At 52.3% G+C, this 56,552-nt stretch carries 58 protein-coding genes and 1 pseudogene (1 of these 59 running past the window's edge); 27 read left to right on the top strand and 32 right to left on the bottom strand.

Annotated features, from left to right (window positions below):
* Positions 1 to 277, bottom strand: a pseudogene (locus CHB59_RS08670) (transposase); the annotation flags it as partial.
* 279 nt (positions 278 to 556) lie between these two features.
* Between CHB59_RS08670 and CHB59_RS08675 the strand changes: the two are divergent.
* Genes CHB59_RS08675 through CHB59_RS08685 form a run of 3 tightly spaced genes read left to right on the top strand, consistent with a single transcriptional unit; the run spans position 557 to position 4,477 of the window.
* The gene (locus CHB59_RS08675; protein WP_245835103.1) at positions 557 to 2,776 is read left to right on the top strand and encodes a TonB-dependent receptor; all 2,220 of its coding nucleotides are present in this window, start codon (positions 557 to 559) and stop codon (positions 2,774 to 2,776) included.
* A 14-nt stretch (positions 2,777 to 2,790) separates the two neighbouring features.
* Positions 2,791 to 4,014 carry a sialidase family protein gene (locus tag CHB59_RS08680; RefSeq protein WP_245835104.1) on the top strand — a complete coding sequence of 408 codons (1,224 nt, stop codon included), beginning with the start codon at positions 2,791 to 2,793 and terminating at the stop codon, positions 4,012 to 4,014.
* On the top strand, positions 4,007 to 4,477 hold the full coding sequence (locus tag CHB59_RS08685; protein WP_089375852.1) for a TlpA family protein disulfide reductase: 471 nt from the start codon (positions 4,007 to 4,009) through the stop codon (positions 4,475 to 4,477). The genes CHB59_RS08680 and CHB59_RS08685 overlap by 8 nt, the downstream gene beginning before the upstream one ends.
* Before the next feature lie 90 nt (positions 4,478 to 4,567).
* Here CHB59_RS08685 and CHB59_RS08690 read toward each other — a convergent pair whose 3' ends face one another.
* The 6 genes from CHB59_RS08690 to CHB59_RS08715 all read right to left on the bottom strand — a co-directional run bounded on the left by CHB59_RS08690 (position 4,568) and on the right by CHB59_RS08715 (position 9,999).
* Complete coding sequence (locus tag CHB59_RS08690; protein WP_089375853.1) at positions 4,568 to 4,984, bottom strand: RDD family protein; 417 nt, start codon at positions 4,982 to 4,984, stop codon at positions 4,568 to 4,570.
* Between the two features lie 175 nt (positions 4,985 to 5,159).
* Complete coding sequence (locus tag CHB59_RS08695; RefSeq protein ID WP_089375854.1) at positions 5,160 to 6,218, bottom strand: sulfate/molybdate ABC transporter ATP-binding protein; 1,059 nt, start codon at positions 6,216 to 6,218, stop codon at positions 5,160 to 5,162.
* Positions 6,219 to 6,254: 36 nt separating this feature from the next.
* Positions 6,255 to 7,145 carry a sulfate ABC transporter permease subunit CysW gene (gene cysW, locus CHB59_RS08700; RefSeq protein WP_089375855.1) on the bottom strand — a complete coding sequence of 297 codons (891 nt, stop codon included), beginning with the start codon at positions 7,143 to 7,145 and terminating at the stop codon, positions 6,255 to 6,257.
* A 10-nt stretch (positions 7,146 to 7,155) separates the two neighbouring features.
* Positions 7,156 to 7,995: a sulfate ABC transporter permease subunit CysT gene (gene cysT, locus CHB59_RS08705; protein ID WP_089375856.1), complete on the bottom strand. Its 840-nt coding sequence runs from the start codon at positions 7,993 to 7,995 to the stop codon at positions 7,156 to 7,158.
* A 124-nt stretch (positions 7,996 to 8,119) separates the two neighbouring features.
* Positions 8,120 to 8,998, bottom strand: a complete 879-nt coding sequence (locus CHB59_RS08710; RefSeq protein WP_089375857.1) for an EAL domain-containing protein — start codon at positions 8,996 to 8,998, stop codon at positions 8,120 to 8,122.
* Between the two features lie 11 nt (positions 8,999 to 9,009).
* Positions 9,010 to 9,999: a sulfate ABC transporter substrate-binding protein gene (locus CHB59_RS08715; RefSeq protein WP_089375858.1), complete on the bottom strand. Its 990-nt coding sequence runs from the start codon at positions 9,997 to 9,999 to the stop codon at positions 9,010 to 9,012.
* A gap of 361 nt (positions 10,000 to 10,360) precedes the next feature.
* On the opposite strand from CHB59_RS08715, the gene epsC reads away from it, so the two are divergent.
* The 4 genes from epsC to CHB59_RS08735 all read left to right on the top strand — a co-directional run bounded on the left by epsC (position 10,361) and on the right by CHB59_RS08735 (position 14,730).
* Positions 10,361 to 11,317: a serine O-acetyltransferase EpsC gene (epsC, locus tag CHB59_RS08720; RefSeq protein ID WP_089375859.1), complete on the top strand. Its 957-nt coding sequence runs from the start codon at positions 10,361 to 10,363 to the stop codon at positions 11,315 to 11,317.
* Positions 11,318 to 11,374: 57 nt separating this feature from the next.
* Entirely contained in the window at positions 11,375 to 12,292 is a 918-nt protein-coding gene (locus CHB59_RS08725; RefSeq protein ID WP_089375860.1) for a family 2A encapsulin nanocompartment shell protein, read from the top strand.
* Positions 12,279 to 14,138, top strand: coding sequence for a family 2A encapsulin nanocompartment cargo protein cysteine desulfurase (locus CHB59_RS08730; RefSeq protein ID WP_089375861.1), 1,860 nt, complete (start codon positions 12,279 to 12,281; stop codon positions 14,136 to 14,138). Before CHB59_RS08725 ends, CHB59_RS08730 begins: the two co-directional genes overlap by 14 nt.
* Positions 14,139 to 14,346: 208 nt before the next feature.
* Entirely contained in the window at positions 14,347 to 14,730 is a 384-nt protein-coding gene (locus CHB59_RS08735; RefSeq protein ID WP_089375862.1) for a cupin domain-containing protein, read from the top strand.
* Positions 14,731 to 14,859: 129 nt separating this feature from the next.
* Here CHB59_RS08735 and CHB59_RS08740 read toward each other — a convergent pair whose 3' ends face one another.
* The 6 genes from CHB59_RS08740 to CHB59_RS08765 form a co-directional block, all read right to left on the bottom strand.
* Entirely contained in the window at positions 14,860 to 15,075 is a 216-nt protein-coding gene (locus CHB59_RS08740) for a TOBE domain-containing protein (protein ID WP_089375863.1), read from the bottom strand.
* Between the two features lie 38 nt (positions 15,076 to 15,113).
* Complete coding sequence (locus CHB59_RS08745; RefSeq protein ID WP_089375864.1) at positions 15,114 to 15,449, bottom strand: DUF2325 domain-containing protein; 336 nt, start codon at positions 15,447 to 15,449, stop codon at positions 15,114 to 15,116.
* 71 nt (positions 15,450 to 15,520) lie between these two features.
* Entirely contained in the window at positions 15,521 to 16,531 is a 1,011-nt protein-coding gene (locus CHB59_RS08750) for a sulfate ABC transporter substrate-binding protein (protein WP_089375865.1), read from the bottom strand.
* A 21-nt stretch (positions 16,532 to 16,552) separates the two neighbouring features.
* Positions 16,553 to 16,753 carry a YezD family protein gene (locus tag CHB59_RS08755; RefSeq protein WP_089375866.1) on the bottom strand — a complete coding sequence of 67 codons (201 nt, stop codon included), beginning with the start codon at positions 16,751 to 16,753 and terminating at the stop codon, positions 16,553 to 16,555.
* 183 nt (positions 16,754 to 16,936) lie between these two features.
* A complete protein-coding gene (locus CHB59_RS08760) occupies positions 16,937 to 18,487 on the bottom strand; it encodes an alginate export family protein (protein WP_245835105.1) in 1,551 nt (516 codons plus the stop codon).
* 255 nt (positions 18,488 to 18,742) lie between these two features.
* Entirely contained in the window at positions 18,743 to 19,288 is a 546-nt protein-coding gene (locus tag CHB59_RS08765; RefSeq protein ID WP_089375867.1) for a cob(I)yrinic acid a,c-diamide adenosyltransferase, read from the bottom strand.
* 120 nt (positions 19,289 to 19,408) lie between these two features.
* On the opposite strand from CHB59_RS08765, the gene murI reads away from it, so the two are divergent.
* Positions 19,409 to 20,227 carry a glutamate racemase gene (murI, locus tag CHB59_RS08770; RefSeq protein ID WP_089376020.1) on the top strand — a complete coding sequence of 273 codons (819 nt, stop codon included), beginning with the start codon at positions 19,409 to 19,411 and terminating at the stop codon, positions 20,225 to 20,227.
* A gap of 41 nt (positions 20,228 to 20,268) precedes the next feature.
* Here the strand turns inward: murI and CHB59_RS08775 are convergent, their stop codons facing one another.
* Entirely contained in the window at positions 20,269 to 20,460 is a 192-nt protein-coding gene (locus CHB59_RS08775) for a zinc-finger domain-containing protein (RefSeq protein WP_089375868.1), read from the bottom strand.
* Between the two features lie 19 nt (positions 20,461 to 20,479).
* Positions 20,480 to 21,400, bottom strand: a complete 921-nt coding sequence (locus tag CHB59_RS08780; RefSeq protein WP_179212122.1) for a branched-chain amino acid transaminase — start codon at positions 21,398 to 21,400, stop codon at positions 20,480 to 20,482.
* A gap of 240 nt (positions 21,401 to 21,640) precedes the next feature.
* Between CHB59_RS08780 and CHB59_RS08785 the strand changes: the two genes are divergently transcribed.
* The 11 genes from CHB59_RS08785 to CHB59_RS08835 all read left to right on the top strand — a co-directional run bounded on the left by CHB59_RS08785 (position 21,641) and on the right by CHB59_RS08835 (position 32,196).
* Positions 21,641 to 22,282, top strand: coding sequence for an OmpW/AlkL family protein (locus CHB59_RS08785; protein WP_089376021.1), 642 nt, complete (start codon positions 21,641 to 21,643; stop codon positions 22,280 to 22,282).
* A gap of 257 nt (positions 22,283 to 22,539) precedes the next feature.
* On the top strand, positions 22,540 to 23,997 hold the full coding sequence (ccoN, locus tag CHB59_RS08790) for a cytochrome-c oxidase, cbb3-type subunit I (protein WP_089375870.1): 1,458 nt from the start codon (positions 22,540 to 22,542) through the stop codon (positions 23,995 to 23,997).
* A 35-nt stretch (positions 23,998 to 24,032) separates the two neighbouring features.
* The gene (ccoO, locus tag CHB59_RS08795) at positions 24,033 to 24,767 is read left to right on the top strand and encodes a cytochrome-c oxidase, cbb3-type subunit II (RefSeq protein WP_089375871.1); all 735 of its coding nucleotides are present in this window, start codon (positions 24,033 to 24,035) and stop codon (positions 24,765 to 24,767) included.
* A gap of 21 nt (positions 24,768 to 24,788) precedes the next feature.
* Positions 24,789 to 24,947 carry a cbb3-type cytochrome c oxidase subunit 3 gene (locus CHB59_RS08800; RefSeq protein WP_245835109.1) on the top strand — a complete coding sequence of 53 codons (159 nt, stop codon included), beginning with the start codon at positions 24,789 to 24,791 and terminating at the stop codon, positions 24,945 to 24,947.
* A 13-nt stretch (positions 24,948 to 24,960) separates the two neighbouring features.
* The gene (ccoP, locus tag CHB59_RS08805; protein WP_089375872.1) at positions 24,961 to 25,902 is read left to right on the top strand and encodes a cytochrome-c oxidase, cbb3-type subunit III; all 942 of its coding nucleotides are present in this window, start codon (positions 24,961 to 24,963) and stop codon (positions 25,900 to 25,902) included.
* 93 nt (positions 25,903 to 25,995) lie between these two features.
* Complete coding sequence (gene ccoG / locus CHB59_RS08810; RefSeq protein WP_089375873.1) at positions 25,996 to 27,432, top strand: cytochrome c oxidase accessory protein CcoG; 1,437 nt, start codon at positions 25,996 to 25,998, stop codon at positions 27,430 to 27,432.
* Positions 27,433 to 27,435: 3 nt separating this feature from the next.
* The gene (locus tag CHB59_RS08815) at positions 27,436 to 28,233 is read left to right on the top strand and encodes a FixH family protein (RefSeq protein ID WP_089375874.1); all 798 of its coding nucleotides are present in this window, start codon (positions 27,436 to 27,438) and stop codon (positions 28,231 to 28,233) included.
* A gap of 3 nt (positions 28,234 to 28,236) precedes the next feature.
* Positions 28,237 to 30,645: a heavy metal translocating P-type ATPase gene (locus CHB59_RS08820; protein WP_089375875.1), complete on the top strand. Its 2,409-nt coding sequence runs from the start codon at positions 28,237 to 28,239 to the stop codon at positions 30,643 to 30,645.
* Positions 30,646 to 30,839: 194 nt separating this feature from the next.
* A complete protein-coding gene (gene bfr, locus CHB59_RS08825) occupies positions 30,840 to 31,325 on the top strand; it encodes a bacterioferritin (RefSeq protein ID WP_089375876.1) in 486 nt (161 codons plus the stop codon).
* A gap of 13 nt (positions 31,326 to 31,338) precedes the next feature.
* Positions 31,339 to 31,818, top strand: coding sequence for a bacterioferritin (gene bfr, locus CHB59_RS08830; RefSeq protein WP_089375877.1), 480 nt, complete (start codon positions 31,339 to 31,341; stop codon positions 31,816 to 31,818).
* A gap of 180 nt (positions 31,819 to 31,998) precedes the next feature.
* On the top strand, positions 31,999 to 32,196 hold the full coding sequence (locus CHB59_RS08835; RefSeq protein WP_089375878.1) for a (2Fe-2S)-binding protein: 198 nt from the start codon (positions 31,999 to 32,001) through the stop codon (positions 32,194 to 32,196).
* A 72-nt stretch (positions 32,197 to 32,268) separates the two neighbouring features.
* Here CHB59_RS08835 and hmpA read toward each other — a convergent pair whose 3' ends face one another.
* The 8 genes from hmpA to lnt all read right to left on the bottom strand — a co-directional run bounded on the left by hmpA (position 32,269) and on the right by lnt (position 40,695).
* Positions 32,269 to 33,483: an NO-inducible flavohemoprotein gene (gene hmpA / locus CHB59_RS08840; protein WP_089375879.1), complete on the bottom strand. Its 1,215-nt coding sequence runs from the start codon at positions 33,481 to 33,483 to the stop codon at positions 32,269 to 32,271.
* A 73-nt stretch (positions 33,484 to 33,556) separates the two neighbouring features.
* The gene (locus CHB59_RS08845; RefSeq protein WP_179212123.1) at positions 33,557 to 34,006 is read right to left on the bottom strand and encodes an RrF2 family transcriptional regulator; all 450 of its coding nucleotides are present in this window, start codon (positions 34,004 to 34,006) and stop codon (positions 33,557 to 33,559) included.
* Positions 34,007 to 34,074: 68 nt separating this feature from the next.
* On the bottom strand, positions 34,075 to 34,785 hold the full coding sequence (locus CHB59_RS08850; RefSeq protein WP_089375881.1) for a M48 family metallopeptidase: 711 nt from the start codon (positions 34,783 to 34,785) through the stop codon (positions 34,075 to 34,077).
* Entirely contained in the window at positions 34,785 to 35,495 is a 711-nt protein-coding gene (locus CHB59_RS08855) for a lysophospholipid acyltransferase family protein (protein WP_089375882.1), read from the bottom strand. Before CHB59_RS08855 ends, CHB59_RS08850 begins: the two co-directional genes overlap by 1 nt.
* Positions 35,496 to 35,501: 6 nt before the next feature.
* Positions 35,502 to 36,044 (bottom strand): D-glycero-beta-D-manno-heptose 1,7-bisphosphate 7-phosphatase, encoded by a 543-nt coding sequence (gene gmhB, locus CHB59_RS08860; RefSeq protein ID WP_089375883.1) that lies wholly within the window; start codon positions 36,042 to 36,044, stop codon positions 35,502 to 35,504.
* Between the two features lie 33 nt (positions 36,045 to 36,077).
* The gene (glyS, locus tag CHB59_RS08865) at positions 36,078 to 38,180 is read right to left on the bottom strand and encodes a glycine--tRNA ligase subunit beta (protein ID WP_089375884.1); all 2,103 of its coding nucleotides are present in this window, start codon (positions 38,178 to 38,180) and stop codon (positions 36,078 to 36,080) included.
* Positions 38,177 to 39,115 carry a glycine--tRNA ligase subunit alpha gene (gene glyQ, locus CHB59_RS08870; protein WP_089375885.1) on the bottom strand — a complete coding sequence of 313 codons (939 nt, stop codon included), beginning with the start codon at positions 39,113 to 39,115 and terminating at the stop codon, positions 38,177 to 38,179. Before glyQ ends, glyS begins: the two co-directional genes overlap by 4 nt.
* Positions 39,116 to 39,216: 101 nt before the next feature.
* Complete coding sequence (gene lnt / locus CHB59_RS08875; RefSeq protein ID WP_089375886.1) at positions 39,217 to 40,695, bottom strand: apolipoprotein N-acyltransferase; 1,479 nt, start codon at positions 40,693 to 40,695, stop codon at positions 39,217 to 39,219.
* Between the two features lie 123 nt (positions 40,696 to 40,818).
* Here lnt and mscL point away from each other — a divergent pair, with 123 nt between their 5' ends.
* On the top strand, positions 40,819 to 41,238 hold the full coding sequence (mscL, locus tag CHB59_RS08880; protein WP_089376023.1) for a large conductance mechanosensitive channel protein MscL: 420 nt from the start codon (positions 40,819 to 40,821) through the stop codon (positions 41,236 to 41,238).
* Positions 41,239 to 41,313: 75 nt separating this feature from the next.
* On the opposite strand, the gene CHB59_RS08885 is transcribed toward mscL, so the two are convergent.
* The 4 genes from CHB59_RS08885 to miaB are packed head-to-tail and all read right to left on the bottom strand — an operon-like array spanning position 41,314 to position 44,955.
* Entirely contained in the window at positions 41,314 to 42,177 is an 864-nt protein-coding gene (locus CHB59_RS08885) for a CorC family transporter (protein WP_089375887.1), read from the bottom strand.
* Between the two features lie 8 nt (positions 42,178 to 42,185).
* The gene (gene ybeY / locus CHB59_RS08890) at positions 42,186 to 42,635 is read right to left on the bottom strand and encodes an rRNA maturation RNase YbeY (protein ID WP_089375888.1); all 450 of its coding nucleotides are present in this window, start codon (positions 42,633 to 42,635) and stop codon (positions 42,186 to 42,188) included.
* A gap of 2 nt (positions 42,636 to 42,637) precedes the next feature.
* Positions 42,638 to 43,618, bottom strand: coding sequence for a PhoH family protein (locus CHB59_RS08895; protein WP_089375889.1), 981 nt, complete (start codon positions 43,616 to 43,618; stop codon positions 42,638 to 42,640).
* A gap of 8 nt (positions 43,619 to 43,626) precedes the next feature.
* The gene (miaB, locus tag CHB59_RS08900) at positions 43,627 to 44,955 is read right to left on the bottom strand and encodes a tRNA (N6-isopentenyl adenosine(37)-C2)-methylthiotransferase MiaB (protein WP_089375890.1); all 1,329 of its coding nucleotides are present in this window, start codon (positions 44,953 to 44,955) and stop codon (positions 43,627 to 43,629) included.
* 145 nt (positions 44,956 to 45,100) lie between these two features.
* Between miaB and cysG the strand changes: the two genes are divergently transcribed.
* Complete coding sequence (gene cysG / locus CHB59_RS08905) at positions 45,101 to 46,495, top strand: siroheme synthase CysG (protein WP_089375891.1); 1,395 nt, start codon at positions 45,101 to 45,103, stop codon at positions 46,493 to 46,495.
* Here the strand turns inward: cysG and CHB59_RS08910 are convergent.
* Together CHB59_RS08910 and ompR are read right to left on the bottom strand one after the other, a co-directional pair.
* The gene (locus CHB59_RS08910; protein WP_281252025.1) at positions 46,425 to 47,789 is read right to left on the bottom strand and encodes an ATP-binding protein; all 1,365 of its coding nucleotides are present in this window, start codon (positions 47,787 to 47,789) and stop codon (positions 46,425 to 46,427) included. The genes cysG and CHB59_RS08910 overlap by 71 nt on opposite strands.
* Positions 47,790 to 47,801: 12 nt before the next feature.
* Positions 47,802 to 48,530, bottom strand: coding sequence for an osmolarity response regulator transcription factor OmpR (ompR, locus tag CHB59_RS08915; protein WP_089375893.1), 729 nt, complete (start codon positions 48,528 to 48,530; stop codon positions 47,802 to 47,804).
* A 345-nt stretch (positions 48,531 to 48,875) separates the two neighbouring features.
* Here ompR and CHB59_RS08920 point away from each other — a divergent pair, with 345 nt between their 5' ends.
* The 3 genes from CHB59_RS08920 to CHB59_RS08930 all read left to right on the top strand — a co-directional run bounded on the left by CHB59_RS08920 (position 48,876) and on the right by CHB59_RS08930 (position 51,112).
* Positions 48,876 to 49,439, top strand: coding sequence for an EF-hand domain-containing protein (locus CHB59_RS08920; protein WP_179212124.1), 564 nt, complete (start codon positions 48,876 to 48,878; stop codon positions 49,437 to 49,439).
* A 213-nt stretch (positions 49,440 to 49,652) separates the two neighbouring features.
* Entirely contained in the window at positions 49,653 to 49,865 is a 213-nt protein-coding gene (locus CHB59_RS08925; RefSeq protein ID WP_089375895.1) for a lipoprotein, read from the top strand.
* A gap of 128 nt (positions 49,866 to 49,993) precedes the next feature.
* On the top strand, positions 49,994 to 51,112 hold the full coding sequence (locus tag CHB59_RS08930; RefSeq protein WP_089375896.1) for a GNAT family N-acetyltransferase: 1,119 nt from the start codon (positions 49,994 to 49,996) through the stop codon (positions 51,110 to 51,112).
* 6 nt (positions 51,113 to 51,118) lie between these two features.
* Here the strand turns inward: CHB59_RS08930 and ybaL are convergent, their stop codons facing one another.
* Entirely contained in the window at positions 51,119 to 52,786 is a 1,668-nt protein-coding gene (gene ybaL / locus CHB59_RS08935; protein WP_089375897.1) for a YbaL family putative K(+) efflux transporter, read from the bottom strand.
* A 252-nt stretch (positions 52,787 to 53,038) separates the two neighbouring features.
* Positions 53,039 to 53,305: a hypothetical protein gene (locus CHB59_RS08940; protein ID WP_143738710.1), complete on the bottom strand. Its 267-nt coding sequence runs from the start codon at positions 53,303 to 53,305 to the stop codon at positions 53,039 to 53,041.
* Between the two features lie 169 nt (positions 53,306 to 53,474).
* Between CHB59_RS08940 and sodC the strand changes: the two genes are divergently transcribed.
* A complete protein-coding gene (gene sodC, locus CHB59_RS08945) occupies positions 53,475 to 53,987 on the top strand; it encodes a superoxide dismutase family protein (RefSeq protein WP_089375899.1) in 513 nt (170 codons plus the stop codon).
* Between the two features lie 33 nt (positions 53,988 to 54,020).
* Positions 54,021 to 55,592: a phospholipase D family protein gene (locus CHB59_RS08950; RefSeq protein WP_245835106.1), complete on the top strand. Its 1,572-nt coding sequence runs from the start codon at positions 54,021 to 54,023 to the stop codon at positions 55,590 to 55,592.
* Positions 55,593 to 55,660: 68 nt separating this feature from the next.
* Here the strand turns inward: CHB59_RS08950 and CHB59_RS08955 are convergent, their stop codons facing one another.
* Positions 55,661 to 55,897, bottom strand: a complete 237-nt coding sequence (locus tag CHB59_RS08955) for a hypothetical protein (RefSeq protein WP_089375900.1) — start codon at positions 55,895 to 55,897, stop codon at positions 55,661 to 55,663.
* 621 nt (positions 55,898 to 56,518) lie between these two features.
* Between CHB59_RS08955 and CHB59_RS08960 the strand changes: the two genes are divergently transcribed.
* Positions 56,519 to 56,552, top strand: the 5' portion of a protein-coding gene (locus tag CHB59_RS08960) for an ankyrin repeat domain-containing protein (RefSeq protein WP_089375901.1). 677 nt of this gene lie beyond the right edge of the window; only the first 34 of its 711 coding nucleotides appear in the window; the start codon lies at positions 56,519 to 56,521; the stop codon falls past the right edge of the window.

Raw genomic sequence — 56,552 nt, forward strand, 5'->3', positions numbered from 1 at the left:
CGGACAGCTTGGCAAAGTACGCGGCGGCCTTTTTTAGGATATCTCGCTCATCCGTGACGCGACGCAGCTCAGCCTGAAGGCGACGGATTTCTGCTTGCTGATTAGAGGAGTGCTGTCGTTCGTCTTTAGGGGTGCCGCATCGCTTGATCCAAGCATAAATGCTATGACTTGAAACGCCCAACCGCTCAGCGACCTCTGCCACAGAAAACTGACGCTCAGTGACTTGCTTGACGGCGGCCTGTTTGAATTCTTCGGTGTAACGTTGTTGCTTGCTCATGATGTCTCCTCAACTTGCATAGTTTGAGGCTCTTGAGCTGTCTAGGAAAGTGGGGGCGATTCAGGGTGCCAAGATCGATGCTGCCCCCTCGCTTGTGTGCTTTCATGCATATTGATATCTCGTAACGGGTATAGGTAGTATTTTTTGTGAAGTAGTAAATTATCCAGAGTGGCAGGTGCGACATCATGTCGCATTCTGCATTTCGTGCCGCTATCCTACAATCCGCGGATGCCGATTATTCGATTTTCTCGCATCTGTGTTGTGTTCACGGTGGCTTCCATGCCGCCGGTTGTTGCTATGGCGGATGATGGCGAGGTAGTGCTGGCGCCGATTGAGATCAGCTCCGGGCGAGGTGGTGCGGTTGTGCAGGCGCCGTCGGTGACGGAGAGTTATTCTGCGGAGCAAATCCGGCACACCATCAATGCTGCTACTTCTGCGCAGACGTTGAAATATCTGCCTAGTTTGCAGGTGCGCGAGCGGTACATTGGTGACCGCAACGGTATTGTTGCCAGCCGCACAGCGGGGACGTTATCCAGCGCGCAGACGCTGTTATATGCCGATGGCATCCTGCTTTCCAATCTGCTTGGTAATTCGTATGCTTTCCCGCCGCGCTGGGGGATGGTGTCGCCAGAGGAAATCGAGCAGGTGGATGTTATGTATGGCCCTTTTTCGGCGCTGTACCCCGGCAATTCCATGGGGGGTGTGATGAACATTACTACCCGCATGCCGGAGAAGTTTGAGGCGCATGCCAATCTACAGATGTTCCAGCAGCGTTTTGAGTTGTATGGCACGCAGCAGCGCAATGAGGGCAAGCATTTCAGTGCCTCGATTGGAAATAAGGTCAATGATCTATCGTTCTGGCTGGGAGCTGACCATCTTGATACTTACAGCCAGCCCATGCAGTTCGCGGTGGCGACCGCTAGTGCAGCTGGCAGCGGCGTTGCTGTGACCGGTGCTTATCGTGATTGCAGTGAAAAAGGCCAGCCGCGCCTGGTGTTTGGTGCTTACGGTATGGATCATTCGGTACAGGACAATGCAAAGCTGAAGCTGGCGTATGACATTACACCCGACATGAAGGCAAGGTATAACCTGGGAATCTGGCAGCTGGATTCAGAAACTGACGCCGAGAGTTATCTCCAGGATGCGGCCGGTAATCCTTTCTATAACGGCAATGTCAATATTGATGGCAATACCTATAACGTCCGCGGGTTGAACCCCACTGCGGCGCAAGCCGTTCACCTGATGCAGTCCCTGCAATTGGCATCGCACACCAATGGGACGTGGGATTGGCATGTTGGCTTGTCCGACTATCGTTATAACAAGGATATCAGCCGTGTCTCGACTGCCAGTAATCCTGACGTATCCAAAATGGGCACTATCCAGGATATGCGGGGCACAGGGTGGACGGCGCTGGATGCTGGAGCCATCTGGCGGCCAGGGACACATGAGGTGAGTTTCGGTTACCACGTCGATCATTACGCATTGCGTAGTGTGACGTTCAATACAACAGACTGGAAAAGCGGCAGCAAGTTGGGGCGCAACAGCGCATCACAGGGTGATACCCTGACCCAGGCGTTATACCTGCAGGATGCCTGGCGCTGGAACGACCAATGGAAGCTGACCATGGGTGGTCGCTATGAATACTGGCGGGCTTATGACGGCCAGAATGCGGCGACATTGGGCGGAAGTTTGCAAAGCAGTGAGTATGCCGATAAAAGTGCGCAGCATTTTTCTCCCAAGCTTGCGATCAGTTTTGAGCCAGAACCAGCCTGGGGATTCACTGCTGCTTTCGGTAAGGCATATCGCTATCCGACGGTCAGCGAGCTGTTTCAGTCCATCACCAGCGGCAGTAATTTTGTGCAGGCTAACCCTGATCTGCAACCGGAACGGGTATTGTCCGGAGAGCTGACGGCGGAGCGGCGTTTTGCCAAGGGCTTTGTCCGCGCGACATTGTTTCACGAACATAAGCAGGATGCATTGATCTCACAAACCGTCACGGCGGGCGCGAGTGCTTGTGGTAGTGCCACCTGCAGTTTTATTCAGAATATTGATCTGGTGCGCACCCGCGGAGTGGAGCTGGCAACGCAGTGGCAGAATGTGCTGGTCAATGGCCTGGACTGGGGCGGTAGCCTGACGCTGACGGATGCGGAAATCCTCAGGAACAAGGCTAATCCCGAGACTGAAGGCAAGCATCCAGCGCGTATTCCTGCCGTAGTGGCCAAGGCCGTAGCTACTTATCACCAGAATGATGCCTTGAGTTACAGCCTGGCGATGCGCTACAGCGGCAGACAGTATGCTTACCTGGATAACAGTGACAGCAACCCGGATGTCTATGGCGGCGCCAGCCATTATTTCTTTATTGATGCCCGGCTTGCCTATCAGTTCGCTGATCGCTGGACTGCGACGCTGGGTGTGGACAACCTCAATAACTACAAAGCCTATGCGTATCACCCTTATCCGCAGCGCACAGCTTTTCTGCAGGTGAAATTCGATTATTGAACATGATACGTGACATGAAAAACATATTGGTTTTCTTGCTCGCCTGCAGCTGGTGTGTGAGCGCTGCAGGCTGGTGCCACGACGGACATGAACATGGCAGCAACGCGGCTGTTTCCTCCATGGCGGTGTCCTTGGCTTTCGATCCGCATGGCCGCTTGTGGCAGGCCTCTGTGCAGGATGGATTCGTGACCGTGGCGTATTCCGATGATATGGGGCGCCATTTTTCCCTTCCGCAAAAGCTGAACCATGAAGCACAGAAAATCGGCGTGGATGGTGATGCCCGGCCCAAGATTGCCATGGCTCGCGACGGCCATATCTATGTCACGTGGACGCAGGCACTGGCGACACCTTATACCGGGTATATCTGGTTTGCGCGCTCCACTGACGGTGGGAAAACATTCGGCCAGCCTGTCATCGTGCATCGCGACCGCGCGGAAATCACACATCGTTTTGATGCGCTTGCTGTAGCAGGCAAGGATGGACAAAGAATTTACGTGGCCTGGGTGGATAAACGCGACCTGCTGGCAGCTCAGGGCGGGAACAGGGAATATGAAGGCGCAGCGGTTTACTACGCAGTATCTGAAGATGGCGGGGCGAGTTTCCAGCCCGAGCACAAACTTGCTGACAATAGTTGCGAATGCTGCCGTATTGCCCTGGCAGGGATGGAGAATGGGGAAGCGGTTGCATTATGGCGGCATGTGTTCAGCGGCAATATTCGTGACCATGCCATGGCCAGGTTCGGCCCGGATTCAGAGGTGTCTGGACAGGATATTCACCGGGCAAGCTTTGGCAACTGGAAAGTGGAGGCGTGCCCACACCATGGTCCTGCGCTTGCGCAGGGTGGGGATTGGGGATGGCATATGGCCTGGTTTGATGGAGGCATGAATAACAAGGCCAAAAACCCTGGGCTGTATTACGCCCGCATGGACGGCGAGGCATGGGTATCCTCACCTGCCATGCGTTTTGGTCATAGCGGGCAGCAGGCAGGGCATCCAGCACTGATGAGTGTCGGAGACCAGGTATGGCTTGTCTGGCGTGAATTGGATGATAGCGGCAGCGCCATCTGGCTCAAGACATCAGTGGATGCAGGCCGTACCTGGACAGATGCCCGGCAGGTGGTTCGGACGGCAGCCAGGTCAGATTATCCCCAGCTGTTGCTGCGTGGCAGCCAGGTTTATCTGGGATGGAATACTGAAAGTGATGGAGTGTGGATGAAAAGGCTGGATACAGATGAATAAAAAATGGATATGGGCGCTGCTTGTCTGCCTGGTATCGTTGCCGGTTTACGCCGACGGCTTCCAGGTTTTCCAGTCCGGCAGCCGGCAGGCGATTGAGCAGAGGCATGCGGGCAAAGCCATGATCATGGCTTTCTGGTCATTGGATTGTACCTATTGCGCAGATGACCTGGCGGCATTGGGAGAAGTCGTGCGGCAGCATCCCGCGGTCAGGTTCGTCATTGTCAATACTGATCAGGACCATGCAGCCGAAGCAGCAGTATTCCTCGACAGGCTCAAGTTGCCTGTGCATGAGCGCTGGCAATTCGGCCAGGTTGATGTCGAGCGCTTGAGATACAACATTGATCGTCACTGGTATGGCGAGCTACCCCGGACATATTTTTACAACCAGCGGCGCGAAGTGCAGATAGTGAGCGGAAAGCCGGATGCTGCCTGGCTCAAACGCTGGACCATGTCGCTGCAGTAACTGCAGAATTCATGGTCGACCCGGAGTCGGCAGATCATTGCAGGTGCTGTACTACCTGCTGAAGGTACTCAGCACAGTGATGCCCGTATGCTACCTGTTCACAACCAGGCAACTGGCCAGCATATCGTGCAGGGCCTGCTTCTTTTTTGTGAAGGCTGCCATGAGATAGCCGACCAGGAACAGGAGGGTCGAGAGGATTTTTGCGAAATGGCGGGCTGTCGCCCTACTGAAACTGATGCGATGGCCGTGCAGATCCGTGACTTTGATACCTAACGTCATTTTGCCGAGCGTACCCTGCAGAGGCGAGCTTTCCATGACGGTAAAGTACAGCCAGCCGATGATGATGCCGATCACATTACTCCATGTCTGGATGGTTTCAAGATTGCTATTGCTGTTCGTCACCATCAGGATACTAAAGGCAATACCTATGATGGCGCCTCCGATCACGGAGATGATGCAGTCGATGATAGCGGCTGCCGCTCTTTTCCAGAATCCTGCGTAATCCATTGTCTCCCCTTGCAATGCATATATGAGCTGGACAGCACCGTATGGCGGTATTGGCGTTGTGTGTGCTGGCCAATACTGTGGTGCAGGGAGAGTGTAAAGGATATCAGGACAATAAAAAACCCAGCGTCGGGCTGGGTTGGAGGCATGACGGGGCCTGAAATCAGGCCCGCGCTGCTTATTGCAGGAATACCTGTACGCTTTTCGGTTTCAAATATACCTGGCTGCCCTGGTCCAGCTTCAGCTCGCGGAAGCGTTCACGGGTAATTTCAGCTTCGATAATGTCGGCATTGTTCTCTGGTTGTAATTCCAGCCGGACGAGCGGGCCGGCAGCATGAATGTAGCTGACAACTGCCTGCAATGCCTGATCGCCGTTTTTCTCGGTATATACGTCAATGTCGTGGGGGCGTACATATGCGAGCGCATCACTGTCCTGCACAGTGTGATGTGCGTTGAGGTTGAGTGCAATATCGCCGATATGTGCCTGCCCGGCATTGACCCGGCTGTGGAATTGATTGACGTTGCCGAGGAATTTATAGACGAACGGCGAAGCCGGATTGTCATAGACTTCCTGTGGAGAGCCGATCTGCTCGATATGTCCCTGGTTCATGACCACAATGCGGTCTGCCACTTCCAACGCTTCTTCCTGGTCGTGCGTCACGAACACGCTGGTGATATGCAGCTCATCGTGCAGGCGGCGTAACCAGCGGCGCAGGTCTTTACGCACCTTGGCATCCAGGGCGCCGAATGGTTCATCCAGCAGCAATACCTTGGGTTCCACTGCCAGGGCGCGAGCCAGTGCAATGCGCTGGCGCTGGCCACCGGAAAGCTGTGGTGGATAACGATCTGCCAGCCAGTCCAGTTGAACCAGTTCCAGCAGTTGATGCACCCTGCGGTGTATTTCTGCTTCGGTAGGACGTAGTTTTTTCGGCCGCACTCGCAAGCCAAATGCGACATTCTCGAATACCGTCATGTGGCGGAACAGGGCGTAATGCTGGAAGACAAAACCAACCTCGCGCTCACGCACATCACGATTGGTGGCTTCTACTCCATGAAAATGGATACTGCCGGAATCCGGGGATTCCAGCCCGGCAATGATGCGCAGCAGAGTGGTCTTGCCGCAACCGGAAGGTCCGAGCAAGGCAACCAGCTCACCGCTTGGTACATCCAGGCCGACGTTGTCGAGGGCGGTGAAGCTGCCAAATTCTTTTTTGATATTACGGATTTCAATACTCATGATGCCATCCTTGTGACAGGTATGCTTGGGGTGTGGTTACTCAGCAGTATTACTGCTGATTGCAACACGGTTACTTTGCCATTCGATATAAGACTTCAGTGCCAGTGTGATCAATGCCAGGAAAGCCAGCAGTGACGCTACGGCAAATGCGGCTGCGTAGTTGTATTCGTTATAGAGAATTTCAACGTGCAGCGGCATGGTGTTGGTCAGGCCGCGGATATGTCCGGATACCACCGACACTGCACCAAACTCACCCATGGCGCGGGCATTGGTGAGAATCACGCCATACAGCAGACCCCATTTGATATTGGGCAATGTGATATGCCAGAGAATCTGCCAGCCGGAGGCGCCCAGCACCAGCCCGGCCTCTTCCTCTTCCTTGCCCTGGGCTTGCATGAGGGGAATGAGCTCACGCGCAATGAACGGGAAAGTGACGAAAATGGTTGCCAGCACAATGCCCGGGATGGCAAAAATCACCTTGAGGTCATGGTCGATCAACCATTCACCAAACCAGCCTTGTAGGCCGAAAATCAGGACATAAATCAGGCCGGCAATGACGGGGGAGACGGCAAAAGGCAGGTCAATCAACGTGATCAGTACGCTTTTTCCCTTGAAATCGAACTTGGCGATGGCCCAGGCAGCCGCGACCCCGAATACCAGGTTGAGCGGCAGGGAAATGGCGGCAGCAATCAGTGTCAGCTTGATGGCGGACAGTGCATCAGGCTCTATCAGGGCGGCGATATAGGTTTCAAACCCCTTGCGTAATGCTTCCGTGAATACGGCAGCCAGCGGAACAAAAAGAAACAAGGTGAGGAACAGCAGGGCTACTGTAATCAGGCCCCAGCGTACCCAGGCTGGTTCGGAGGTAGCACGGCTGCGTGCCACCTTGGCATTGTATTTTGCGAGTTGAGAAATGGCGGCTGACATGGTCTGGTTCCTATCTTGATGCGCTGTGACGATGACTGCTCCACCATTGCAGGCCGTTGATGGCAAACAATAGCAGGAAGGAAAGAATGAGCATCACGACGGCGACTGCAGTAGCGCCAGTGTAATCATACTGTTCCAGCTTGGTGATAATGATGAGCGGCGTAATCTCGGACACCATGGGCATGTTGCCCGCAATGAAAATGACGGAGCCATACTCGCCTACGGCGCGTGCGAACGCGAGGGCAAAGCCAGTCAATAACGCAGGCCAGAGGGCAGGCAGGATCACGCGGCGGAACGTCTGCCAACGATTGGCGCCCAGGCTGGCTGCGGCCTCTTCGGTTTCTGCTTCCAGGTCTTCGAGCACCGGTTGTACGGTGCGGACGACGAATGGCAGGCCAATAAAGGTCAGGGCCACTACGACACCAAGTGGAGTAAATGCTACTTTCAGGCCATAAGGCTCAAGCAGGCTGCCGATCCAGCCGTTGGCCGAGTAAACCGCAGTCAGCGCAATGCCGGCAACCGCAGTTGGCAGTGCAAATGGCAAGTCAACCAGCGCATCGACCAGCTTCTTGCCAGGGAAGGTGTAGCGCGTCAGTACCCAGGCAGTCAGCAGGCCAAAGATGGCATTGATGATGGCAGCAAACAGTGATGCGCCAAATGTCAGCTTGTATGAGGCGATGACGCGGGGAGTGGTCACGGTATGCCAGAACTCGGCAAAACTCAGCTCGGTAGTCTTGAGGAATGCGGCTGATAAAGGAATCAATACAATCAGGCTGAGATAGAGCAGGGTATAGCCCAGTGACAGATTGAACCCGGGAAGCACGTTATGTGGTTTGTGTTTTTTTGCCATATTGTTATTCAGACCATGTAACTGGGGCCAAGGAGAAGGAAATGTAACAGATGATCTACATTATAAAAAATACTATGTTTTTATAATAAAATTCTTTTTTGTTATTTAAGAGTGCTGTTGCATATCAGGCGACACGCCTGCCCAGCTGCAGTGTGGGTTTCAATGCATCGCTGGGCTGGAGTTCACGTGCCGTCACTGGCCTGCCCAACAGGTAGCCTTGCAGCAATGTGCTGCCGGATTCGATGGCAATCTCCAGGCCGGCCTGGGACTCTATGCCGGTAATGACGGGCTGTGCACCGATGTCATGTACGAGCTGGATCAGCTGGGGCAATATTTTCCGCATACGTGGATTGCGTTCTGCTTCCCTGATGATCTGGATGTCAAATTTCACGAATTCCGGTGCCAGTTTCCACAATCGTTCCAGGTGGGAGTGTTTGCTGCCGAAGTTACCTATTGCAATCCGGTAACCGCGCTCAGTGTAGTTTTCAATGGCATCTGCCAGCTGATGCTCGTGCTCGACCACGTTTTCCTGTATCTCGATCACCACGCGGTTGGTGGGGACCGAATTCGAATGCAGGATGCGCTCAAACACCTTCCCATGTGCATTGACGCTGATCAGCAGGTTGGGGTGTACATTCAGGAACAGGAGGCCGTTTTCCGCATAAATCTGGCGAAAATTCAGTACATGCAATGTACGGACCACCCGGTCAAACTTGACGAGTTTTCCCACTTGCTCGGCAAAGCTGAATGCGAACTCCGGGCTGATGGCCTGCTGGCCTCCCAAGGAGGGGCGGATAAAGGCTTCATGTCCAAACAAGTCACCGGCCTCACTATCGTAAATCGGCTGGAAAGCGCTGTTTAACTGCAATCCCAGAAAAGTACTGTTGAATTCTCCTGACGATTGTTCTTCCAGGCCATATTCATCCAGGTCCAGGTATAAGGATTCGCGTAGTTGTGCTTTCAGGTTTTCGATAGCTGTTGATGTCGGAGTTTGTCTGGTCATGAGTCTGTGCTTTATTTGTTGCTGTAAATCTGGTCAAAAACGCCACCATCGGCAAAATGCGTTTTCTGTGCTTTCTGCCAGCCACCGAATATTTCATCGACAGTGAATAATGCCAGCGGCTTGAACTGTGCCTGGTTGGCAGCCAGGACTTCGGCTGAGCGTGGGCGTAGATAGTGGCGTGCGGCAATTTCCTGCCCTTCTTTCGAGTAGTGAAAGTCCAGGTAGGCTTGAGCCACTGTCCGGGTCTTGCGCTTGTCTACCACCTTGTCCACAAGTGCGACCGGGTTTTCTGCCAGGATGCTGGAAGAAGGGTAGACCACGTCGAAGTGATTATTGCCAAGCTCCTTGCTGATCAGGAACACTTCATTTTCAAATGTCAGCAGCACATCACCGATCCCGCGTTGTGCAAAAGTAGTGGTCGCTCCGCGACCTCCGGCATCCAGCACTGGCACATTTTTGAACAGGCGTGACACAAAATCACGTGCCTTGACTTCATCACCGCCTTGCTTGATGACATAGCCCCAGGCAGCGAGGTAACTATAGCGGCCATTACCGGATGTCTTGGGATTGGGGATGATGACGCCTACACCTGGCTTGGCCAGGTCATCCCAGTCCTTGATCTGCTTGGGATTGCCCTTGCGTACCAGGAACACGGTAGTCGAAGTTGTGGGAGAGCTGGCGTTAGGCAGTCGTTTCTGCCAATCGGCTGGAATCAGCTTGCCGCGTTCGAACAGGATATCAATATCATTGCTCTGGTTCATGGAGATGATGTCAGCCTGCAGCCCATCTGCCACCGCCCGAGCCTGTTTGCTGGAGCCGCCATGGGATTGATTGACGGTGACGGATTCCCCAGTTTTTTGCTTCCAGTACTTGGTGAATGCGGGGTTGAATTCCTTGTAGAATTCGCGTGTCACGTCATAGGAAACGTTGAGCAGGGTCGTATCGGCATGGGCGAGACCGGCGCTTAACAGTAGGCTGATTGCGATTATTTTTCTTAACATTGAAGCCTCATGAATGGGGAACGGGATGAGAGGCACTATAGATAGGTTTAAAAATAATGTAAAAGAATATAGTTGAATATATTTAACATTAAAAGTTATTTAATGAGGGATTCTATATTTTTATTAATTCTATATGTATAATCATTTCGAATAATGAATTGTCTTCCATTGCTGGGGATTTTGCTGCAACATTATTCACTAATGCGCAGCGATTGGTGGAGATCACCACTTGATACCGCAAGATTGAGACAATCACACAATTTGGAATGAGTTAGCACACGCTGACCGGACAACCGGAAGCCAGTGAGTCCTGAGGGACTCACTGGCTTTTTTTGTTTTTGGCTTCATGCAGGAATATTGGATGAGTGTAAGTGAGCAGAATCAGGAGTCTGGTGACGATTTGGCTATCAGCCAGATCGTGAAACAGTTGCGCGATGTCAGGCAGGCGTCTCTAGAGCATCGCAACCGATTGAACAGGCCGCCCAAGCTGCCTGCGCGCAAGGCGTTATCCGAAGTGGTGGATGGGATAGGCGCTGCGCTGTTCCCCAACCGACTGGGTATGCCGGATTTGCGTGAAGAGGGCATAGATTACTTTGTCGGTCATACATTGGATGTAGCCCTGCGGGAGCTATTGGTGCAGGTCAGGCTGGAGTTGAGGCTGATAGATGATGCCGTGAATCATCAGCGTAGCCCGCATGAACAGGCCATGCAGTTGGTGCGTGATTTCGCGTTGCAGTTACCGGCAGTGCGTCAGTTGCTGGATAGCGATATACGTGCCGCGTATGAGGGTGATCCTGCCGCTCGCAGTGTGGACGAGGTACTGGTGTGCTATCCCGGTATCAACGCGATCATTCATTACCGTATTGCCCATGTGTTGCATCAGCTGGGTGTGCCGTTGATTGCGCGCATGATCACTGAGATTGCCCATTCCGCCACTGGGATTGATATTCATCCCGGCGCGCAGATTGCCGAAGGATTTTTCATTGACCATGGAACCGGGGTCGTTATCGGTGAAACCAGCATTATCGGGCGCAATGTCCGGGTCTATCAGGCCGTGACTCTGGGAGCCAAGCGCTTTCCCGTTGATGCCGATGGCAGCCTGGTCAAGGGCAATGCACGTCATCCAGTGGTGGAGGATGACGTGGTCATCTACGCTGGCGCCACGATACTGGGGCGCATCACGATTGGCCGCGGTTCAGTGATCGGCGGCAATGTCTGGCTCACTTACAGTGTGCCCGCCAACAGCAATATTACCCAGGCGCAGATGAGGGAAGGAGCGCCCACAGGCCAGCGTGCTGGCACTGTGACTCATCAATGAAACTCATCAAATATCAACAATAGAAACCTGGATTGATTTTTCAAAGGAGAGTATTAAATGACAGATATTCATCAGGGCCAAACCGCATTGGGTGATGTCGCCGCCCGCACGCTGGCCAATGCTACCAAAACCGTGCCCATGCTGGGTGCCATCACGCCGCGCTGGCTGGTGCACCTGTTGCAATGGGTTCCGGTCGAAGCCGGTATCTACCGCGTCAACAAGGTCAAGGACAATCACCATGTCGAGGTGGATTGCTCCAACAAGGACGAACGCGAACTGCCTGCCACTTTCGTGGATTACGAGGAGTGGGGTCGTGAATATGTGCTGAATGCCGTCAATACGGTAGTTGACGTGCATACCCGTATTTCTGATCTCTACAGCAGCCCGCACAACCAGATCCGTGAGCAATTGCGCCTGACCATCGAGACGGTGAAAGAGCGCCAGGAGAGTGAGCTGATCAATAACAAGGAATACGGTTTGCTACATAACGTAGCAGAGGGCCAGAAGGTGAAATCTCGCACCGGTGCGCCAACACCTGATGATTTCGACGAACTGATTTCCCGTGTGTGGAAAGAGCCGGCATTCTTCCTTGCACATCCTCAAGCCATTGCTGCCTTTGGCCGCGAGTGCACTCGCCGTGGCGTGCCGCCGCCGACTGTCAGCCTGTTCGGTTCCCAGTTCATCACCTGGCGTGGCATCCCCCTTATCCCGTGCGACAAGCTGCGCGTGACCAAGGGCAAGACCAATATCCTGCTGTTGCGTACCGGTGAAAGCCGCCAGGGTGTGGTGGGCCTGTATCAGCCCAACCTGCCGGGCCAGCAGAGCATGGGTCTGTCCGTCCGCTTCATGGGCATCAATCACAAGGCAATTGCTTCCTACCTGGTTTCCCTTTATTGCTCGCTGGCGGTGCTGACCGAGGATGCGATTGCCGTGCTCGAGAATGTCGACGTAGGCAACTACTATGACTACAAGTAACTTCAACGACCTGTCATCATTCGAGCCGGAAGCGATTCTTGCCGCAGTGCCGGGCGAGCACCCGCGCATGGCTGCAGCCATTGCGGTGGGGCGGGAAGCACAGGCAAGCGGGCATCTGGATATTGACGAGCTGACCCGCATTGCCAATGAACTCTATGCCGAAGGTTTTCCACACAGTGCGCAAGGGTTTCCCTCCACGGCATCGCTGACGGATTCCGCTGCGCCGTATGCAGCAGGTAGCCCAGGGATAGGCGCACCTGTGCCGCCTGCGCCTTCCGTGGTATCGGCATTGCCTGCTGGCGCACCTGCGGCGGCCAATGTCATCCCTGGCATTGAACTTGCGCAGATTGATACTCCTAGCCTTGGCGTGTCGCCATCGCAACTGCCACCGGAGTTCAGCCAGGAGAGGTTGGATGCCATCGGGCCAGCGCCTGCTTTTCCCGGCCTGGATATCAGCAGCCTGCTGGGAGGTATAGAGATTCCCTATCCAGTGGACATGCAAGGGGTGCTGGCTTCGACTGCCAATATCCCGCATCACCCGGAACAATCGTCTGCCAGCAAGGCATCGCCATATTATTTTGTGGCGGACCGTCCGGGTGTGCCGGAAGTGGCTGGTTCTGCCCACCCGCCGTTTGACGTCAACCTGGTACGCAAGGATTTTCCCATCCTGCGCGAACTGGTGAACGGCAGGCCGTTGATCTGGCTGGATAATGCTGCTACGACGCAGAAGCCGCAGGCCGTGATCGACAGGCTGAGTTATTTCTACCAGCATGAGAACTCCAATATCCACCGCGCTGCGCATGAACTTGCCGTTCGCGCTACGGACGCCTATGAAGGCGCGCGCGAAACTGTGCGCCGTTTTATCAACGCGCCAGCAGTGGAAAACATTGTGTTCGTGCGTGGCACGACAGAAGCGATCAACCTGGTGGCCAAAACCTGGGGCAGGAAGCATCTGGGCGAGGGTGACGAGATCATTATCACCAATCTGGAGCACCATGCCAACATCGTACCCTGGCAGCAGCTATGCCAGGAAACCGGGGCTAAGCTCAAGGTGGTGCCAGTGGACGACAGCGGGCAGGTGCTGCTGGATGAATACCAGAAATTGCTGACTTCACGCACTAAATTGGTTTCATTCACCCAGGTGTCCAACGCCTTGGGCACGGTGACGCCAGCGAAGGAAATGATTGCCATGGCGCATGCTGTCGGGGCGAAAGTCCTGCTCGATGGTGCGCAGTCCGTATCGCATATGCGTACCGACGTGCAATGGCTGGATTGTGATTTCTTCGTGTTCTCGGGGCACAAAGTGTTTGGTCCGACTGGCATCGGTTCTCTATACGGAAAGCAGGATGTGCTGGATGAAATGCCAGCCTGGCAGGGTGGCGGCAACATGATCCAGGACGTGACTTTCGAGAAAACCGTGTATCACGGCGCGCCCGCCAAGTTTGAGGCAGGCACCGGCAATATCGCCGATGCCGTGGGCATGGGTGCAGCGCTGGAATATGTCGAGTGTCTGGGTATGGAGAACATTGCGCGCTACGAGCATGAGCTATTGGAATATGCCACAGCGGCGCTCAACAAGGTGCCGGGCTTGCACCTGATAGGCACCGCGCGGGAGAAAGCCAGCGTATTGTCGTTCAACCTCAATGGCTACAAGAGCGAGGAAGTCGGGGCCGCCCTGAACCAGGAAGGCATTGCTGTGCGCTCTGGCCACCATTGCGCCCAGCCTATCCTGCGGCGCTTCGGTGTGGAAACCACGGTCAGGCCGTCGCTGGCGTTCTATAACACCTATGCGGAGATTGATATTTTGCAAGGGGCGTTGCTAAAACTGGTATCAGCAAGGCGGTAAAGCTGCGGATTCCTGTGATTGCCCTCACATTCATTGGATGTGAGGGTTTTTTATTGTCCTGAGTCTGAGTATCGCATCCAAGGCTGCTTGCATCAGCCGCTTATTAGCATGTTGGCGCAGCATAATCAATTACCCTTTATGATTATTGAGGTCAGCCTCTTTTCTTATCATCATGCGGGATTCGAGACTTTTTGATAGGAGAATACTGATGAACATCATCACTTACGGCAAGTTTGATACCAGGAATGTAACACCAATCACCAGCGATCTGGACGGCTGGCGTCCGGTTGAAGGCTCCCCCAGCATGAAAACCTGGATTGAATATGCCGCCGAAAATGGCAAGCTGCTATCTGGTTTCTGGGAGGCGCAGCCAGGCACTTATGAAGTGACATACAATGCCGATGAAGTGGTGCATATCTTCGAAGGCGAAGCTGTGCTGACCGAGAAGGGCGGAAAATCAGTGACCTACAAGGCTGGTGACAGTTTTGTGGTGAAGGCCGGGTTCAGTGGCACCTGGAAAACGATCAAAACCATCCGCAAGATTTTTACGATCGACCTGCCTGAAGGCGTGTCTGCCCCATTTGGCGGTTAATACTGCTTGAATCTGCCATAGCCCTGGTTGCAAAGACCAGGGCTTTTTTGTTGCGCTTTCATAAAAAAATGCCGGCGCGGGGCCGGCAAAGCGAGAGGAGATAGAGGTCAAAACAAGCAGTAGGCTGCTTTATATCTTGGCGAGAGAAACTTCAGTGGCCTTGATGAGCGCCAGCACTTCAGTACCTACCTGCAGGTTCAGTTCATTGACGGAGCGGGTGGTGATGACAGAAGTGACGATACCGACTGGTGTTTCTACGTCGATTTCCGAGACAACCGGGCCGAGGACAATTTCCTTGATACGGCCACGAAACTGGTTACGGACGTTGATGGCATGAATGGACATGGTGAATACTCCTTATTGAGTTGCGCTGTGACTATGATTTAGTGGAGAGCCTGGTGGAAGGTCACCCTACATTCATCCTCCGTGTCATGGGCTGGATGCAATTGTCTGAGCCGGGTGCGCAGCGCAGCTGGGCCGTTGGGGGTGTAGACGATCCTGACACCGCGCTTGGCTGCGCTCTGCTTGATCTTATGCGTGAAGGTATGGCTGATCCAATCGGTCACCAGCACGATCAGCTCGGTATCGTGCGGAATGATTTTCTTGCCATCACCCACTTTACGCCCCGACCAGTGGTTGATATGGGTAATGCCGAAGTTGGATAGCTCCTGCTTGATACCATCGATCTGGTCGCCGCCGACAATTAACGCTGTACTCATGATCAGAGTCTCCTGTTGTTCGGGAAGGTGCCGGATTTTGTCCGGCACCACTCCTGGTTAATCAATGTGCTTTACTGCTGGTAAATCTGGTCGAATGTGCCGCCATCGGAAAAGTGGGTCTTCTGTGCCTTCTGCCAGCCGCCAAACTCTGCATCGATAGTGATCAGGTTCAGCTTGGGGAAGACCTTTTCATATTTCTTGGCTACTGATTCCAGGCGTGGACGATAGTAGTTCTTGGCTGCAATTTCCTGGCCTTCTTCACTGTATAAATGTTCAAGGTAGGCTTCAGCAATTTTCCGGGTGCCACGCTTGTCCACTACCTTGTCCACGACAGAAACAGATGGTTCGGCGAGGATGGAGAGGGAAGGCGCCACGATCTCGAACTTGTCCGGTCCTAGCTCTTTTTGTGCGAGGAAAGCTTCGTTTTCCCAGGCCAACAGCACATCGCCAATGCCACGCTCGACAAAAGTGGTAGTTGAGCCGCGTGCACCGGAATCCAGCACTGGTACATTCTTGAGTATCTTGCCTACGAACTCGCGGGTCTTGGCTTCATTATTACCAAATTTCTTCTGGGCATAAGCCCAGGCAGCCAGGTAATTCCAGCGTGCGCCGCCAGAAGTCTTGGGGTTGGGAGTGATGACTTTGATGCCGGACTTGGCCAGGTCGTCCCAATCCTTGATGTTCTTGGGGTTGCCCTTGCGCACCAGGAACACGATGGTGGAGGTGTAGGGGGAGCTGTTGTCCGGCAGGCGCTTGATCCAGTCTTTTGGGATCAGCTTGGCTTTTTCCTGCAATGCATCGACATCATAGGCCAGCGCCAGCGTCACGACATCGGCCTGCAAGCCATCGATGACAGAGCGGGCCTGTTTGCCTGAACCGCCGTGGGAAGCTTTCACCGTGACTTTGTCGCCGGTTTTGTTCTTCCAGTATTTGGTAAAGACATCGTTGTATTCCTGGTACAGTTCGCGTGTCGGGTCGTATGACACATTCAGCAAGGTTACATCTGCAGCCAGTGTGGACAGTGGTGTGATGAGTGCTGCAACGGCAATCAGGCCGGAGAAGCGTGGAAACAGGTTTTTCATGCAGGATCCTTAGTGTGATTATTAGTAATGAACAGCATTTTGTAGTGATGGTTTTGTTTTTGTAGCTTCACTGGAAAACCGGACTTTTTCCCGGCGTTCAATCTGGGTGACGCGTCCATCGTGAACCGTGATTTCGATAGAGCCGAAACGCAACAGGTCAATGGATCTCAGGATTTCCTGGATAACTTCATCGCTTGCCTTTAGTTTGAGTTCTTGTGACATACCTTTTGCCCTTGGCAATATTCAAATCAGATGGAGCTACTTTAACAATGTCTTTAAATATAAAAAAATAATTTGTTTTTATATTTTTATACAAAAAACGAATATTGAGTCGGGGCAAAAAAAACCGGGATAACGTGTAGTTATCCCGGTGATCTATAGGAGATATACGAGTTGGGAAAAGGGCTAGAACGCGCTGACTGTCAACTCCACGTAGAAAAAGTTGGAGGTGTCTTTGCGGTCGCCGATCCTGTTTTTTACAAAATCTCCACCCTTGAAATAGGCATATCCCACATTGGCGCCGACATGCTTGTTGACCGGGAAGCGAACGCGAAGGTCCCACTCTTCTCCCAGGTCACGACCACTATTTCCAGTGGCATCGGTGCTCACCGCGCTGGCACCCCAGCGGTCAGTTGCGCTGTCCAGCTTATACCAGCTATAGCCTGTATCAATATTCACGCCGGTGAACGGGCTGAATTCGGCACGAATCTTGGTGGCATTGATGTTTTCCATCTGGATGTAATCATTGCTTGACCATGGCCGCGCAAACCCGAACAGGCGATCAAAACGTTCGCTGGTGCCGGAGCTTGATCCCTTGTCGCCACTTGCAACACCATAGTTAGCGCTGAAACGTGGTTTCCATGGGTGATCAGCGGTATAGCCAACTTCAGCGACATAGGAATAGGCGCGATGGTCCTTGGCACCATCTTCGCCCCACTGGCGGTAGTAGCTGGCATCGTAATCAAAACCTGTCTTGCCGATGAGTCCATAACCGCGCAGACCGGCAGTGTGGATTTCACGGTCATTGGCATTGGTGACAGGTACGCCTGAGGAGTTATATTTTACTTTGTCGCCATCTTGCTTGAGGTAGAAATAAGAAGGGGACAGGGTGATGATGTCTGACCATTTGCGCCAATCGAATACGGCACCATAGAACCATTGCCCGTTATCGCGCTGGTCAAGCTCTTCAGTAAAGCGAATCAGTGGTTGCAGGGCGAAAATATCGAATTCCCAATCATTTTTATGCTGACCAAAAGTGGCTCGCACACCCTGGAATGTGTTGGTGGTATTGCGCCATTCATTGCGGGCAATCAGGCGGCGATCAAGTTGCTCGAAGGCCATGCGACCAGCTTTGATACTGACAGGCCGTTCATTACCCAGATCATCCTTGCCCAGTCCATCCTTGAAAAACAGTTCCGCATAGGCCTGGATTGGCTCCGCCAGGTTCACATCACGGTTGTCACGCGCAAAGTGGCTGTGATTACGGCGGTCATCTTCCAACTCAAGCGTAAATCTCAAAGGATCAAATTTATTACGCACGGCAAGGTAGACGCGGGAGCGTAACAAAAATGGCTCATCTGTGACATTGGTGCCGCGGCGGAAGTCATTTTCGCGGTTTTCATAGCGGAAACGATAGTCAGCGCCTACATCCAGCCAGTCGATGTCAGTATATTCCTTGAGCCAGGTCTGGTTGATAGGCTTAACGAATCTTGGTGGTTCACTCTCACGTTGGGTGCCGTAAGCACGCGGAGCTACCCAGTAGCCTTTTTCAGCCTTCTTGGCTAACGCGGCTTCAGCGGCAAGTTCTGCCTTGCGCGCCTTGATACGTTCCTGCTGGTCATTTTCTTCTGCACTGAGTGTGGAGTTGGTCGTGATTTCCTCTGCATAGGCCAGCCCAGTACTCAGCACAATGCCACTCGCAATTAATAGTTGGATAATTCCAGTTTTCTTGGACAAGATGATCTCCCTGATCAAAGTATTGCTTCCAGTCGACTGGGTGCAATCCCTGTTTAAACGAATATTAATAGTAGCCGCTGCGGGTGCAGTAGGTTAAAACTGGCTCGTGAGGCCAGGTATATGCTGGCATCCATCCAGAATTACCAGATAGCCGGATGGATGTGAGATGTGTGCACTTTAACAATGGCTTCAAATAATAAAAAATAATTTTTTATTCTAATAATATTCAAATTTAAAATATGGGGAAGGGGAAAATCAACGTGAATGTTTCCACATTACATCCGGCGCATTAGCTATCCGGTTGAGATGACGCGCCATGACAAATAACAGGTCAGAGAGGCGATTGATATAAGGCAGTGAGGCAGGTGTGGTTTCTTGTTCGCGATGCAGTGTAATCAGCGTCCGTTCTGCCCGACGGCATACGGTGCGGGCCAAGTGGCACAATGCCGCGGCCCGGGTACCGCCTGGTAGAATAAATTCGCGTAATGGGCTGAGTTCTGCATTAAGAGTATCCAGCGTCTGCTCTAGGACGCTGACGCGATCAGGATTTAAAATTTGGTGGCCGGGAATGGCGATTTCGCCTCCCAGATCAAACAGATCGTGTTGTATGGCCAGCAGGGATGCTGATATTGAATCCGGGAGGGGTTCTGTAAGTAATACGCCCAATGCGGCATTGAGCTCATCCACGTTGCCCATGGCCTCTATGCGAATGCTGTCTTTGGGGGTGCGGCTGCCATCTCCCAGACCGGTGAGGCCATCGTCACCTGTGCGTGTGTATATTTTGCTGAGGCGGTTGCCCATGGGATATCCTTTGTTTTTGTGAATACCCGTATTCTAATTTGAAATGCAGGGGGCTGGTTCACAGGGGCTGCCTTGGGTACACTGTGTCAGTTTTTATTTCATATCCTGATTGAGTTCAATGTGTCGGATCATTCGTCTGAGAAACCTGCGCCAGTCATAGGAGTTTTTGATTCCGGCGTTGGGGGCCTGTCTGTATTACGGCATATCAGGGAACAGCTTCCGGATGCAAATCTGCTGTATTTTGCAGATTCATTGCATGCGCCTTATGGATCAAAAACTTCGGCCTATATCATCGAACGGGCAAGAAAAATCACTCATTTTCTTTTGGGGCAGGGGGCTCAGGCAATTGTTGTGGCCTGCAATACCGCCACTGCCGCTGCCATCAAAACGCTGAGACAGGAGTTTGCAGTGCCTGTCATCGGGATGGAGCCCGCGGTCAAGCCTGCAGTAGCAGCAACACGGAGTGGTATCGTGGGCGTGCTTGCGACCAGTGGAACGCTGCGCAGTGCGCAATTCGCAGCCTTGCTGGAAAGTTATGGCCAGCATATCAAGGTGGAGACCCAGGCGTGTACCGGGCTGGTTGAGCGCATTGAGCAGGGAGACCTGGCTTCTGCGACGACGCGAGCGTTGGTGCAGCAATATGTTGCTCCGTTGATAGCATCGGGTGCTGATACTATTGTGCTGGGGTGCACGCATTATCCTTTTGTGGAAACACTGATTGCCGAAATTGCCGGGCCGGAGGTGGTGCTGATTGATACAGGGGAGGCCGTGGCCCGGCAGTTGTGCCGACGCCTGCATGAGTTGACATTACCTGCTGAAAATCCTGCTCAGGGCACGGTCGTGTGCTGGACCAACAACGATACACCGGAAGGTGTGGTGTTCATCCGGCAATGCATAGGCGGGGAAGTCTCAGTGCAAAAAGCACCGATGGATGTATGACGCTGGAAACAATAAAGCCGGAACGAATCCGGCTTTATTGTTTAGTGGTGGCTGATGGTTTCTCCAGCCTTCAGTTTGTATTTTGTCCCGCAATAAGGACATGCAGCATGGCCGCTGGCAGCGATATCAAGAAAGACGCGCGGATGTGAACACCACAATGCCACTGCATCGGTAGGGCAGTGCAGCGGCAGGTCTTTGGCGCTGATTTCGATTTCCTTGGTGTCCGTTGTCATGGCGTCCTCTTGATTGTGTTTATACCAGGGTGAGCCAGTCGATATGCTCTGGAGAGCGGCCATGAACCACATCGAAATACTTGGCTTGCAGCTTTTCGGTGATTGGGCCGCGTGTGCCGGCGCCAATGGCACGATTATCCAGTTCGCGGATCGGTGTCACTTCGGCGGCAGTACCAGTGAAGAAGGCTTCGTCAGCAGAATACACTTCATCGCGGGTAATGCGTTTCTCGATAATCTGGTAGCCAAATTCTGTGGCTAACTGAACAACCGTATCACGTGTGATACCTTCCAGCGCGCTGGTCAGGTCTGGTGTATAGATCTTGTTATTGCGGATGATGAAAATGTTTTCACCGGAGCCTTCAGCGACAAAACCATCGACATCCAGCAATAACGCCTCATCGTAGCCATCCTGCGCAGCTTCCTGGTGTGCCAGGATGGAATTCATGTAATTGCCGTTTGCCTTGGCTTTACACATGTGGATATTGACATGATGGCGAGCGAAAGAGGAGGTCTTGACGCGAATGCCGTGCTTGATGGCATCATCACCCATATAGGCGCCCCATGACCATGCTGCGACAATGACATGCGTGGAGAGCGTCTTGGCGGAAATGCCCATGGCTTCAGCACCATAGAATGCCATGGGACGCATATAGCCTGATTCGAGATTGTTTTCACGGATCGCAGCTTTTTGCGCTTCGAGTAATGTGGCCTTGTCGAATGGCATTCTCATGCCAAGGATATGTGCCGAGCGGAACAGGCGGTCAGTGTGTTCCTGCAGGCGGAAAATTGCTGTGCCCTTGTCTGTTTTATAGGCGCGCACACCTTCAAATACGCCCATGCCGTAGTGCAGCGTGTGGGTCAGCACGTGGGTGGTGGCATCGCGCCAAGGCACCATTTTTCCGTCATACCAAATCAGACCATCGCGGTCGGCCATCGACATCTTTGTTTCTCCGTTACCAATTGCTGTCAAAACCTTCATTGTACGCGCAAGCTCTTGTATTTGAATAGCTGGTTTTCTGAAATTGTTCATGCTGGAAAGATGAACGCGTCAGGATTTTCTGGCAGCAATCCTTGGTGTGGATAAGTTGAGTGTTTTGCTGGGATATTAACCACTTTTAAATTATGGTTAATGGATGTAGAATAAAACCATAATTATTTTATGGTTAATAAGGTGGATCTGATGGAACTCAAGCAGTTTGTTGTGTTGGGAAGTATGTTATTGGCTCCTCTCACTGTCATGGCTGAGGCCGGGGATTGGGTAGTGCGTGCGCGTGCTGTGAACGTCAGTCCTGATGAAAAGAGCCGGTTGGGACATTATGTTGGTGCTGCTGGGGCTAGGCTGCAGGTAAACGATCAGGTGATTCCTGAGCTGGATATTTCTTATTATCTGACTCGGAATATTGCACTGGAGCTGATTCTGGCATTGGGCACGCGTCATGATGTCAGCATCAAGGGAGCAGGCGGGGTGGCGAGTGAGTCGCTTGGTTCTGTCAACCTGCTGCCACCAACGCTGACGGCACAATGGCATTTTCGCCCCGGGCGGATTGTTGATCCTTATCTTGGCGCCGGGCTGAATTACACCCGCTTTATGGATAATGGACTGTATTCGAAGCAAGTGGGCGAGATCCGTGTCGAGCGCAATAGCTGGGGGCCGGTGTTGCAGGCGGGGTTTGATATCAATATGAAGGATGGGTGGCTATTGAATGCTGATATCAAGTATCTGTGGGTGGATACAGATGTCAGGCTTAAGGGTGGAGCGAAGATCGACCGCCTTGATATTAACCCGTGGGTGATTGGTTTCGGCTTCGGCAAGCGCTTCTAAGTCATATTTCCCAGACATTTTCCCGATGATGGTCATTCTGTGGTTTTTTCCATGAAAACTGGTTGATCCAGCCTGTGGGAGGGTATGTGATTGATCAGGAAGGGAATCTAGAAGTGTGGTGGATGCGGTGAAGGGTGCTGCTGTCACGGGGGCGTGATATTACCCAATTTTTTTAGGGTTTTTCTTGTCCAAGAGCTTGGATAGGGAATATAATTTTGCGATTTGTTACAGCTAGATTTTTGTGTAAGGAGATAGTAATGGCAACGGCAAGCGTCTCGACTGCTGGTGTTGGTACTAGCGAACAATATAATTACGATATTATTCGCAAGTTCACCATCATGACCTTGATCTGGGGAGCGATTGGTATGTTCGTTGGCGTTTATATCGCCTCTGAACTGGCTTTTCCGTTTCTGAATTTTGACACCCCATACATTACATTTGGCCGCTTGCGTCCAGTGCATACCAGTGGTGTCATTTTTGGATTCGGTGGTAGTGCGCTCTTTGCCACTTCTTACTATGTTGTGCAGCGCACCTGTCAAACGCGATTGTTTGGCGGAGACGGGCTGGCCAATTTTACTTTCTGGGGTTGGCAGGCTGCGATTGCGCTTTCCGCGCTGGGTTACATGTTCGGTTATACCCAAGCGCGCGAATATGCGGAAATGGTATGGCCTATTGACCTGCTGGTATTGCTGGTGTGGGTCTCCTATCTGGCTATTTACGTAGGCACTTTGCTCAACCGTAAACAGCCGCATATCTATGTTGCCAACTGGTTCTACCTTGCATTCATCCTGGCAACCGCTTTGCTGCATATCTTCAATAACCTGCAGGTGCCTGTGAAGCTCTTCTCCCTGGAGTCCTACAGCTTGTTCTCCGGTACCCAGGATGCCATGACACAATGGTGGTATGGTCATAATGCTGTGGGTTTCTTCCTGACTGCGGCTTTCCTGGGCATGATGTATTACTTCGTTCCCAAGCAGGCTGGCCGTCCGGTGTATTCCTATCGCTTGTCCATTCTGCACTTCTGGGCTTTGATATTCCTTTATATGTGGGCTGGTGCACACCATTTGCACTGGACTGCGTTGCCTGACTGGACTGGCACACTGGCTGCCACATTCTCCATCATGCTGTTGCTGCCGTCTTGGGGCGGTATGATCAACGGTATCATGACGTTGTCCGGCGCATGGGACAAGTTGCGTACTGATCCTGTGATCCGTTTCCTGATTGTGGCCCTGTCTTTCTATGGCATGTCTACTTTCGAAGGCCCGATGATGTCCTTGAAGGATGTCAATGCCTTGTCCCACTACACTGACTGGACAGTCGGCCACGTTCACTCCGGTGCGCTGGGCTGGGTCGCCATGATTACCTTCGGTAGCCTGTACCATATGGTGCCGCGTCTCTGGAATACCCCGATGTACAGCGTGCGCCTGGTGAACGTGCATTTCTGGCTGGCAACCATTGGTGTGCTGCTTTACATCACTGCCATGTGGATTTCCGGCATCATGCAGGGCTTGATGTGGCGCGCATTCGATGACTTTGGCAACTTGCAATACTCCTTTGTTGAGTCTGTTGCTGCAGCACATCCGTTCTATGTCATGCGGGCTGTAGGCGGAATTTTCTTCCTGACCGGCATGATCCTCATGTGCTACAACATGTACAAGACCATCCGTCAGGGTAGTACCGCTGCACATGCGGACCTTAATGTGGCAGCAGCCTAAGCGGCTGATGTATAGACGAGTTACTGGAGTTATTCATGAAGCATGACAATATTGAGCGCAACCTGGGCATATTGCTGGTATTCACCATGCTGGCAATCAGTGTCGGTGGTATGGTTGAGATCATTCCGCTGTTCTTCATCAAGGAAACCGTGGAAAAAGTAGATGGCGTACGTCCTTACACGCCATTGGAACAGCGGGGACGGGATATCTATATTCGCGAAGGTTGCTACCTGTGCCATTCACAGATGATTCGTCCTTTCCGTGATGAAGCATTGCGCTATGGCCATTACTCACTGGCGGCTGAGTCCAAGTATGACCATCCATTCCAATGGGGCTCTAAGCGTACCGGTCCTGACCTGGCGCGTGTCGGAGGAAAATATTCCAATGACTGGCATACCCAGCATTTGACCGCTCCGCGTTCCTTGGTGCCTCAGTCCGTGATGCCTAACTATCCTTGGTTGGCGAAGAATGAACTGAAGTATGACGATATACAGGATCGCATGAAGGCGTTGCGCCGCACTGGTGTTCCATACTCCAACAGCCAAGCTGAGTATCAGCGTAACGTTGAAGAGTTTGGCGCGGATGTTGCCAAGACGCTGCATATTCCTGATGCAGAGAAAAACCTGGTTGCCCAGGCTCAGCTGGGTAATTACGATACTGACCCGAGCAACATCACTGAAATGGATGCATTGGTGGCCTACTTGCAGGTACTGGGCACCATGGTTGATTTCAAGAAATATGATGACGATTATTTCGTCAAATTCCGTTAAGAGGTAAAGATGATGGAATGGATGCTTTGGTTCACGCGTTTTGAAAATACTAAACCGTTGTCACTGGTCATTTTTTTTCTCGTGTTCTGTGGTGTCCTGTTCTATCTTTTCGGAAGCAAAACACGCAGCGAGACTCTGGAAAGTCACAAGAACATCCCGCTGCAAGATGACGAGATCTAGTTAGGAAAGCATTATGAGTCAGGATAAGGCTACGACGACAGCACCGAAAACCATGGGCCATAGCTGGGATGGCATTGAGGAATATAACAATCCCTTGCCTACATGGTGGATTTGGGGCTTTTACATTACATTTATTTTTACGGTAGTTTACTGGCTGCTGTATCCCGCATGGCCTATTGGGGGTAATTACACTAAAGGCCTGACCGGGCTGCATACCATTACCTATACGGCAAAAACTGTCGATGGCAAGGAAGTGGAGAAAACCACGCACTGGAACATGCGTTCCAAGTTCCTGCACGAAATGAATGAGATGGAAGCTATCCAGAAGCAATGGTTTGACAAGGTGGCCTCCATGTCTTACGACGATGTTGCCAAGGATGCAGAACTCATGCAATTCGTGAACTCTGCTGGTAAGACACTATTTTCTGATAACTGTGCACCTTGCCATCAGGCTGGTGGACAAGGCAAAATCGGGTTTGCTCCGAATCTGACGGATGATCACTGGCAGTTTGGCGGTACTTACGATGAAATCCATCAAACGATTGAGCATGGGCGTCGTGGTTTCATGCCGGCATTCAAGGAAGTGCTGGAGGATCAGCAGATCACACAGCTGGCGAACTATGTATTGAGCCTGTCAGGCGAACCACATGATGCCAGTTTGGCAACAGTGGGTGCGCAGCTCTTCAAGAGTGAGGAGGCCGGATGTTACTATTGCCATGGCGCAGATGCCAAGGGTAATACACAGATGGGTTCTGCCAACCTGACCGACAAGATCTGGCTCTGGGCGGATGTTGATGGTAAGGCCGGACAGGAGGCCAAATTGGCAGAAGTGAAACGTGTCATTACTTCTGGGCTGGATCGTGGTGTGATGCCGACTTGGGGTGGCCGTTTGAAGCCAGAACAAATCAAGTTGTTGACGGTCTATGTACATGATAGCCTTGGCGGCGGTCGGTAAGTCCTCCTGGCGTTGAATAAAGGCTCACGCTATGTGGGCCTTTATTTCTAGTGCAGTTGCATCTCTTTTTCTGAAGGTGGTGATGTCAGCGTGATGGAAGCAAGCAGTTCTACCAATGGTGTCAAGAAATCTCCGCTTCTGAACCGACACATTCCTATTGTTACGCGATCGGTAAAAGGCAAGTTCCGTACATTCAAAACGGCGGTCATGCTGATTGCCTATTCTGTGTATTTCTTGTTGCCGTGGATGCCATGGGATCGGCACAATGGCGCGAGCCAGGCGCTTTTGTTCGACCTAGAGTCCCGTCGTTTCTTCATTTTCAATCTGGTTGTTTATCCGCAGGATATTTTCTGGCTGGCGATGTTATTGTTCATTGCCGCTGCCTTGCTGTTTTTTACCACTGGCCTGATAGGTCGTGCCTGGTGTGGCTATTTCTGCTTCCAGACATTGTGGACAGATTTGTTCATCATGATAGAACGCATGGTGCAAGGGGAGCGCCCGGCGCGGTTGCGCTTGTTGAAACAACCCTGGAACACAGAAAAAATCCTCAAGATGGGCGCATCGCATGGCCTCATGATTCTGGTCTCCTTCTGGACCGGGGTAACATTTGCCTGTTATTTCACCTATGCGCCGGATTTCCTGCCCAAATTATTTGCGGGTACTGCTGCAGAGGCTGGATATATTACTGTAGTGGTCTTGACGATCACGACGTATGTGGCTGCAGGCCTGTCGCGCGAGCATATCTGTACGCTGGCGTGCCCCTATGCGCGTTTCCAGAGCGTTATGTATGAGCCGGATACACTGGCGGTCGCGTACGATGTGCGGCGCGGTGAAGGTACGGCTGGGCGGAAAGTGCCAAGTAAGGGCTTACGTACCCGGGAAGAGCGTCAGGCAGCAGGACACGGGGATTGTATTGATTGCGGTTTTTGTGTGCAGGTCTGCCCGACGGGCATTGATATCCGGGATGGCTTGCAATATCAATGTATCTCTTGCGGACTGTGCATTGATGCCTGCAATAACATCATGGATTCAATCGGCTCTCCGCGTGGCCTGATCAGATATGACTCGGAACAGAATATTGCCAGTCCGACACCTCACAAACCTCATCTGGACTGGAAGCGTCCCAAGGTGTTAGGGTATGCCGCTGCCTTGTTGATTGCCAGCCTGATACTGGGATATAACATCGGTTCGCGTAATGATACAGATGCCAATGTGCAGCAGATACGCCAGCCTTTGTTTATTGTGTTGTCCGATGGCAGTGTGCGTAACCGTTATCAGGTCAATATTGCCAACCGGACAGATGATGACCAGCGCTATGAACTCAAGGTACAGGGTATTCCTGCCAAGTCGCTTGATATTGGCAATATTCCGGAAATCCGTGTGCGTGCAGGCAAGACCTTGAGCCTGAATGTCAAAGTTGATCTTCCTGCGGATATGGCGCGCAATACCAAGGAGTTCTTCTTTGTCATCATTCCTACGATCGCCGATGCTGAGCCTGTGGTGATCAAGACACACTTTAATGGCCAATGATTCATGCTTAATTTGATTCCCGCACTGAGTATTGCTGAAACCTTGTTTGGTGGCTTGGTGTTTGCCATCGGACTTTATTTCCTGTTGCGCCTGCTGCGTGTTCCCAACTTCTGGGCGGCGATATTGAGTGCGGTAGTCCCGTTCGTGCTGTATATCGTGTATAGCACCCAGCATTGGGGTGGGGGAGATGTGCTGGCAATTCATTTTGCACTATTTCTTGCCAATGCAGGCTTGCTCGGGGTATTTGGCAGCATGCGGCAGAAACAGCAGGCCATGCATTGGGCCCCCAAGATCATTATCGGGTTCTTTATTTTCCTGGCCATATCCAATGCAATTCTGTTGTCCATTGCCGGTCGTGGTTTGCCCCAGGGACTGACTTCCATTTTCCTGCCTAGTCCTGAAAACCAGCGGGTGCATACTGCTTTCCCTGGCGTAATGCCCCATGACCGCAATAAAAGCTATCAGCCTCATCTTGAATTGATTGAGCAGCAGCAGGCATTGGGCTGGCGTATTCAGTGGCAGGGGCTGGAGGAACTGGAGCCAGCGCAACCCGGGCAGGTGCTTGTGGAAATCACGGATGAAAGTGGGGCAGAGATATCCCAGGCTGAGGTGACACTCAATTTCTGGCGCATGGCCAATAGTCGTGATGACAAGATTTACCCCATGGTTGAGCAGGCAGCTGGTCAATATAGTGTAGAAGTCAATTTGCCGGACTCAGGCCGCTGGGTGGCCGAAATATTGGTAAAAAAGGATGACAAGCGCTACCGCAAGCAGGAGTCACTGTTTATCGGGAGTGAATAAGCGGTGACTGCAGATGTGACCTGCTACCATTGCGGCCTGCCTGTTCCGGATAATACGGATTTTCAGGTGGCTGTGCTGGGGCAGCGCCGCCGCATGTGTTGCCATGGATGCCAGGCGGTAGCCGAGTCCATTGTCCAGAACGGCCTGGAGGGCTATTACGAGCATCGCACCGAACTTCCTCAGACGGCAGAGGAACTGGTGCCGGACGAGCTACGGCAACTGGAACTGTATGATCATCCGGAAGTGCAGAAAAGTTTTGTGCACGATGAATCGGGTGAGTTGCTGGAAGCTTCGCTGATTCTCGAGGATATTACCTGTGCTGCCTGTATCTGGTTGAACGAGCGGCACCTGCAACAATTGGATGGCGTGGTCATGGCATCCATCAACTATTCCTCTCATCGCGCTCGCGTTCGCTGGGATGATAAAAAAATCCGGCTGAGCCAGATATTGGCAGAAATTCGCAAGCTGGGATATCACGCACATCCGTTCAGTGCGCAGCAGCAGCAAGAGGTAAGGGAGCATCAGCGTCGGCAGGATTTCCGCAGGCTGGCTATTGCCGGCTTATCTGCAGGGCAAGTCATGATGGTCGCCGTCGCATTTTATGCCGGACCGGCACAGGGGCTGGAGCCTGCGACTGCTCAATTGCTGCGTTGGTTCAGCTTGATCATGACCATGCCTGCCATGCTGTATTCCGCCTGGCCTTTCTATCAGGCTGCCTGGCGCAGCATACGGCGCGGTCATGTTGGCATGGATGTACCGATCAGCCTGGGATTGATCACGGGTTTCATCGGCAGTGTGTGGGTGACCCTGCATGGGGACGGTATTGTCTATTACGACACTTTGACCATGTTGATTTTCTTCTTGCTGGCCACACGATACCTGGAGCGCCATGCCCGAGAGAAGTCTATTGAAGCGGCAGAAAACCTGCACCGCCTGATTCCCCCCATGGCTACCCGCCTGGATGAAAACCAGCAGCCGCAGATAGTGCCCTTACATGATTTGCAAGTGGGAGATACATTACTGGTCAAGCCCGGTGAAACCATCGCTGGTGATGGCACAGTGCTGCAAGGGATTAGCCAGGTGGATGAGTCGCTGCTGACTGGCGAGAGCCGACCAGTGCCCAAATCGCTCGGAGATCATGTTTATGCCGGGAGTATCAATTATGAAAGCCCCTTGCAAGTGCAAGTGGGTGGAGTTGGCGAGCAGACAGTCATCGCGGGCATCGCGCGCCTGCTGGACAGGGCTCAGGCAGAAAAGCCACGTCTGGCCAGGGTGGCAGATATTGTGGCGGTCTATTTCACCACCATTCTCCTGGTTGCAGTAGTCGTTATTGGCCTGGTCTGGTGGTGGATTGCCCCGGAACGTTGCTTTGAAATCATTCTGGCTGTGTTGGTAGTGAGTTGTCCGTGTGCACTTTCACTGGCTGCACCGGCAGCATTTGCTGCTGCAGGCTCTCATCTTGTGGGGCGCGGCGTACTGTTGACACGCGGCCACGCCTTGGAGTCGTTGGCCCAAGTCAGGCATATCGTCTTTGATAAAACCGGTACCCTGACCATGGGGCGTCCACGTATTACAGCCGTCCTGCCTTATGGTGATGCCCAACGTGAGGACGTATTGCGTCTTGCGGCCAGCCTAGAGCAAAGCTCTGAACATCCACTGGCCCGCAGTTTTACGGAGATGGTCAATACAGCCCAGCGCTTGCCTGTCCTGGATGCAGGAAACCAGCCAGGCAAAGGGATCAGCGGGGAGATTAACGGAGAGCGATATTACATTGGCAATGCCGCGCTGAATACCAATGTCACTTATCCTGAGCCACCCGTACTGCCACCAGGTTCCAGCCTGGTCTGGTTGAGTAATCCACGCCGGGTATTGGCGGCTTTTGTTCTGGCTGACGCCATGCGCCCAGGAGTGGGCCAGCTGATGGCAAGCCTGAAGGAACGGCAGATCATGGTATCTATCCTGAGTGGAGACCGCGCATCCAGTGTGCAGCATTTTGCCGATGTTGCCGGCATTACATCCTGGAAGTCAGACTTGACCCCGGAAGGTAAATTGGCTGCATTACGGGAGATGCAGCAGCAGGGAAATGTGGTGGCCATGGTAGGGGATGGGATAAACGATGCTCCTGTGCTGGCCGGAGCACAAGTATCATTTGCGATGGGAAACGGCACGCAAATGGCCCGCGCTTCCGGAGACATCATCCTGCTGGGAGAAAACCTGCAGGAAATCGACCATGCCATCGCGACAGGCCGTTTCACCGTTAGTGTTGTGCGTCAAAACTTCACTTGGGCGCTGATTTATAACGCAGTAGCACTGCCGTTTGCTGCCGCTGGCCTGATCGCCCCTTGGATGGCCGCCATCGGCATGTCGGTCAGCTCCTTGATTGTGATTCTCAATTCTTTGCGTTTGCGCTAAAGCAAAACGTGTCTTGGTGATGAAGTGTCAACAGAAAACGATCACATTCCCTGGTAATAGAAAGAATGATTCTTGTTGGTATTTTTCTTCATAAAATCATTAAAAATCAATAATTTATAAAAAATTTTCCTGTTGTTTTCTTGTGAATTTGAGTATCATGCTAACCATTGAATACATACTTCGGTGGAGGTGCTATGAAAGGCGACAAGAAAATCATTGATATTTTGAATGAACTGCTGGCAGGAGAGCTGACTGCGGTTGATCAATATCTGATTCATGGTGAGATGTATGCGGATTTTGGCTTGAACCAATTGGCGCAGAAAAGTCTGCACGAGTCAGACCATGAGCGCCAGCATGCGCGTGCAATCATCCAGCGTATTCTTTTTCTCGAAGGCAAGCCGAACCTGGAAAAACGTCATCCCCTGAATGTTGGCAAGACGGTGCCTGAAATGCTTAAGTCAGATCTGGCGCTCGAATATCAGGTGGTAGGTGATCTGAAAGCGGCGATGGCGCAATGTGAAAAATCCGGTGATTATGTATCGCGCGATATGTTGCTGGTGCAACTGGATGACACGGAAATGGATCATGCTTACTGGATTGAACAGCAGTTACGTCTGATTGATATGGTGGGCCTGGAAAATTACCTGCAAAGCCAGATGAAATCTGGTGCGGCAGTTTGAGAAGGAGAGGATCATGAAGGGTGATAAAAGGATTATCGAAACACTGAACAAGGTGTTGAAGAATGAGCTGACTTCGATCAACCAGTATTTCCTGCATGCACGCATGTTCCGTAACTGGGGATTGGAAAAACTCAACGACTATCAATATAAACAGTCGATCCGGGTGATGAAGGAGGCGGATGAGTTGATTGAGCGCATCCTGTTTCTTGAGGGGCTGCCCAACCTGCAGAATCTTGGCAAGCTGCTGATCGGTGAGAATGTAGTGGAATGCCTGCAAGGCGATCTCAAGTATGAAAGGGAGATACATCGCCCACTGTTGGTTGAAGCCGTTGCATTATGTGAGGAGTTACAGGATTACGTCAGCCGTGACCTGTTGCAGGAATTGCTTGAAAAAAGTGAGGCTGCGATTGACTGGCTGGAAACCCAACATAGCCTGATCGCGGATGTTACATTGCCTAACTACCTGCAAGCGCATATGGAAGCTGCAGACTAAGTATTTGTAGTATTAAAGGAAAACCGCAGCTTTGCTGCGGTTTTTTTATGCACGCACGCTACGTCTATTGACAACAAGAGAAGTTAAAATAATAATAGTTATCGTTTGTTTTTTATTCTCCGTCGCTCAAGTATCAGCTTGAACTGTGCTTGCAATAGTGGAAGTGTTGGGTTTCTTGATATGTATGTTTGTGTTTGTCGTGCCGTAACTGATCGCCAGATTGCCCAGGCAGCGCGAGCAGGAGCAAGTAGTCTCAAGGATTTGAGGCGGGAACTGGGCGTTGGGGCTGAATGCGGTCAGTGCGCCAGTTGCGCACGCCAGTGCTTGCGTGAAGTACATCAGGAAAACACTGGTGTCATGCCGATCAGTTTTGCCTGAGGTCAATAAAAATCCCCGGTGAGCATCAGCTCAGCCAGGGATTTGTCAGTTATTTCATTTCTCTTTTTACATTTACAGTAAGTGATCCAGCAGGTCCGGGCCAAATACTTCGCGATGGATGCGTTCTGCAGGCACACCGGCTTGCAGTAATTGTTCTCTTTGCGATTGCATGAAGCCTTGCGGACCACACATGTAGATATCTGCGTTTTCCAATATGTCTGGCCAGAGTAGCTTGATCTCCATCAGGCCCTGGTGTGTCTCACCCAGGTTATGGAGTGCGCCTTCTGTCAGAGCCTCATAGAAGAACATGGTCTTCAGGTGCGGCATGCGGCTGATGGCTTCCTGCAGGTCCAGGCGATGGCTCTGCCATGATGGGTAGCGTGCAGCGTGGGCCAGGTACACCGGACGCTGGGGTGCGAGGTCACGAACGGAGTTGAGCATGGCGATGATAGGGGTGATGCCGACGCCAGCGGAAAGCAATACCAATGGAGTGTCGCTGGCAATGGGGTCCAGGGCGAAATCACCGAATGCCGGGGTGACTTGCAGGATATCATCCACATCAATATCGTCATGTAGCCAATTGGAGAGACGTCCGCGTGGTTTGTCACCATCTTCGATCTCACGCTTGACGGAAATGCGCCACCATGGAGCTGCGACAGAATCAGAAAGGCTGTATTGTCGTATCTGGCGGTTGCGGCCTCCATTGAACTGCATGTCCACGCTGATATATTGACCAGGTAGAAAATCGCCGGGTTTACCGCCATTGGGGTGTTGCAGATAGAAAGAAGTAATGTATTCAGATTCTTTCACTTTGCGTACGACCTTGAGTGGGATCAATGCGCCGGGCGTGGTCGGCGTAGTGGAATACAGATTCTTTTCTTCTTCAATCAAGGTATCAGCCAGCAACCAGTAAGCTTCACCCCAGGCATTCAACAATTCTTCGCTGGCAGCATCTCCAAGCACCTCTTTGATCGCGCCCAGCAGATGTTCTCCAACGATAGGGTAATGTTCCGGCTTGATGCCGACAGCAGCATGTTTGTGCACGATACGCTTGACTACCGGCCCCAGGGCGGCAGCATTGTCGATATTGGCGGCATAGGCAAATACGGCAGATGCCAGGGATTGCTGTTGCGAGCCATTGGCCTGGTTGCCCATGTTGAACAGATTGGTGAGGTGGGGATGCTTGGTCAGCATGTTGTTATAGAAAGCGCTGGTAATGGCCAGGCCATGCTCGCGCAATACTGGAACACTGGCATCGATATAAGGGCGGGCGGCTGCGGAAAGCATATTAACTCCTTTGTTGTATATAAAATGAAACAATTATTGCAAGCACATATGAGGCAAATGATTAGCGGGAAAATTAATGGGCCTCTGCTAGGTGATTGCGTTGCAGCTTGATGATGACATTGGCTGTGGGGTTGCGAATGACATCTTGCAGGCTGTATGAATCCATGAATTCATAGAAATTATTCAAACCCTGATCTAGGGCGTGGCGTAACCCGCACAGACCTGCCAGCGGGCAGACAGGATCCTGGCAGTTGACTAGGGAGGTGCTGCCTTCCAATACCCGAATAATATGACCAAGGCGTAGGGATGCAGGATCGATGCCTAGACGCAACCCGCCGTTGGGGCCACGAGTGGTCTGGATCCAGCCGGTTTTGTTCAGGAAGGTGACAACCTTGATCAGATGATTGCGTGGAATATTGAATTGCGTGGCAATTTCACTGATGGTGATAGGCTGCGTGCGTTCGTATTGAGAGACGTACATCAATACGCGCAGGCCGAGATCAGTAAACTTGGTGAGTTGCATGCTGACCAGTATAGTATTGTTTACTTATGGATGCAACAATAGGCATCCGCCACTGAATGGCGATCAGGTCAGCCGATCAGATAGAGCTGTTGTGAGCAGGCCTTCAGGTCTCGCTCAGCTTGACGATATTCAGGATAAATACTCGCGACAACGGCCCAGAATTTTGCTGAGTGGTTCATTTCGCGTAAATGGGCGAGTTCGTGGGCAATGACGTAATTAACCAGGGAAGGGTCGGCCTGGATCAGGCGCCAGTTGAGTCGGACCTCACGTCTGGAGTTGCAGCTTCCCCAACGGGTCCTGGCATTGGAAAGAAACAGGCTGGGGGTTGGCTCTCCCAGCCTGGCTGCCAGGATAGGTAGCCGCCTGATAAAATCCAGCCTGGCCTCTTTCTTGAACCATTGAATGACTTTGTGCGCAATCAGCCCATGGTCGTGGGGGTCTGTCGTGGCGATTCTCAATTCGCGACCAGCGAGTTCGGGGCTGCTGTTGCGCGTTGCCTGGATGATTCTCAAGGTTAATGGCTGGCCCAGAAGGTGTAGTGTAGCGCCATCATGCCATTGAAATTCGGGGATGCTGGCTGATTGCCTGGCCTGGAGCTTGGTGCTGATCCAGCGTGCCTTGCTGAGCAACAGTGTTTCCAGCTCAGACTGGCGGATGCGCAAGGGAGCATGCACGACCAGGCCATTTGCCGTAATTTTCATGCCTATCGTACGTCTGGCACGACGCTCCAGATGATAAGGTATCTGCTCACCATTGGGCAGTGCCAGCATGTATTGCATTATTTGCGATCCAGCAGCCGCATTTCCTGTTCTATCCAGGCTTCAACGCGTTGGTTGAGTGCATCCGCCTTGATGCCTTGCGTGTCAATCGGTCGGCCAATACTCAATGTAATGGTGCCGGGACGTTTGAGAAAGGAATTCTTGCCCCAGTATTCCCCTGCATTGTGGGCAACTGGTACGACAGTGGATTTGCTATGAGTGGCCAGCCATGCACCGCCTATGTGATATTTGCCTGTAGTGCCAGGTGGCACGCGGGTGCCCTCGGGGAAAATGACGACAAAGAAACCCTGCGCAAGCCGTTCTTTTCCTTTTGATACCAATTGCTTGAGCGCTTCGCGCCCGGCAGCCCGGTTGATTGCGATGGGGGAGGTGAGAGCCAGACCCCAACCGAAGAATGGAATCCATAGCAGCTCACGTTTCAGCACCCAGACCTGAGGGGGGAATATTTGCTGTAGCGCCAGTGTTTCCCAGGCAGATTGGTGTTTGCACAGGATGACGCTGGGGTGATCGGGAATATTTTCACGTCCAATGACGCGGTAGCTCAGGCCGCAAGTGACTTTCAGCCACCAGAGCATGCTTCTGGCCCAGCCGGAAATCAAGATGTAGCGTGTCCTGCGCGATAGCGGAAATGTGAAAAGGGACAGTGTGGTAAAAACAGGCGTGAAAATCCACATGCCCAGCATGTAGAGAAATGAGCGGATATAAATCATCTAGGCCTAACTCAGTTCAGTAATGATACGGTGTGCGGCATCGGCAAGATTACGGCACACCCAGGTGTTTTCGGGCAGGTTGCCAGCTGCCAGCGTTTTTTCTCCCTTGCCGCTAAGTACCAGGATGGTTTGGGCTCCAAAGGCTGCACTGGCTTGCAAGTCGCGCAGGGAATCGCCCACGCTGGGTACCCCTTTCAGGTCCATGCCGAAACGCTTGCTGATCTCTTCTATCATGCCGGATTTTGGCTTGCGGCAATTACAGTTCGCATCTGCGGCATGCGGGCAATAGAACAACGCGTCTATACGCCCTCCAACCTGTGCCAATGCCTTGTGCATTTTGTCATGGATGGCATTCAGGGTTGCCATGTCAAACAAGCCGCGGCCAATCCCGGACTGATTGGTTGCCAAGACTACACGATAACCGCTCTGGTTGAGCAGGGCGATCGCTTCCAGGCTGCCTTCGATAGGCTTCCATTCATCCGGGCTTTTGATGAACTGCGCACTATCGTGGTTGATCACGCCGTCACGATCAAGAATGACAAGCTTCATGGTAGTTTCCGGTCTGGCTGCACGAGATGGCTATTATGCCGCGAGCCTGGACAAATCGGCTACCTGATTCATGGCTTGGTGCAGTGTTGCCAGCAATGAGAGCCGGTTGGCCTTCAGGGCGGGGTCATCGGCGTTTACCATGACACCATCAAAGAATGCATCGACTGGTACCTTGAGGGCAGCCAGTGTCTTGAGTGAGCCAGTATAGTCGCCAGCAACGAATGCTTGTTGCGCCTGCGGCTGCACTTGTGCCAGTGCTTGTGCCAGTGCCTTTTCGGCATCTTCCTGCAACAGGGCGGGATTGATATGTTGCTCAATCGTGCTTTCGGATTTCTTGAGGATATTGCCTACACGTTTATTAGCGGCAGCCAGGCTGGGAGCTTCGTTCAAGGCTGCAAATGCATGGACAGCAGCCAGGCGTTGCTGGATGTCAGCAATCAATTGCGGCTTTAATGCCAATACGGAATCGACTTCCTGAGCGCTGTAGCCTTGATCGCGCAAATTGCCAGCCAGGCGGTCGAATATGAATTCTTCCAGCGCCTGCAGGACGGCTGCATGGTCGAATGCATGATGGAACACTGACAATGCCTGTTGCAGTAGGGTATCCAGCTCGAGGTTGATGCCGCCGTCAGTCAGGATGCGCAAGATGCCGATGGCATGGCGGCGCAGGGCAAACGGGTCTTTCTCGCCGGTGGGCTTTTCGCCAATACTGAACATGCCGACCAATGTTTCCAGCTTGTCGGCCAATGCCACGACCAGACCCACGCGGTTACGTGGCAGTTCGTCGCCCGCAAAGCGCGGACGATAATGGTCTTCGATAGCGTAGGCGATGTCGTCGCTCAAGCCTTCATGTTGGGCATAGTAGCGCCCCATGATGCCTTGCAGTTCAGGGAACTCTCCCACCATGTCTGTCACAAGGTCGGCCTTGGCCAATTGAGCAGCCTGTGAGGCTTGCGCGGCCAATGCCTGATCTCCCAGTGCCGTGGCAACCAGATTGGCAATGGCGCTGACACGCGCAATGCGCTCACCCTGGGAACCCAGTTTATTGTGGTATACGACTTTGGCAAGTCCAGGAATACGGGATTCCAGAGTTTTCTTGCGATCCTGTTCAAAGAAGAATTTTGCATCTGACAGGCGCGGGCGCACGACGCGCTCATTACCCCCAATGACCGCGCTGGGGTTAGCTGGTGTGATATTGGAAACGATGAGGAATTTATTGGTCAGCTTGCCTTGCGCATCCAGCAGCGGGAAATATTTCTGGTTGGCTTTCATGGTCAGGATCAGACATTCCTGCGGTACGGCCAGGAATTCTTCTTCAAACTGGCCAACCAGTACATTTGGACGCTCGACCAATGCGGTCACTTCATCCAGCAGAGCCTCGTCCTCGATCGGGCGCAGATCAAGTTTCGCGGCGGCTCTTTCCAGCTGACGAGCAATTTCAGCCTTGCGTTCATTGAAGCCAGGAATCACAGCGCCATCTTCTTGCAATTGCAATGCATAGCTATCGGCATCACGTAACACAATAGGGTTCTGCGCGGCCTCAAAACGATGGCCCAGTGTCTGGTTGGATGCAGACAGACCCAGAGTATTGATCGGGATGACTTCATTGCCATGCAGGGCAACCAAGCCATGGGCAGGGCGTACGAAATTGACGTTGCTCCAGCCATCCTGCAATTGATAGGTCATGACCTTGGGGATGGGCAGCTTGGCGATGGCTTCGTCCAGCGCTTTTTGCAGACCGTTTGTCAGGGTTGCTCCGGCAACAGTAAGGTCGAGAAACAGGACATCGGTCTTGCCATCATGTTCGCGCTTGAGTTGGTTTACCACACTGACATCCGCGCCCAGTGCTGCCAGCTTTTTCTGTAATGCAGGAGTGGCATTGCCGTCGGCATCCAGGCCAACGCTGACCGGCATGAGTTTTTGTGCCACGGCCTTGTCAACGGCTTTTGCTGCTACTTGCGTGATATGAGCGGCGAGGCGGCGCGGCGAGGCGTAAGCCGTCACGACGGAATCTGCTGCAATGAGGCCTTGAGCCTTCAAGGTGTCGAATAAGGTGGTGGAAAATGCCTGTCCCAGTTTGTGCAATGCCTTGGGTGGCAGTTCTTCGACGAATAATTCTACGAGTAGGTTGCTCATGCTGCTGCTTTCTTTGCCAGTTCTGCCAATACTTCATCTGCCCAGGCCTTGGGCGCCATCGGGAAGCCGAGGCGTGCGCGGCTGTCGAGATAGCTCGCAGCCACAGCGCGCGCCATGTTGCGAATGCGGCCGATATAGGCGGCACGCTCGGTGACGGAAATAGCGCCACGTGCATCGAGCAGGTTAAAAGTGTGTGCAGCTTTCAGCACTTGCTCATAGGCAGGCAGCGCCAGTTTGTGTTCTATGAGTTCTTGCGCTTTTTTCTCGTGGGCGTTGAAAGCAATAAAGAGAAAATCGGCATCGCTATGCTCGAAGTTGTAGGTGGATTGCTCGACCTCATTCTGGTGGAATACGTCGCCGTATTTGAGGTCAGGCGCGCCGTTGATGCCCTTGGAGTAGACCAGGCCATAGACGTTTTCTACGCCTTGCAGATACATCGCCAGGCGTTCCAGGCCATAGGTGATTTCGCCCGTGATGGGACGGCAGTTGATGCCGCCGACCTGCTGGAAATAGGTGAACTGTGTCACTTCCATGCCATTGAGCCAGACCTCCCAGCCCAGGCCCCAGGCGCCCAGGGTCGGGTTTTCCCAGTCATCCTCGACGAAGCGGATATCGTTCTGCTTCAGGTCGAAGCCCAGTGCTTCAAGTGAACCCAGGTAAAGTTCAAGAATATTGTCCGGGGCAGGTTTGAGCACGACCTGGAATTGATAGTAATGTTGCAGGCGGTTGGGATTTTCGCCATAACGGCCATCCTTGGGGCGGCGGCTGGGCTGTACGTAGGCAGCTTTCCATGGCTCAGGGCCGATGGCGCGCAGGAAGGTGGCTGTGTGGGAAGTGCCCGCACCTACTTCCATATCATAAGGCTGCAGTAAGGCGCAGCCTTGTTTATCCCAGTATTGCTGCAGGGTCAGGATGATCTGTTGAAAAGTCAGCATGTCGATTAACTATCTGTCTGGATTGGGTTTATCAGTCTGATAATACTCACTGCATCACAGTGATTCATTGTGCAGACGGTAGCGTGCAAAAGGGCTTGATTTTACTTCTTTTTACGACGCCACAAAAGGCCAAGTGACGTAAAGAGTGCAATCAGGATCGGCCAATTGCCCCAGCGTACATAAGGGGTGGTACCTTGATAGGCTTGTGCTTCTCCTTCAAGAATCGTTGTCTCGAAGTGAGGGGCATGGGCTGCCAGGGTGCCATCGGGGCGTATGATGGCGGTGGCGCCGGTATTGGTGGCGCGTAACATCATGCGGGCTGTTTCCATGGAGCGAGCCTGTGCAATCTGCAGGTGTTGGTAGGCGGCAATTGAGTCACCGTACCAGGCATCATTGCTGGTGTTGACCAGTATGCCGGCCTCAGGCAATTGCAGGATGATTTCTTCGCCAAATACATCTTCATAGCAGATATTGATGGCTACTGCCTGGCCTGCAATCTGCATCGGACGTTGCTGGAATCCGCCACGTGAGATATCTGTCAGCGGGATGTTCAGCCAGTTTTCATATACCCAGCCAAACACTTGTTTCAGCGGGATGAATTCTCCAAACGGCACCAGGTGGGTTTTACGATAGGCTTGTTCTGGTGAGCTGCCCATGCTGAGCATGCTGTTGTAATAATGACCATCTTCCTCTTCCACTGTGCCGATCAGGATATCGCCACCATTGCTGCGCGCATGGTCTGCCAGCTGCTTCAGGTAGTCTGCCGGCATCTGGCTGACAACAAGTGGAAAGGCGGTTTCGGGCAGGATGATGAGTTTTGCCTGGGTGCCCAGTGTCATGTCCAGGTAACGCTGCAAGGTCTCGCGCAAGGTCTGCGTTTCCCACTTCAGGTCCTGAGTGAGGTTGCCTTGCAATAACGCGACAGAAGTGGGGGCTCCTGCCGGCATACTCCAGGGAGCGAGTTTGAGCAGGCCACCTGTCGCCCAGAGTATTGCCAGCAACAGGAGGCTATTGCGTCGGGGAACAGGGTGCCTCCAATACACAACAATGGCTGCAATGATGCTGGCGCTGAGGATGGTGCCAAGTGAAACGCCGTGTATGCCCAATACAGGCGCAAAACCGGCAAGCGGACTGCCAGGGATTTGTGAGTATCCTGATAATAGCCATGGAAAACCAGTGAATATCCAGCCGCGCACCCATTCGCTCAACACCCACAAGACCGGAATACTGAGCCAGAGGTGACCGGTTTTACGGGCTGCCCAGCCTGTAGTGGCAGGAAACAGGGCCAGGAACGCGCTCAAAAGAAAAGTGGCTATGACCGCCATGGCCGCCGGCATGTCGCCAAAGTCATGTAGGCTGATATATATCCAGTAAATACCAGCGCCGAACAAGCCCAGGCCAAAGCAGAAGCCTATCCACCATGCCTGCCTTGGCGTATCGGATAAGTGCCAGAGGTAAACCAGCCCGGCAAGCCCGAGGATGGTGGCTGGATACCAGTAGAAAGGAGCAAACCCAGTGACGCTGAATGCGCCGGCAAGTAGCGCGATGAGATGGAGCAGGCCTGGACGTGACAGTTTCAAAGTATCCTCTGGAGATTTAAAGTGGACGGAGAACAAGTCTTTATTGCATTATAACGGCTGGAAATGCTATCAAGCATGCGCTAGGCATGTACTATTCAAACAACTTATTTGATGGGAGATAAAATGTTCAAGGAATTCAAGGCCTTTGCGATGCGCGGCAACGTGGTTGACATGGCTGTGGGTATTATCATCGGCGCTGCTTTTGGCTCTATCGTGAAATCGCTGGTGGACGATGTGATCATGCCACCGATTGGCCTTTTGCTGGGCAATGTGGATTTCAGTAACTTGTTCTTTGTGCTCAAGGATGGAGCAGAAGTAGCATCTCCTTATGCATCTGTCGCAGCAGCCCAGGCTGCTGGGGCAGTTACGCTGAACTATGGTGTATTCATCAACGCGATAGTGAGCTTCCTGATTGTGGCATTTGCGGTGTTCCTGCTGATTCGCGCCATCAACAAATTGAAGGCGGAAGAGCCTGCAGCGCCGGAAGTGACGCCAGAGGATATTGTGCTGTTGCGTGAAATCCGTGATTCCCTGAAAAAATAAAGCCGGGACTAACCACCAATAAAAAAGCGATGCCATCATGCATCGCTTTTTTATGCTGCACTTCAGAGGGAGATATTAGGTGTTTCCATCTGTTTCCTGCGGTGTAGGAAGTAGTTCGATCAGCAAGGAGTGAACGCGGCGGCTGTCGGCGCGCAATACCGTGACATTGAGATTGTCGAAACTGACTTCCTCTCCACGTTTGGGCATGTGCTGAAACTTACTGACGACCAGGCCGCCTATCGTGGAAAACTCTTCATCACTGAGGGTGGTGCCCAGGATTTCATTGAAATCGCTGATCTCGGTCAGCGCTTTCACCCGGTAGCGACCATGCGCATCCTGAATGATATTGTCTTCGTTTTCATCTTCGTCGAATTCATCTTCAATATCGCCCACGATCTGCTCCAGCACATCTTCAATCGTGACCATGCCGGCAACACCGCCGTATTCATCCACCACAATGGCGATATGGTTGCGGTTGCTGCGAAACTCCTTGAGTAACACATTGAGGCGTTTGGATTCCGGGATGAAGACAGCTGGGCGCAACATTTCTCGTACGTCAAATGCATTGCCGCTGTAAAAACGCAATAAGTCCTTGGCCAGCAGGATGCCGATGACGTCGTCCTTGTTTTCATCAATCACGGGAAAGCGTGAGTGTGCGGCTTCAATGACAAACGGAATGAAGATTTCGGGAGGGTCGGTAATGTCGATGACATCCATCTGTGAGCGCGGAATCATGATATCGCGCACTTGCATTTCGGAAACCTGCAGCACGCCTTCTATCATCGACAGTGCATCGGCATCCAGAAGGCTGTTTTCGTAGGCAGTATGAAGTTGCCCGATGAGTTGCTCGCGATCTTCAGGTTCGCGTAGCAGGAAGTTGGTCAGGCGTTCCAGCCAGTGGGGTTTATCGGTAGTGCTGCGTTTGTCAGGTTCTGCCATGGTGGAGGTTAAGGCCTCTGTTTTTCTGATAAATAAGGGTCTGCATAGCCCAGCTGGATCATGGTGGTGGATTCTATCGACTCCATCAATTCAGCCTGGGCTTCTTCTTCGTGATCATAACCGTGCATGTGCAGTATGCCATGTACGGTGAGATGTGCGTAATGGGCTTCCAGGCTGATACCCTGCTCCAGGGCTTCTTTTTCCACCACGGGAGCGCAGAGGATGATGTCGCCGATCAGCCAGGGTTCTTCTGTCAGGGGAAACGTCAGGACATTGGTGGCGTAATCCTTGCCGCGATAATCGCGGTTGAGCATCAAACCTTCCTCCGCATCGACAATGCGCAATGTCACTTCAGTATCGACACGCAGTGCGGCACGCGCCCATTTGCGGAATTGCTTTTCGGTGGGGATATGGCTGCTTTCACTGGCATATTGCACTGTCATGGCAAGCTTGGGCATGGTTATTCCTTGCTGGCCTTGTGCTTGTCTGCGTCGGGTTGTGCATGGCGGTCACTGTCATAACGCTCGTAGGCATTGATGATTTTCTGCACCAGCGGATGGCGCACAACGTCTTCTGACAGGAATTGCGTGAAAGCAATGCCACGTACATCCTTGAGTACTTTCTGTGCCTCCACCAACCCGCTTTTCTGGCCGCGGGCAAGGTCGATCTGCGTCACATCACCCGTGATGACTGCCTTGGTGCCAAAGCCAATCCGGGTCAGGAACATCTTCATTTGTTCCGGTGTTGTATTTTGTGCTTCATCCAGAATGATAAAGCTCTGGTTGAGCGTGCGGCCTCGCATATACGCCAGGGGTGCAACCTCAATGGCACCCCGCTCGAACATTTTGTTCACGGCATCGTAACCGGCCAAGTCATACAAGGCATCGTAAAGCGGACGCAGGTAGGGGTCGACTTTCTGCGATAAATCACCAGGCAGGAAGCCTAGGCGCTCTCCTGCCTCGACTGCCGGACGTACCAGTACAATGCGTTTGACGCGATCCCGGGTCATGGCATCAATAGCACTGGCGACTGCCAGGTAGGTTTTGCCTGTGCCTGCCGGGCCGATGCCGAACGTGATGTCATAATCCTGGATCTGTTGCAGATAGCTGACCTGGCGCGGTGTGCGACCATGCAGATCCTGACGCCTGGTCATCAGGGTAGGCATATCTGGGTTGACTTGCTCTGGGGATAACCGATCCAGCTCTACTAGGCCCAGCTGTATTTCTTCCAGGCTGACCGGTTTGCTGGCGCGGGCATAATAGTTTTCTATCAGCTGGGCTGCCAGCCGGACATTGGCCTGGCTGCCGGCAACACGGAAATGAGCGCTACGGCGCGAAATGCTGACATCCAGTGCATCTTCAATTTGTTTCAGGTTTTCATCCAGCGCGCCACATAGATTGGCAAGTCGTAGGTTGTCTTCCGGTTGTAGGGTGAACTCCACGTATGATCCTATATGAGTTCGCCGCGCAAGGTATGCGAGGCAGCCTCGGTAATCCTTACGTTGACGAACTGGTTAATCAGTTTTGCATCGCCGGGAAAATTGACGACACGGTTGTTATCTGTGCGTCCGGCAAGTTCGCTGCTGCTTTTGGCGGAGACACTTTCAACCAGCACACGTTGCACGCTGCCCACCATGGACTGGCTGATGGCTTTGCCCTGGGCTTCATTCAAGGCCTGCAGGCGCAATAGTCTGGCCTGTTTTTCCTCAGCGCTGCAATCATCTGGCAGATAAGAGGCTGGTGTGCCGGGGCGTGGACTGTAGGTGAAGCTGAAGCTGAAATCGAAACCAACATCACGCATCAACTTCATGGTGGCCTCGAAATCCTGCTCGGTTTCACCGGGAAAACCGATGATGAAATCAGAAGTAATGCAGATATCCGGCCTTGCGGCGCGTAGCTTGCGGATAATGGATTTGTATTGCAGCACGGTGTAGTTGCGCTTCATTCCCATGAGTACGCGGTCCGAGCCTGCCTGCACTGGCAAGTGCAAGTGTGAAACCAGCTTGGGAATGCGGGCGTAACAGTCAATCAGCGCTGGTGTCATTTCGTTGGGATGTGAAGTGGTGTAGCGGATGCGCTCTATTTCCGGGATTTCAGCCAGGTACTCAATCAGCATGGCCAGGTCGGCAGTCTCGCCTTCAGCGTTCTCACTACGGTAACCATTGACATTCTGTCCCAACAGGGTGATTTCCTTGACACCTTGTTCGGTAAGCTGAATGGCCTCGGTCAGAATGTCGTCAAACGGACGGGAGACTTCATCACCGCGCGTATACGGCACCACGCAAAAGGTACAGTATTTACTGCAACCTTCCATAATGGACAAAAATGCGGCGGCGCCTTCGACGCGTGGTGGCGGCAAGTGGTCGAATTTCTCCACTTCGGGGAAGCTGATATCCACCTGCGAAATTCCGGTCTGGCGCTTGGACTGGATCATTTCCGGCAGGCGATGCAGGGTTTGCGGGCCAAACACGACATCCACATAGGGTGCGCGGGCCACGATGCTCTCGCCTTCCTGGCTGGCGACACATCCGCCCACACCAATGACCAGATCGGGATTTTTTTCCTTCAGTGGGCCGAAGCGCCCCAGATGGCTGAATACTTTTTCCTGTGCCTTCTCCCGCACCGAGCAGGTATTCAGCAGGATGACGTCTGCCTCTTCCGGGTTTTCCGTGGTCTGCATGCCTTCAGCGGCATGCAGCATATCCAGCATGCGGGACGAGTCATACTCGTTCATCTGGCAACCAAAGGTTTTGATAAAGACTTTTTTGGGTGAACTCATACAGCTTGGCAGATGGCGACTGAAGCACCAGAGAAATGAAGAGTGAACGTTACAGGCTGCAAAATAGCGTAGAAAAAACAGTAGGGTAAGGTTTCATTTTAGCCCAGCTACTGCGGAAAGCCAATCGCGGAGTAAAATGTCGCCCATGGAAACATTGCCAATCTTCATGAAAATACGTCATCGCCCCTGCCTGGTCATAGGTGGCGGTGATGTCGCCAGTCGCAAAGTCAGCCTGTTACAGCGTGCGGGTGCCAGCATTACAGTAGTGGCGCCTGAGCTGCATCCAGCATTGAGAAAATTGAGTGACGAGGGTGCCATTCATCACCAGGCAATGCATTTTGAGCCTGAATGCCTGGATGAAGCTGCATTGGTGATTGCTGCAACTGATGACGAGCAAGTGAACCGGGATGTATCGATAGCAGCCCAGGCAAGGAATATCCCGGTCAATGTGGTGGATGCCCCGGAATTATGTACGTTTATCATGCCTTCCATCGTGGATCGTTCTCCTTTGCTGATTGCAATATCCAGCGGCGGGGCTGCACCTGTGCTGGCGCGTATGCTGCGTACGCGTATCGAAACCATGATTCCATCCACCTATGGCCGGCTGGCGGCATTTGCTGCCGGGTTCCGGGATGAGGTGAAACTTCGTTTCAGTAATGGGCAGCAGCGCAGGATTTTCTGGGAAGAAGTATTTCAGGGTGCTATAGGTGAGCAAGTATTGTCGGGGCAGGAGGCGGCTGCCAGTCGCGCGATGCGGCAAGTGCTGGATGGCAACGGTGAGTTGAACTACGGTGAGGTCTACCTGGTTGGTGGTGGGCCTGGAGACCCTGATCTCCTTACATTCCGCGCCTTGCGCCTCATGCAGCAGGCTGATGTCTGTGTCTATGACAAACTGGTGAGCCGGGAGGTGATGGAGCTGGTACGGCGCGATGCTGAGTTGATCTATGTCGGAAAATCACGTGACCAGCATACACTGCCACAGGAAGATATCAATCAGCTGCTGGTGCGGTTGGCAAAAGAAGGCAAGCGTGTCTTGCGCCTCAAGGGAGGCGACCCTTTTATCTTCGGGCGCGGCGGTGAAGAAATCGAGACACTGATGGACAACGATATTCCATTCCAGGTTGTGCCGGGCATTACGGCGGCAAACGGGGTTTCCAGCTATGCCGGGATTCCCCTGACACACCGTGATTATGCCCAGTCATGCCTGTTCACCACGGGGCATCTAAAGGATGGTACAGTCAATCTGGACTGGCCGGCCCTGGTGCGACCCAAGCAGACAGTCGTGATCTACATGGGGCTGGTAGGCTTGCCGGAGATCTGCCGCCAGATGATAGCGCATGGCGCTCCGGAAACATTGCCTATTGCCATCGTGCAGCAAGGCACAACACAGAGGCAGCGCGTCGTGGACGGTACGTTGGCGACATTGCCAGGACTGGTTGCAACCGCGGAATTACGGGCACCTTGCCTGATTATTGTCGGCGAGGTTGTACGTTTACGCGAAAAGCTTGCTTGGTTTGCGCCGTCACCTGAGGTTGTATAGGCAAGGTCAGTCGGGCTTCGAGGCCGCCTTGCGGGCGATTGAGCAAGGTCAGCTGGCCTTTATGCAATTTGGCGATGCGGTCTGAAATCGCCAGGCCCAGGCCACTACCGCTTTTGTTGCCACGTGCAGTATCCAGCCGCTCAAATGGACGCAATAGACGCTCCATTTGTGCTGCAGGAATGCCAGGCCCATTGTCCAGTACGCTGACGATGATATTGCCCGCCGTGATGCGGGTACTGACGGTGACTTCATTGCTGCCATAGGCAAAGGCATTGTCAATGAGATTGGTGAGTAAGCGCTGCATCGCCAGGGGGCGCAATGGAATCAGGTGGGTCGGCGCCAGCGAGACTGCCAGTTTACGCCCGGCCCGGATATGGCGGTCAGCAATGGAGGTCAGCAAGGTGTTCAGGTCCATCATCTGGGTTGGTTCACCTTCAATGCCGCGTACGAAATCCAGGAACTGGTGAATAATGCTATCCATATCGCCAATATCCTGGATCATGCCAGTCTTCAGGCTGGCACATTCATTATCCGGCAGCATTTCCACAGAAAGGCGCAGGCGCGCCAACGGGGTACGCAAGTCATGGGAAATACCTGCCAATAACAGGGTTCTTTCGTTATCCAGCCGCACAAGCGCTTCCGTCATTTCATTGAACGTACGGCTGACTTCGCGTAATTCGTGCGCCCCTTCTTCCGGCAAGGGAGGAGGGTATTCGCCACTACTGAGTCGTCCTGCAGCCTTGACCAGCAAGCGCAGTGGCTGATGGATGTTGGAGGCGATCAGGTAAGCGCCCAGCAGGGAGAGCATGATGACCAGCGCTCCCCACCCCAGCCATTGCCAGGGAAACGGGCGATCGACCTGGATGCGGGGAATGACGACCCAGTAGTCATCCTGTCCCAGGCTGAAACTGACCCACAGGCCGGGAATGCCGAAGTGATTGAGTACGACCAGAGTATCCTTGCCCAATCGCTCGCGGATTTTTTCTGCAACCATGCGGATCAGGTAATCACGGGGTAGCGGCTCGATTTCTTCCAGCATGTCGGCGGCGTAGATACGCACACCCTCGCGGCCGGACAGCTCAGACAGTAGCGCGAGGCGGCGGTTTTCATGGGCAGCGAGTAACGATGCCCGGGTATAGTTGACGACGGTAATAGCCTGTAAAGCGGCTGCCATGGCACGAGGCTCACTCTCGAAATAATCAAAGAGCTTGAGAGCAGCAAATTGCCCCACTGCAAGCAGTAGGGCAATCAGCAGCATGACACGCGCCAGTAAGGTACGGGGAAGTAGACTCACGATGTCCGGCTGTTAGCTTTTCTGGGTTTCGCCGTCTGGTACGAAGACATAGCCAAATCCCCACATGGTTTGCAAATAACGCGGGTGAGAAGGATCAGGTTCAATCAGACGGCGCAGGCGGGAGACCTGTACGTCTATACTGCGGTCAAACACATCCAGCTCACGTCCTCTTGCAAGCTGCATCAGCCTGTCGCGCGACAAGGGTTGTCGCGGGTGATCAACAAATACTTTGAGTAATGCAAACTCGCCACTGGTAATGGTAACCGGCTCGCCATTCTTGGTCAGTGTGCGTGTGGATGGGTCAAAAAGGAAATCACCAAAGCTGATGTTCTCGGCTTCCGCTACTGGTGTGCCAGGTGGCAGGCGGCTGTGACGGCGCATGACGGCGTTGATACGAGCCAGCAATTCACGAGGGTTGAATGGCTTGGGCAGATAGTCATCTGCCCCCATTTCCAGGCCGATGATGCGATCAATCTCATCTCCACGTGCTGTCAGCATAACAACGGGAATTGTGTTGCCGTTTGCACGCAGGCGGCGGCAGATGGCAAGCCCGTCTTCACCGGGTAGCATCAGGTCCAGCACCAGGATATCGATATGCTCATGAGCTAGTACCTGATCCATCTCTCCGGCATCGGAAACAGCCTTGACGGTAAAGCCTTGTTCACCAAGATAGCGTTGCAACAACTCGCGCATGCGCAGGTCATCGTCAACCATGAGTATTTTTTTTGAAGAGGTTTGCATAATGGTATTTTCTGCGGAAATGGTAGGTGATGAAAAGTATTATTTACTTAGCGGCATTCCATTGTGTGTGGGTTGTGGTTGTCACAGCCCCTGAAAAATCCAGGCGTGCCATTCTGCATCAATCGTTTGTTACAAATTTTTACATTGAGAAGTCGATGTGAAACACTCAGTTTACATCAATGGGGGATGATGTCGCCTCATTCAAGGCCTGTTCAGTAGCAAAATTGAGCAATATTTGAACTGAGAGTATGCAGTTATTTGCTGGAACAGAAACAAGTAGGCAAGCTTATAAGCAAAGGCGAGTGAATCTATGATCTTGCAAGTGTACGGTTTAGCTTTATGTTGATGGTAACGAAAAGTTTTGTTTTCCCTCACCAGTTGTTGTTGACAGCACTGCTACTGGGGTGTGTTAACGTGGCCTATGCTGCAGGTGTCCGCAATGCCAGTGATGAGGTGGTGGAAGATGACATGCAGGAATTACCTACATCTCACATCCTCCAGCGGCTTGATGCAAAGATTTCGAATGAAGATCGCCAGCGACTGCGCCGGGACCTGGACGAATACGCTCGCAGCGGTGCTGCTGCCCATGCTCAGATTGAGGAGCGCCGACAGTTGATGCGGCAACGCTTGCTTGCGCGTTTTCAAGAAGCAGATAAAGACGGAAATGGTGTGATTTCCCGTGAAGAGGCAACAGAAATGCTGCCGCAGGTGGCACGGCATTTTATGCAGTTTGACCTGAATGATGACGGCATGATCACCATGAGTGAGCTGGAAACAATGCAGATGCGTATTGCCGAGCGCCAGCACAAAAATCTTGATAAGAAAGAAAAAGAGTTGCAGGAAGTGGCCGAACCTACTCCTGCACGCGTTAAGGATATGAGTGCGCTTGCTACCAAGCGCGCGCTATGACTGAATTCCTATAATAAACTTCCTTGTGAAACCTTGAAGCACTGCCTTGCCGGGACAGTGCTTTTCTTTTGTCTGGCGTTAGCGACAAATTGACTCGGGAAATGTCAGTGTAGATATATTAATTCACTGATATATATGTGAATTTTAACCTGGCCTGGTTTTTGCATGATATTTACTTATGCAATACTTGTTGTCGTATTTAAGGAAAATGAAATGAATAAATCAATTGTTGGCATCTTGCTTGTGGTGATGTTGAGTGGCTGTTCTGGATTAAGTACACGCCAGAAAAACGCAGCAACAGGTGCTGCTATTGGCGGCGTAGCAGGCGCAGTGCTGACCGGCGGCAGTTCTTTTGGCACAGTTGGTGGTGCTGCTATTGGCGGTGTGATCGGTCATGGTGTGGATTCGGTAAGCAAGCGCAAATAGACTAAACACAGATGGATGTCTCTATTTTGAGACATCCTGAGGTCATCAAGTACCACTGCAACGTCATTCCACGTGCAGTGGTATTTTTTTGTTACTCTATCCAGCAATAAGCAAGACGGGAAAAACCGATGGAAGTGACAATTGCGCAAAGCGTGCGTGATCTGGATAGCACACAATGGAATGCTTTGTCGGCCGGGTCTCCATTGCTCAGTCATGCATTTCTCGGAGCTCTGGAACAGAGTGGCTCAGTGGGAGAGGGAACGGGTTGGCAGCCTATGCCTCTGCTATGCCGCCAGCATGGCAAATTGGTAGGTGCTGTGCCGTTGTACTTGAAACACCATTCATATGGTGAATACGTATTCGACTGGTCCTGGGCGGAGGCTTATGGTCAGCATGGGCTGGAGTATTATCCCAAGCTGGTGGCGGCAGTGCCATTTACACCTATTACGGGTGCCAGATTGTTGTCACAGGATGCAGCTGTGCGGAAGCACATGGCAGAAGCATTGCGTGATGTCATGCTGCAATTGCAGTTGTCCTCTGTTCATATCCTGTTTCCCGATCCTGAGAGTGCAGAGGCATTGAATGCGCCCGGATGGTCAAGGCGTCAGGGCGTACAGTTCCGCTGGCAGAACCCGGGTTTTGCCAGTTTTGATGAGTTTCTTCTGACCCTGACGCATGACAAGCGCAAGAAAATCAGGCAAGAGCGCCGTAAAGTTGCGGCATCAGGAGTGATATGCCGAAGATTGCGTGGCCATGAGATTACGGAGCGAGAATGGAATTTTTTCTATAAATGCTATCTCAATACCTATCTTGAGCATCATTCCAAGCCTTACCTGACCCAGGCGTTTTTTCACGAGCTTGGAAAATGCCTGCCGGATAATGTCATGCTGGTGCTGGCTGAATATGAGGGGCGCTATATTGGCGCTGCCTTGAACCTTTATGACCAGCACAGTTTGTATGGGCGGTATTGGGGTGCTCTGGTTTATGTTCCCAACCTGCATTTCGAGTTGTGCTATTACCAGGCACAGGAGTTCTGCATAGAAACCGGCATCCGGTTTTTCGAGGGGGGTGCGCAGGGGGAGCACAAACTGGCACGCGGCTTCATGCCTAGGGAAACCTGCTCATTTCATCAGATGGCACATCCGGAGTTTGCAGCAGCAGTCAGTCAGTTTACCACTCGTGAGCAAACTGGCATTGCGCACTATCAGCAGGAACTGGATGAGCGACAACCTTACCGCAAGGCCTGACGCAGGCTACCATTCCACGCCTGCGCGTACCCAGTTCGCCATACCCTTGGCAATTTCCCGCTCACCCATGATGGTGTAGGATGCGCCCTGTTTTTCCAGGTGCGCAGTCTGCGCATCCGAGTGCGCGCGGGCCACTATTTCGATCTGCGGGTTGATTTTGCGTGCATGCTCAATGATGTGGCCAGCTTCAAGTGCATCAGGGATTGCGACCAGCAACCAGCGGGCGGATTTGAGATTGGCGGCTTCCAGCATGCCGGGAGCAGCAGCATTGCCACATAATGCGGGCATGCCTTGCTCACGCAGGGACTGCACCACTTCCGGCTGGTCTTCCAGCACAATGAATGGCTGATCCTGCTGGCGCAGCGAAGCTCCCACCAGTTTGCCTACACGGCCATATCCAATCAGCACGGCATGGGCATGGAGGTAAGGGTAGGAAATCAGGCGCGTGCCGCTTTCACCCTTGAACTGTTTTTTCTCCTCACGTTGCAGCAACCAGGGTTTCAGGCGGTCGAGCCCGACAAAAAGCAAAGGATTGAGCAGGATGGAGAGAATGGCCCCGCTGAGGATGAGGTCGCGCCCTGTATCGGACAATAATCCGAGTGAAATGCCAAGTGAGGCCAGGATGAATGAAAATTCGCCTATCTGTGCCAGGCTGGCTGAAATGGTCAGGGCCGTGCCCAACGGGTGCCTGAAGGCAAGCACGATAGCAAATGCTGCCAGTGATTTGCCGATAATGATGATGAACAATGTGGCAATGATCAGCCATGGTTCCCGTAGCAGGATGGAAGGGTCGAATAACATGCCGACCGATACGAAAAACAATACGGCGAATGCATCGCGTAATGGCAGGGACTCTTCCGCCGCCCGGTGGCTGAGTTCGGACTCGCTCAGGATCATGCCGGCAAAGAACGCACCCAGGGCAAACGATACGCCAAAAATATAAGTGGCACCCAGGGCAAAGCCAAGGGCAATGGCAAGTACGGCAAGACGAAACAGCTCGCGTGAGCCAGTCGCGGCAGTGCGTGCAAGCAGCCAGGGAATGATGCGCCTTCCAACCAGCAGCATGACAGCAACAAAGGCAATGACCTTGCCAACAGTAATGGCCATGGTGGTCAGTAATGTGTGGCCATTCAGGTCAGCGCCACTGCCGCCCAATATACTGCTCAAGGCGGGCACCATCACCAGCGTGAGCACCATGGCGATATCCTCGACAATCAGCCAGCCGATGGCAATCTGGCCGCGCTTGGTTTCCAGAATGCGTCGCTCCTGCAGGGCGGTGAGCAATACCACGGTACTGGCTGTCGACAGGGCCAGGCCAAAAATCAATCCTTCGCCCAGAGGCCAGCCAATGGCTAGCGCCAGTGTCAGGCCGAATAATGTGGCGATGGCGATCTGTACAATTGCGCCGGGGATGGCAATGGATTTAACCGCAAGCAAGTCACGCAGGGAGAAATGCAGCCCAACTCCGAACATGAGCAGGATCACGCCGATTTCTGCAAGCTCATGAGCAAGGTTGGCATCGGCAACGAAACCCGGGGTGTAAGGGCCTACAATAACGCCGGCAATCAGATAGCCTACCAGTGGTGGCATGCGCAGGCGATTGGCCAGCATGCCAAAAATAAACGCCAATACCAACCCTCCAACTATGGTGGCAATTAACGGCGTATGCTCCATCCAGATAACCTTTCCAACTTGCGAGATATTATTTGATCATGACTTGGCTGAACGGTGCAGCAAGTAGTGTGACTGGAAATTAACCCAATCGTATGAGCTTACGCAACTCCTAATATGAGCTGCGTCAGGTACACCAGAGCATTGGGGCAAGTTTATTATTGTATTGCAACGTCTGATGCAGCAAGCCGCAAGAGGGCCCAACCCCGTGCCCTGATGATGAGCTGTGAGGTTTATCCCTCGTGAGCAACAGAATCAGGGGTCTTGCCTATATTTCAGGATGAATTCGTTCTCCATGAACTCGCAGGCCTCAGCCACATATTTCAGTTCAGTCGGGGAAAGCGGTGAGTTCGCGTGCCGCTGCCAGCAATCCTTGATTGCAGCACGATCACTGCCTTGTTCCTGGCTGTCAGGGGCGGAAGAATTGCCCAGTATGTAATACAGCAAGGCAGCAGCCATCAATGCAAAGATAAATAGCCAGAGCCAGGAGCGAGTGCTCCATTGTTGATTTCGGCTAGCCACTATAAGAGTCTCCTGTTTTCATGGTAAGTTCGGACTGACTGATATTATGCATGGATTATGGCTAGACAGATGATTCAAATTTTCCTGGGAATTTGACGTAACCAGTGATTATCAGCACCATGACCATATTGAACTAATTCTGAGTTTAATCTCATATTAAGGAGAATATATGAAGCAGGTATTAATATTATCGTTATTACTATCGAGCAATTTTGCGCTGGCCGATATTGCAGTGCCTGTTTATCTGGTTGATGAAGCCGGGACTGGCGAAAGCGTTGGGCAGATATTAGTGACTGAAAGCAAATATGGTGTTGTATTGACACCCGCGCTCAAAGGGCTTTCCCCTGGGCTGCATGGATTCCATGTCCACCAGAATCCCAGCTGTGATACCAATGAGCAAGGTGGAAAACGTGTTCCTGCAGGAGCAGCCGGGGGCCACCTGGACCCTGCAAACGCCAACAAACATGGGACGCCATGGGGTGATGGCCATATTGGCGACTTGCCTCCGTTATTTGTGGATGCCAATGGCGTAGCGAACCAGCCTGTGCTGGCACCCCGGCTCAAATTGCAGGATATGAGCGGTCATGCCCTCATGATTCATGCAGGCGGCGATAATCATTCTGATCATCCTGAAAAACTGGGCGGTGGTGCCGGACGTATTGCCTGCGGAGTCATCCAGTAAGCGTTATATACCTGAAATAGTATTGATATGAGCATGTCCTGGCGTGGTGCTGCAGGCTGGTGGCAGAAATGGATGCTGCTTATCTTCATCCTGCCCCTGTTTGCGTGTGGATTGCCACAAGTCCGGGACAGCGATAAACCATCCTCTGTTGCGCTCCAACCAGAGGAGGTAGTCAGCACCACGCTGGGCAAAACGTTGCAGCCTCTCGGGAAAGCACATCCGGGAGAATCGGGCATCATGCCTTTGCTGGATGCCTACAGCGCGTTTGCTGCGCGCATGATGTTGGCCAAATCTGCCCAGAAAACCCTGGATGTTCAATACTACATCTGGCGTGATGACAATACCGGCACACTATTGCTTGATGCCTTGCACAAAGCAGCTGAGCGGGGTGTCCGGGTACGCCTGCTACTGGATGACAATGGTATATCCGGCAGCGAAATGGATGCCCGGCTTGCAGCACTGGATAGCCACCCGCTTATAGAAGTACGCCTGTTCAATCCTTTTCCCTTTCGCACATTCAAGACACTGGGCTACCTGACAGATTTTTCGCGTTTAAACCGGCGCATGCATAACAAGACATTCATTGCCGATAACCTGGTCACCATCATTGGCGGCCGGAATATCGGGGATGAATATTTTGGCGCAACAGACAGCGTATTGTTTGCTGATCTGGACGTCATGGCAATTGGCAGCGTCGTGGATGATACCTCACAGGATTTTGATCGCTATTGGGCCAGCGTCTCTGCATATCCGGTCAGTATATTGGTCCCCAAGGCACCACAAGACAAACTTGCAATGCTGGCCCAGGCGGCGAAAAAAGCAGAACAAACCATGGCAGGAGAGGGCTACCTGAAGGCACTGAGTGGTAGCCAGTTCATCCGGGATTTTCTTGACGGACAACATGAATTTGACTGGGCAAAAGTCGAACTGATGAGCGACAGCCCCGACAAAGTGACAGGGGATGTAGAAAAAAGCGAACTGATGATCACCGATCTTGCCCGGATCCTGCGTCATCCCCATTCAGATATCAATCTCGTTTCCCCTTATTTTGTCCCGACACAGCGAGGAGCCGACTTTTTCACCGCCATGGCAGATCGAGGCGTCAAAATACGCATCCTGACCAATGCGCTGGAATCTACCGATGTTGCTGCAGTGCATGCAGGATATGCCAAATGGCGCAAACCATTATTACAGGCAGGAATCCAGCTGTATGAAATGCGCAGACAGGGAAACGGGAATAAAGTATCAGACCACCTGGGCGCATTTGGCAGCTCAGGCTCCAGTTTGCATGCCAAGACATTTACCGTGGATGATCGATATGTATTTATCGGATCATTCAACTTTGATCCACGCTCAGCCAGGCTGAATACAGAACTGGGATTTGTCATTGACAGCCCTGTACTGGCAAAACGCGCAGTCAAAGTACTGGATGACGAAATCCCGCGCAGTGCCTACGAAGTCAGGCTCAATGAAAATAACAGCATATATTGGATATCACAGCAGGACGGTATCGAACAACACTATGATATTGAGCCAGGCACCAGCCTGGTACAGCGGATATTAGTCAGATTTCTCTCCATCCTGCCCATCGACTGGATGCTCTGACCTGCTGAATCTGGAAACTGGAAATAAGAAAAGGCGGGATGATCCCGCCTTGGAAAGAACGCTGCTTATCAGGCTTTCTTTGTCAGGGTAAGGCCCGTACGCTTCGCTTTCAACAACACTTCGAACACATCTACTGCAGCGACCTTGTTGGTTTTCACAACTGCGTCAAATGCAGCAATCAGCTCCGGCATCCCATCACTTTGACGGTTCAGCTGAGCTGGCTTTTGTTCCAGTGCTTGTAATTGCTCTGTCAGAGCAGAAATTTTCTGTTGAAGTTTTTCTCTCTTAGTATCAATGGCTGCCATTTTTTGATCCTGTTGTTGAAATGAAAATTGTCGATAAATGTATTACTGAAATGAAATTTCTATAATTGGGATGATTATATAGAATTTAATCAGTGAAATAAATTTAATTATCAATATTCACCTATTCACCTATTCAGCAAAAAAGCAGAAACCCTGCATATATCAATATCAATCTAATCCGGAGGATTGATAAAACATAAAGTAACGTAATAAAAAGCCCTCTACCCTGAGACAATCGCATAGACCCCAACCCGAAAGCCGAGAATGTAGCAAAGCCGCCAGGCAGACCTGTAGCAGGAGCATCCTGCACAGAGCGGGAAATATTCATCGCTCTGCAAGGCCGGAATCCTACTGATGATCAGGCACTTAACAACATTGACAACAAATGTATCGAGTGGAAATTTCAAATCTATTGCAGAGTAATATCAGGCCTGACAGCGTGAAGCTGTGCGACTGAACTCATCGTCCAGCAATCATGGCGGCAATATGAAGATAGACCACTAAAATAATAGACAGAGTAATATCCTATTCATGGGAGCAATGGTGATACATTCTCATAATCATTCTTTATTATTCCTATTAACTGCATGCTAACTTCTCTCTATTCCAGAAATAACCATCATGAATAAATATAAAAAACTAACAATATTATCTG

It is taken from the genome of Methylobacillus rhizosphaerae, assembly GCF_900187985.1.
GTDB lineage: Bacteria > Pseudomonadota > Gammaproteobacteria > Burkholderiales > Methylophilaceae > Methylobacillus > Methylobacillus rhizosphaerae.

Bases quoted from the DNA above. Each gene is read 5' to 3' on its own strand.
- CHB59_RS08675 (WP_245835103.1), top strand. From the start codon at position 557: ATGCCGCCGGTTGTTGCTATGGCGGATGATGGCGAGGTAGTGCTGGCG.
- CHB59_RS08680 (WP_245835104.1), top strand. From the start codon at position 2,791: ATGAAAAACATATTGGTTTTCTTGCTCGCCTGCAGCTGGTGTGTGAGC.
- CHB59_RS08685 (WP_089375852.1), top strand. From the start codon at position 4,007: ATGAATAAAAAATGGATATGGGCGCTGCTTGTCTGCCTGGTATCGTTG.
- CHB59_RS08690 (WP_089375853.1), bottom strand. From the start codon at position 4,984: ATGGATTACGCAGGATTCTGGAAAAGAGCGGCAGCCGCTATCATCGAC.
- CHB59_RS08695 (WP_089375854.1), bottom strand. From the start codon at position 6,218: ATGAGTATTGAAATCCGTAATATCAAAAAAGAATTTGGCAGCTTCACC.
- cysW (WP_089375855.1), bottom strand. From the start codon at position 7,145: ATGTCAGCCGCCATTTCTCAACTCGCAAAATACAATGCCAAGGTGGCA.
- cysT (WP_089375856.1), bottom strand. From the start codon at position 7,995: ATGGCAAAAAAACACAAACCACATAACGTGCTTCCCGGGTTCAATCTG.
- CHB59_RS08710 (WP_089375857.1), bottom strand. From the start codon at position 8,998: ATGACCAGACAAACTCCGACATCAACAGCTATCGAAAACCTGAAAGCA.
- CHB59_RS08715 (WP_089375858.1), bottom strand. From the start codon at position 9,999: ATGTTAAGAAAAATAATCGCAATCAGCCTACTGTTAAGCGCCGGTCTC.
- epsC (WP_089375859.1), top strand. From the start codon at position 10,361: ATGAGTGTAAGTGAGCAGAATCAGGAGTCTGGTGACGATTTGGCTATC.
- CHB59_RS08725 (WP_089375860.1), top strand. From the start codon at position 11,375: ATGACAGATATTCATCAGGGCCAAACCGCATTGGGTGATGTCGCCGCC.
- CHB59_RS08730 (WP_089375861.1), top strand. From the start codon at position 12,279: ATGACTACAAGTAACTTCAACGACCTGTCATCATTCGAGCCGGAAGCG.
- CHB59_RS08735 (WP_089375862.1), top strand. From the start codon at position 14,347: ATGAACATCATCACTTACGGCAAGTTTGATACCAGGAATGTAACACCA.
- CHB59_RS08740 (WP_089375863.1), bottom strand. From the start codon at position 15,075: ATGTCCATTCATGCCATCAACGTCCGTAACCAGTTTCGTGGCCGTATC.
- CHB59_RS08745 (WP_089375864.1), bottom strand. From the start codon at position 15,449: ATGAGTACAGCGTTAATTGTCGGCGGCGACCAGATCGATGGTATCAAG.
- CHB59_RS08750 (WP_089375865.1), bottom strand. From the start codon at position 16,531: ATGAAAAACCTGTTTCCACGCTTCTCCGGCCTGATTGCCGTTGCAGCA.
- CHB59_RS08755 (WP_089375866.1), bottom strand. From the start codon at position 16,753: ATGTCACAAGAACTCAAACTAAAGGCAAGCGATGAAGTTATCCAGGAA.
- CHB59_RS08765 (WP_089375867.1), bottom strand. From the start codon at position 19,288: ATGGGCAACCGCCTCAGCAAAATATACACACGCACAGGTGACGATGGC.
- CHB59_RS08775 (WP_089375868.1), bottom strand. From the start codon at position 20,460: ATGACAACGGACACCAAGGAAATCGAAATCAGCGCCAAAGACCTGCCG.
- CHB59_RS08780 (WP_179212122.1), bottom strand. From the start codon at position 21,400: ATGTCGATGGCCGACCGCGATGGTCTGATTTGGTATGACGGAAAAATG.
- CHB59_RS08785 (WP_089376021.1), top strand. From the start codon at position 21,641: ATGGAACTCAAGCAGTTTGTTGTGTTGGGAAGTATGTTATTGGCTCCT.
- ccoN (WP_089375870.1), top strand. From the start codon at position 22,540: ATGGCAACGGCAAGCGTCTCGACTGCTGGTGTTGGTACTAGCGAACAA.
- ccoO (WP_089375871.1), top strand. From the start codon at position 24,033: ATGAAGCATGACAATATTGAGCGCAACCTGGGCATATTGCTGGTATTC.
- CHB59_RS08800 (WP_245835109.1), top strand. From the start codon at position 24,789: ATGCTTTGGTTCACGCGTTTTGAAAATACTAAACCGTTGTCACTGGTC.
- ccoP (WP_089375872.1), top strand. From the start codon at position 24,961: ATGAGTCAGGATAAGGCTACGACGACAGCACCGAAAACCATGGGCCAT.
- ccoG (WP_089375873.1), top strand. From the start codon at position 25,996: ATGGAAGCAAGCAGTTCTACCAATGGTGTCAAGAAATCTCCGCTTCTG.
- CHB59_RS08815 (WP_089375874.1), top strand. From the start codon at position 27,436: ATGCTTAATTTGATTCCCGCACTGAGTATTGCTGAAACCTTGTTTGGT.
- bfr (WP_089375876.1), top strand. From the start codon at position 30,840: ATGAAAGGCGACAAGAAAATCATTGATATTTTGAATGAACTGCTGGCA.
- bfr (WP_089375877.1), top strand. From the start codon at position 31,339: ATGAAGGGTGATAAAAGGATTATCGAAACACTGAACAAGGTGTTGAAG.
- CHB59_RS08835 (WP_089375878.1), top strand. From the start codon at position 31,999: ATGTATGTTTGTGTTTGTCGTGCCGTAACTGATCGCCAGATTGCCCAG.
- hmpA (WP_089375879.1), bottom strand. From the start codon at position 33,483: ATGCTTTCCGCAGCCGCCCGCCCTTATATCGATGCCAGTGTTCCAGTA.
- CHB59_RS08845 (WP_179212123.1), bottom strand. From the start codon at position 34,006: ATGCAACTCACCAAGTTTACTGATCTCGGCCTGCGCGTATTGATGTAC.
- CHB59_RS08850 (WP_089375881.1), bottom strand. From the start codon at position 34,785: ATGCAATACATGCTGGCACTGCCCAATGGTGAGCAGATACCTTATCAT.
- CHB59_RS08855 (WP_089375882.1), bottom strand. From the start codon at position 35,495: ATGATTTATATCCGCTCATTTCTCTACATGCTGGGCATGTGGATTTTC.
- gmhB (WP_089375883.1), bottom strand. From the start codon at position 36,044: ATGAAGCTTGTCATTCTTGATCGTGACGGCGTGATCAACCACGATAGT.
- glyS (WP_089375884.1), bottom strand. From the start codon at position 38,180: ATGAGCAACCTACTCGTAGAATTATTCGTCGAAGAACTGCCACCCAAG.
- glyQ (WP_089375885.1), bottom strand. From the start codon at position 39,115: ATGCTGACTTTTCAACAGATCATCCTGACCCTGCAGCAATACTGGGAT.
- mscL (WP_089376023.1), top strand. From the start codon at position 40,819: ATGTTCAAGGAATTCAAGGCCTTTGCGATGCGCGGCAACGTGGTTGAC.
- CHB59_RS08885 (WP_089375887.1), bottom strand. From the start codon at position 42,177: ATGGCAGAACCTGACAAACGCAGCACTACCGATAAACCCCACTGGCTG.
- ybeY (WP_089375888.1), bottom strand. From the start codon at position 42,635: ATGCCCAAGCTTGCCATGACAGTGCAATATGCCAGTGAAAGCAGCCAT.
- miaB (WP_089375890.1), bottom strand. From the start codon at position 44,955: ATGAGTTCACCCAAAAAAGTCTTTATCAAAACCTTTGGTTGCCAGATG.
- cysG (WP_089375891.1), top strand. From the start codon at position 45,101: ATGGAAACATTGCCAATCTTCATGAAAATACGTCATCGCCCCTGCCTG.
- ompR (WP_089375893.1), bottom strand. From the start codon at position 48,530: ATGCAAACCTCTTCAAAAAAAATACTCATGGTTGACGATGACCTGCGC.
- CHB59_RS08920 (WP_179212124.1), top strand. From the start codon at position 48,876: ATGGTAACGAAAAGTTTTGTTTTCCCTCACCAGTTGTTGTTGACAGCA.
- CHB59_RS08925 (WP_089375895.1), top strand. From the start codon at position 49,653: ATGAATAAATCAATTGTTGGCATCTTGCTTGTGGTGATGTTGAGTGGC.
- CHB59_RS08930 (WP_089375896.1), top strand. From the start codon at position 49,994: ATGGAAGTGACAATTGCGCAAAGCGTGCGTGATCTGGATAGCACACAA.
- ybaL (WP_089375897.1), bottom strand. From the start codon at position 52,786: ATGGAGCATACGCCGTTAATTGCCACCATAGTTGGAGGGTTGGTATTG.
- sodC (WP_089375899.1), top strand. From the start codon at position 53,475: ATGAAGCAGGTATTAATATTATCGTTATTACTATCGAGCAATTTTGCG.
- CHB59_RS08950 (WP_245835106.1), top strand. From the start codon at position 54,021: ATGTCCTGGCGTGGTGCTGCAGGCTGGTGGCAGAAATGGATGCTGCTT.
- CHB59_RS08955 (WP_089375900.1), bottom strand. From the start codon at position 55,897: ATGGCAGCCATTGATACTAAGAGAGAAAAACTTCAACAGAAAATTTCT.